Genomic DNA, 57,671 nt, shown 5'->3' on the forward strand with positions numbered 1-57,671 from the left:
ATTCGTGGTCGCGATTGTGCTGCTCGTGGGCACAGCCGTGGTTTACAAACAATTGGATTTTATCAAAAAGCGGAACCTGGGTTTTGACAAATCCAACTTGCTATACCTTCCCATGACCGGGGAGCTGGGCGGAAAACAACAGGCATTGAAAGCATCACTGGCAGAAAATCCGCTGACGGAAAATTTCACCGTCATTTCAGATCTGCCTACAAAACTTGAATCAGGTACTATTGATTTGATTTGGGATGGACAAACCACCCGGAACCAGGTCGTATTCCCTTCGCTGGATGTGGACGAAAACTTTGTTAAAGTCTTCAAAGCACAAATATTGGCTGGCCGCAGTTTCGACAAATCCTTTACCGGCGACAGTTCCAGTTATGTGGTCAATGAAAAAGCAATGCAGATCATGGGAATGAATGTGAACAATGCGGTGGGCCAAAATCTGACATTTGGCGGTAGAAAGGGGACGATTATTGGGGTTGTCAAGGATTTTCACTTCAAATCCTTGCAATACGCCATGGAACCGCTGATCCTTCGTCTGAACAAATGGGGCGGTATCATGATGGTACGAACCACTGCTGGCAATAATGAGCAGACGATCAAAGCATTGGAGAAAATCAATCAGCAGCTCAATCCGGCCTTTCCCTTCACATTTGGTTTTCTGGATAAGGATTTGGACAACCTGTACCGCAGCGAGCAGCAAATGGGAAGCATTTTCAATTTGTTTGCCGGGCTGGCCATTTTCATTTCCTGCCTTGGTTTGTATGGACTATCCGCCTTCATGGCTGAGCAGCGCACCAAGGAAATCGGCGTACGCAAAGTACTGGGCGCGACCGTCGCAGGGGTTGTGGGGTTACTCTCTCAGGATTTTTTAAAACTGATCGTCATCGCCATCATTATCGCTTCACCAATCGCCTGGTATGCCATGAACAAATGGCTGCAGGGATTCGCCTACCAAACCACGCTTGAATGGTGGGTTATTGCGCTGGCAGGAATACTGGCAACGGGCATTGCATTGTTTACGATCAGTTTTCAGAGTATCAAGGCGGCATTAACGAACCCGGTGAAAAGTTTACGGAGCGAGTAGGTTGTCTCGAAGCCTTCAGCCGCAACTACTCCGGAATAACCGGCTCCCAAATTTCCCTTGTTTGCGGGTCTTCCATTTGCACGCCCCAATCGAACATCGCTTTTAGCACTGGTATCAGAGTCTTCCCGCGTTCACTGAGTTCATACTCGACACGGGGAGGCTTTTCTTGATACTGGTGTCGAATGATCAGGCCGTCGTTCTGCAGTTCGTTGAGTTGCTGCGTCAATATTTTGCGGGAAATATTCGGTATCAGCATGGTCAGCTTCCCGAAGCGCACCCTTCCCGGCAGCAGCCGGATCAAAATAACAGGTTTCCATTTTCCTCCTATATAGCCAACCGTGCGCACGACTGCACAGTTGAGCGGGTTATCGTGATCTTTTCTCATGAGTTACCAATATGTTACCACTCTTTTCCTTTGGTTACACTTTCGTAACCACCAATTTGGCCAGGTCGCGAATCCAACCCTATTCCTTTTAGTTTCTTTACGAAACAAAAGTAAAAAGGAATGTCAAATAAACAGAATCACGATTTGGAACTGGAAGGAAAGATAGCCCTCGTGACGGGCGGAACAAAGGGAATCGGCGAGGCAATTGCCGACAGATTGGCGCTTTCAGGCGCGAAAGTAATCGTCACGGCCAGGAACCGTCCCGACGAAAAAGACCTGAAACATCATTTCATTGCGGCGGATTTATCGACTGGCGCTGGAGTGGCTCAGCTGGTTGACGAAATCGGCAAAAATTTTGACCGGATCGACATATTGATCAACAACATGGGCGCAAATACTTTTCCTGGTGGTGGATATAGCACCCTCACGGATGAGCATTGGGACCAGGCATTGCAAGTGAATCTGTTATCTTCTGTCAGGCTGGACAAGGCGGTTTTACCAAAAATGCTGGAACTGAAAAGCGGTGTGATCATCCACATTTCTTCAACAAGCGGTATGTTCCCGATTTGGGAGTCTACCATGGCTTACAGCGCGGCCAAGGCTGCTTTGAATGCTTACAGCAAAACGCTGGCTAACGAGGTTTCCCCACAAGGCGTGAGGGTCATCACAGTTTCGCCCGGCTTGAACAAAACGCAATCCATCGCTACTTTTTTAGAAGATTTGGCCAAAAGTGCGGGCATTACTACCGAAGCAATGACGCAAAATCTGATGCAGCGGCTCGGCGGCGTGCCCTTGGGAAGAATGGCCGACCCCCTTGAGACGGCAGAGCTGGTCAACTTCCTCGTTTCGCCGGGCGCATCTTATATCACAGGAGCAAATTATGTAGTCGACGGCGGCAATTTTCCGATTGTCTAGCCTCTCGGTGTAACTAACGTTTTTGCCACCAGTCTTCCAAAGTTACGTCTGCAAGCTCGACCTTTTTGAGCACCTCATCTGCAGGATACCTCCTTTCGGGGAAAAGAGCGTTGTAGACGTAACGGATGATCTCCCGCATTTCGCAGGCATCAAAGGGATACCGCCCGCCACTGAAGGTTGCCAGATCAACATGCTCGTTGGTAAGCAACCAGGCGAGAGCGATCCGGAGATATTCCATATCACCGTGTTTGACTGCCTTTAACCTCATCGTCTCTACCAGACCTGCATAATCACGGACATCGTCCGGCGGTAAATCATGGTCATTGAAATAGCCTGCCGTAATGGTGCCGAGGTAGTAATGGATCATTGACTCACTGATGCGCATGGGTGTTAATTATTCATGGTGATCACTTGTGCATCGCAAATTCCGAAGACATAAACCCACATTCCACGTTACCATGAACCGCCCCTAAAACAAGTCCCTTGATCTCGTTGGAATGTCACCCAGATATTTGCTCGGAAAGGGTTTCAGAAACTTGTGAAGGTTATAGGCCGGTATTTTGCGGTCCGCAATCATTTGCAACTCCTCAGGTGTGGCATAAAAAAAATACGACCAGCCATCACTGTCGCCGATCAGCAGCGCGTGGTACTCCTTATTGTAATTGGCGTAGCATCGATGCCAGGTGCCCGTTTCAAATGAACTCGCTTCATAATAATTTCTATCCAGGAAGTTCCCGATTACAAGCTCATTCAACTTTTGAAGAGCAGGAATATCTCCGCCGTTGCCGCCGACACTGTCAGCCTTCACATAGGTGTAATCAACTTCTGCCGAATTACTTCCGTTCACTTTTGATATTAAATAGATGACCAAAATAACCGAGCAGATGTAAAATGTTACTTTCAATTTCTCCGGGACCATTTTATTGCGCCTATTTATCATTTTTGATATTCAGGTGATCATGTAGTTCGCTGTTCACCTTACTAATCTTAAAGTATTTTCTCGCTTTTCAAAAAGAGCCTTGTTGATTGGCCCCCTACTTTTGCACAACTTGGGCACTATTTCCCTTTCCGCCAATCTGCCCAATTCAAAAATCAATCAAAATGACCGCTACCAACCTCTTCAAGCAAATCGAGTTCATCAAGGAAGTCGACAAGCTCAAATACATTCTCCGCAAAACGAAGTTGATCAATAGCGACCGGAACGAGAATGATGCCGAACATAGCTGGCATTTGGCCCTGATGGCGGTGGTTCTGGCCGGACATGCCAACTTTCCGGTTGACCTTTTAAAAGTGATCAAAATGCTGCTGATCCATGATATTGTAGAAATAGATGCCGGCGATACGTTCATTTATGATACCCAGAAAAACCACAACAATACGGAGGAAGAAAGAAAGGCAGCGAACCGGATCTTCGGATTATTGCCTCAGGATCAGGCCAGCGAACTGATCGATATCTGGGAAGAGTTTGAGGCGGGGGAAACCAATGAATCTAAATTTGCCCGGGCGATGGACCGCCTGGAACCATTGCTCCAGAACACGTCCAACAATGGTGGCACCTGGAATGAGTTTGGGGTTAATTACGAAAAGGTTTATGCCAAAAAGCAGGTTATCCAACTGGGTTCCGACTCGATTTGGGAATATGCGGAGCAGTTGTTGAATGAGAGTGTCGAGAAAGGGATTCTGAAGAAGTAGGATCGCTGTGGATTACATTTTTTTCACCAGCTTCCTCCTGACTTTCGCCGCATTCAGGCCGACTGCCACTTTCAAATTTACCTGCGTCCCGCCGTAATTTTTGATAAAATTGGAAGGATTGACGGAAGCACGAATACGATAAAAGAGCGAGGCATTTTCTCTCGGGTCGGTCATGTTTTTCAGGAGTCGGTCAAGCTCGAAACCGAATACCGGACTATACCCAACCACGTGGCGCCGGTCTTCACTGCCTGATTTGGCGGGAGTAAATTCGTTGATTCCCAAGCCCGCGAACGGCACCGCCAGCCATTTATTTTTACGGATCTTCACGCCATAAATCACTTCTACGGAAGTCAGGTTCGTTTTCGTCGCAGCGGACCAGTCGCCTCTTCCTTCCAGCTCCTTTTTTGTTTTATTAAAACCGAAAGTCATATCCAGTCCAAGCATTGCTCTTTTGATATCCAGGTCAAAACCAAGAACAAGTCCCGTCGCATCAGTGAAATGCGCTTTGGTTTTCCCGCTGAAAATGTTCCGGCCCATACCCGCGTAAAGCCCGATCCACGTATTGCCGGTCGCCTTCACTTCTGTTATTTCCGGCGTATTGCGTATCAGATCGGCCACTTTGGCTTCCCACTCAGCCATCGCCTGCGCATTGTCCGGCCGGGAAAGCTGCTCGATCATGTACTTCCTCAACTGCGAAACTTCATTGCTCGTTTCCAGGAAAATACGGTCCAGGGTCGGCTTAATCGGGTCCACTTTTTCGTTCAGTTCGCCAAGCTCAAATGCCCTCCATTCAATCAGTCTGGCCTCATATCCCGACAAATCAAAGAGAAGCTGGGCATAGCGAAGCGACCGCTCACTGGAACTGGGCAATGTGGCGGTGCGCCTGTTCAACATAGCAAAGGCATGAACGATCGGGGCATATTTTCCTGCTTTCAAAGGCTGGGATGCATATTGATAGTGCACAACGATGTCCGCAAACACATGCGTCACGCCAAGATCGATCGAAAAATCACTGGGCTTCAGCTTCAATCCCGGCCGCCACCTGAGCGTATCTGTCTGAGCGTTACAGAGATTGAAGACGAATAAAATGAAAAGAGCTAAAAGCGTAGATTTTTTCAGCACGATGAATCAAACGGTTGAGGATATTAAAGCCAGCGATGATGCCAGGCTACTTTCCGGCCATGTATTTTCGGAAGTGCAGCATCTTTCGTCCTCTCAAGAATAACCGATTTAATCTCAAGATATCCCGACGCCCAGTGATAGCAGAGATGATTTAGCTTTGGCAGTACCAATCTTTAAATCAAAAAACTGCCGGTCAAATGATGGATTACCAACTACTTCTGCGCCAACTTTACATGGATTTCAACGCCCGCCAAATCGATTCCGTTTTAGCTCATTTGCATACCGACGTTACCTGGCCTAATGGCTGGGAAGGCGGCTATGTGGCTGGTCAAGAAGCAGTTCGGGCATATTGGCTGCGCCAGTGGCAGGAAATTGACCCTTCGGTAGAGCCGGTTGTATTTGAAACAAGAGCTGATGGGAGCATTGCAATCCAAGTCCATCAAATTGTCAAGGATTTGAACGGTCAGTTGCTCAGCGACACGCATTTGCAGCATGTATATCGATTCGAAAATGGGAAGGTGCGGAGTATGATAATCGAAGGTTAAAACTTGTACATCATCTGTACATTCAAACCCAATCGATAAGCGTGAATATCAACGCCGGAAGGAGGAATCGAGTAGCTGAAAGTCGGCTGGGCGACCAGCGCCAAATGCCCGGCAAAATGGTAAATGGCCCCTGCCCCAACTGTGGGCGATATTCTTGATGTATTTCGATCCGATTTGAACTTGACTGTTCCAACATCCGGAATTTTCAGATAGCTCGTAGTGGTAAAATTCCATAACGCACCTGCTGAAAAATAAGGAGACAACTTGCGTTCAGACGTCTGATAATTAGCCATCACAGGTATAGAAAACTGATGAGACCGGCTGGGGGAGCCAGAGACCCTAATTGTAGAATACCCATACCACAAACCGGTAGATGCAGACCATTTTTCCGAAAAAGCGTATCGTCCATTCAAACCCACCCAATACCCTTTTGGCGACGCCTCCGATTTGATCTCCTGCGAAACAAAGCCGCCGCTGTTATTTGGTTCAGGTATGGTAGCTACTACGATGCTTTTGGAATGTCCAAAAAATGGGGCCACTGTTGCGGATAAAGCGAACTTACTCTGGCTGAATGCATTTGCCCCGGAAAACAGGAGCACAACCAGGAATATTACGGAGTGGGCTGTCGATTTCATGTTGCTTGCTTAAATAACCGCTGATTTACTTAGAAAGGTATTGAAAAAAGATAAGATAATAGTTGTATTATCTTAAATGAAACAATTCCCGGAGGACGGTTACAGCGAAAAAAGGCGCGATGAATTCAAGATCGGCCATGGCGAAGATTTTGGGATAAATCTATTTGCGGGGAAGCGGATACTTTTTCATGGTTTCAGCCATGCGGAAAGTTTTTTGCACGATAACATCATCATGCTCCGAAACCGGGGTTGCAGGTTCCGATTTGGCTTTGGTTGCCGCTTTGTTGGACGTCTTAACTGTGATGGTTGACATGGTATCTGTGTGTTATGTTCGAATTTAAGGATTTCTCAGCGATAACAAAAACGCATCAAAATTGATCCCTCGGCGGAATTTGATAAAACCAATGTCCTCCGTTTTGATCAGCCCATATAATTGTAAATCTTCGGGCAACTCATCCAAAACCTTGGATATCTCCCGCTGATAAAGTCGTGTTCTCGGAAAAGTACTGCCCTCAGCATATAAATACGCAGACGGATATTTTCGCAAAAAATCGAGTGCAATGGAGGCTATTGTACCCAGGATCAGGCGCATATCATCATTTCTCGTTTGAATTCTGTCGTCCACTTTTTGCTTTGTCGGATCCCAAACCCCGAAACCAACATTGAAAAGCTCCTGCCTCGAATCGTGTGCTACCCTTGTAATAAAGGTTCGCAGCTCAAATCTGCCATTTGGCCCCTCACTGAAAAACCGGCGGGAATCAAGGATTTCAATGCCAGACTTATGGCCGTAGTTTTCTGCACTGATCTTCTCTGTATCGTAAGTGGATACACTCATGCATTTCAAATGTATAGTGTGTTAAAATCAATTCAAGGCCGCCAGGCTTTTCACCCAAAGCAAAGTAATGGGAAGCAATGTCGGCGTTACCCTTTACTAATTCTACTCCTCACAATCACGACAACCAAAGCCACAAAAGTGATCAGATACACAATCCCCAAACCGACCTTTTTGAATGTAAATGTTTCAAAATCAAATTCCTTGTACAATGCTACGCCAATAATAATTGCTATGATGCCCAGGATCATTGGGAAACCTTTCTGTTCGTTGCTCATATTTACCTTGTTCTTTAAGCTCTTCAAAAATTCAACGCTTCTAAATAAACGCAAAAAAAGCAACTAGCCAAAAAGCCAGTTGCCCTTTCTAACTCGACCGAACATAAATCTATTTGCCCGGAAGGGGGTATTTTTTAACGGTTTCAGCCATGCGGTAAGTTTTTCGCCCGATAACATTTTCGTGCTGTGAAACCTGAGTCACAGGTTCCGATTTGGCTTTGGTTGCCACTTTGTTGGAAGTCTTGGCTGTGATTGCTGACATTATATCTGCGCGTTACGTTTAAATTTAAAAATTTCTCTGCGAAACCATTATAAACATCCCGGGGACCATTGACGCAATTACCCGGTTCAGCGCATTTTTGTTTCGGTGCGCTGCACCTTGCATCTGATTCGAGATCAATGTGCTACAAATCTTACGGCGCTCTGCGCCTTATCCATGACTGATTACAATAGCACAATGCAAGGTGCAGCGCACCGCAAGATTTGTAGAAAAAGACACAAATTAGGAAATCCCAAAGGTGCAGAGCACCGCAAGATTTGTAGAAAAAGACACAAATAAGAAATCCCAAAGGTGCAGAGCACCGCAAGATTTGTAGAAAAAGACACAAATAAGAAATCCCAAAGGTGCAGAGCACCGCAAGATTTGTAGAAAAAGACACAAATTAAGAAATCCCAAAGGTGCAGAGCACCGCAAGATTTGTAGAAAAAGACACAAATTAAGAAATCCCAAAGGTGCAGAGCACCGCAAGATTTGTAGAAAAAGACACAAATAAGAAAATCCCAAAGGTGCAGAGCACCGCAAGATTTGTAGAAAAAGACACAAATTAAGAAACCCCAAAGGTGCAGAGCACCGCAAGATTTGTAGAAAAAGACACAAATTAGGAAATCCCAAAGGTGCAGAGCACCGCAAGATTTGTAGAAAAAGACACAAATAAGAAAATCCCAAAGGTGCAGAGCACCGCAAGATTTGTAGAAAAAGACACAAATTAGGAAATCCCAAAGGTGCAGAGCACCGCAAGATTTGTAGAAAAAGACACAAATAAGAAAATCCCAAAGGTGCAGAGCACCGCAAGAAAAAAAGGCAACCAGCCCAAAAGCCAGTTGCCCTTCCCTACCTAAATCACTCCTTCTTCATCTCCCCAACTTCCTGGAAGAAAAACACCAGTTGTTTGAAAGATACGAACCTGTTGTGGCCTCTCGGATCAGTACCGGACTCCTGCGCAAACAGCGTGAAGCCCGTGTACATGTCCCAGAGATCATTGACCCAGGTGGCAGCGTCGCTTGAAGAAAGCAACTCTTGGACTTTGCGCCCGTAGGCGCGGTGGAGTCGGTCCGCTGATGCGGAGTCGTCCGACTCATCGTTTTGGTTGGTTTTCATTGTACCTAGTTGTTAAAAGGATTGATAATAATTCGCCCTGCTTTAGGTGTCCTTACGCCAACTAAGTTAAGCGTCCGGGGGATTTTCACCGCACCCGCACCATAACAGGGCATTTCTTGGAAAAGCTATCATAATCTTAGTTGTTAAAAGGAATGCGAATATTTGCAGGATTTTCTTGGGAAGCAAATTTGACTGGGGGGATATTTGCATCGAGGCGCTATTGAAGGTGTAGCAATAGAAACCTGGTATAATAAGCTCTCGGCAAATAACAAGTAGCTATGAAGCGGCCCTTGCAGATAGTAACTAACCAAACGTTTTTGAACAATACTTAAATCTACATACAGCCTTGTAGCTAAGGATCAAAGTGCTCTGATCAAGTGAATTCCGATTTGGGCATACAGAAATGGAGCTCTAGGCAATTCTGAGAACACATTATTTTGCCCTAATGTAATCTATAAGAGACTGAGGAGTCTCTGCGTAAATGCTGAGCGTAGTCAGTGCTGTGGCAGTTTCAAACCTCAAACTGCATTTATGGCGACCGCTAAATAACGTTGGCTTCTTTTTGCAGATCTCAGATTTCAATCTATCTAAAAAACTTATTATGAAGCTTAGTTCAAACTTCCCTCGGAAAACAAGATCATGATCTCCAATTTCAAACATAGATCTTTGCTGCTCGAATTGTTCAGCTACAATCTTGGGTGCTTCTTCAAAAATCTCTTCTATTTTAGTAATATCATTTAGATCAGAAAAATCCTTTATCCCATCTAAGTTAGGACTCACTATAGATGAGAAGTATGCTCCAACAACGTCATCAATACTCAAATAAGTTTTAAGTCCCATATCCTCTCTAGCTCTCGCCTGACAGGCAAGCCATGCATTAATTGTGAGGGTGCGACTATGGAACAAACCTTTTAGTGATAAAAACAAATCCAAAACTCTTTGAAAATCATCATTATCATCATATAATGTAAACTCTCTGTTCAAAATTTTTTCCAGCGCGGCTCTTGTAGAATACAAGTTTTCTATCGAATAGGCCGGTAGGCAGTACAAGTTTTCTATTGGTAAAGGTGTAATATAATCTCTGTCTATAAAAAAAGCTGTCGATATACCTTTGTACTCTTGCCTCCCATCCACTAACCGTTTGAGTTTTATAACTCCGTCTTTCCCACCACATTCAATTAACTCATACTCCTTTTGAATAATATTACTAATTCGAATTTCATAATATTTGAAATCATCCTTTCCTTCAAAAAAGCAAAATAATGCATCCGGCGCTTTTTTTAATTTTAATACGAACTCAACAAATGCAACGTGTTCTGAAACTCGCTCTCGTCTAAGCTTTTCCGCTAAGTCTACTTTCATAAGCTATTTAATATACGTGTTCATACCTACCGCAAACCGGTCAAGATTATTTGTAAAAATAAACGGCGAATGAGTTACCGAAAGCAAAAAGCTACATTTCTCCGAGCTCATGATATCCGGAAGCAATTGCTTCTGCCATTCAATTGACAGTGAAAGCTCGGGCTCATCAAATAAAACCACATAGTTTTTTGAAAGCTCTAAGTAAATCTTTGAAAATAAGGAAACTATCTGTTTTTCTCCCGATGATAACTTGTTTAGGTAAACAATGCTGTCCGTTCCTTTTCTATATATATCTATGGTCACAGTACTATCATTATATCTAAACTCCTTGTCTTCTAGATAATTATTACAAACATCTCTGAATTTTTTTATCGCATCGTCCACATGTTTATGCTGATTGTATATTTCTATTAGTTTTAGCAAAAAGTAGGTTAGTTCTTTTTTCTCAAGCAGACTTTTTGGCTTTTCCAGTAAGCTCAAAATATCTTTCCGATCTGACTCAGATATATTATCTCCAACACGATGTAAAACGATTTTTGCAGTAGAAATATCCAGCGACTCTATTTGTTCCCTATCAATTTCGGGAAACCCTTTTAACAATTGTGAAAGAATTTCTCCCGTCACTTTGGAAAACCCATCCACCGTAGAACTATTTATAAGATCTTTAACAGTCTCAATCCTTAGCTCGACATCCTCCATTCCAAAATGAATTAATGTATCATCGCTAACTTGGAATTCTTCTTCAAACTCATCTATAAATTCTGCATCAAATTCAGATCTAACTAGTTTCTTCTTAAATCTTCCCAGATTCTTTAGGTCTTCCTCAACTCGTCTGTATGTGGGGAAATATAGTATATCATTTGAAAAACTCTTCAATATTTCACTGAACTGAAGAAATTTTTTTATGACTGGCTCATGAGCCAAAAATCGCAAATCCCTAGCCATAATATTTGTCGGCGCCCATCTTGTAATTTTATTTTTTACAATGAAACGAACAAGATCTTGCTCCAAATCACGTTCCGATTCAAATTGCTTCTCAAAAATACTTGTGAGTTCATCGAAATTTATTTCATTTAATAAATGACTTGGAATATGTCGCCGATCCTTCCTGTCGCGAAGCCTTAGATATGACTCTAGTTCGCGCTTAGTGAATTGTATTTTGTTTCCATTGAAAAAAGTAAGCTCTAGTCTTTCAAATTCAACTGAATAGAGTTTTTGATATTTTTCCGCCAAAACATAGTATAAACTATTTAGGATAGTAGTTTTACCAAGACCATTTTCACCAATTAAGATCTTAATGTTATGATCAAAAGGTATATTTACATTGCGAAAACCAAAAAGCTTGTTTATTTTAAATCGCCTAATCATAGTTATTGCGTTATGGATTAATCATTGATATAGATTGCAGTTTGGCTAATGTAGTACCCGCTAAAGATATATGTTTTCGGCTAACATCCTCACTGTCAACAGTATTAATAAGTAATATATGGCTTAGTCACATAATAACATCTGTCAACTTCAAAAGATATAAAGAAAAGACTCGATAATTGAACTTTACTCGTAATTGGAGCCTAAGGATGAAGAAAAGTGGTTCACCTCCCCCTTCGTTCCGCGACAGTAGTTTGACAGAAGTGGTGGTAATAGATACCAACTGTTTAATGTGATTCTCCCCACTACTCCCTTTTTTAAAAGTAAGGCTGCTGGGCGTTATCGAAAAATTATCTCTTACCATTAATCTTCAAACCTCCCGGGCATTTAACAAGTACACATCCAAACTTTTACCCCAAATTTGATTTTCGCAAACCCCACCCCCCCATGCCCATCACCACCCTGGACGATTTCTACAAAGAAGCCTCTGAATTCTCAAAGCGCGAGTTAAGCGACCTGCTCCCCAACGGAATCACAAAAGAAATCGGACATTTCAATGTCTTCGATGTGGCGGAGGCTTTTAAGATGATCAGGGAAAAGCCGCATATGACTTACAACCGGCGGGCTTATTATAAGATTAATCTTGTGGCGGGGCGGAACAGGGCGGAGTATGCGGATAAAACGATTGAGATTGAGCAACATGCGCTGATTTTTGCGACGCCCAAAGTGCCTTATAACTGGGTGCCGCTGGGGCCGGTTCAGGGTGGGTATTTTTGTTTGTTTACGGCCGATTTCCTGGCGCAGTCCAAAAGCGGGGTGGTGCTGGACGAGCTGCCGATCTTCAAGCCGGGCGGGTATCCGTGTTTTCATATTTCACAGGCGGAAAAGGAGGAAATTGAGCTGATTTTCAGGAAAATGCTGAAAGAGCTGAATTCCAATTATGCTTATAAATACGATCTGCTGCGCAATTATCTGATGGAGCTGATCCATTTGGGGCAAAAATTGCAGCCGGCGACGGACCTGTACAATACGCACAATGCATCGGCGCGGGTATCGTCCCTTTTTGCCGAGTTGCTGGAACGCCAGTTTCCGATCGAATCCCCCCTGCAAAGCCTCCAGTTGCGCACGGCGAAGGATTATGCCGATCAGCTTTCGATCCACGTGAATTATCTGAACCGGGTTTTGAAAGAGCAAACTGGTCAGACCACCAAGAACCACATCAGCCGCCGGCTCACCCAGGAAGCGAAAATCCTGCTCAAACAAACGGACTGGAACATCTCCGAAATCGCATTCAGTCTCGGTTTCGAGGAAGTGGCGCATTTTTCCAACTTTTTCAAAAAACAGACCTCCTACTCTCCCCTGGGTTTTCGCAGCTAGGTTTCATTTTTGCAAACATCGTATTGATTTTCGCAAGCGCCCAACTGCGCAGGTTGCTGAACTTTGTTCTGCCAAAATTTCAAACAAGAAAATGGAACTTAGTAACAATACAATCCTGGTTACCGGCGGCACGAGCGGCTTTGGGTTCGAGTTCGCCTCGAAGCTGATTGCGCTCGGAAACGCGGTGATCATTACAGGAAGAAACGCCCAAAAGCTGCTGGAAACCAAACAAAAACTTCCCGCCGTGCATACCATTCAAAGCGATGTGAGCAAACCGGAGGATATCATTCACCTGTACGAGCAGGTAACGAAGCAATTCCCTAACCTCAATATGCTGATCAACAATGCCGGGGAAATGCGCAAGCTGATCCTCCACGACGCGCACACGCTGGACGATATCACCCGCGAGGTGGAAATCAACTTAATGGGTCCAATCCGGATGATCCAGCAATTTCTGCCGCATTTGAAAAAGCAAAAGTCGGCGGCGATCATGAATGTGACGTCGGGCATTGCGCTGATGCCTTTTCCGATATCGCCGGTTTACGGGGCGAGTAAGTCGGGGCTGCGATCGTATACGAAATCCTTGCGGGTGCAGTTGAAAAACACGAATGTAAGGGTTTTCGAATTGGTATCGCCTGGCTCTTCAACGCCTTTGAATGATAAGTTTAAAGACAGTAAGGGTTTCAACGAGAGTATGTTGATGGCACCGGAGCAGATTATTGACAGTGCCATCAAGGGGATTCAAAATGATAGTTATGAGATTTATCCCGGGCTGGCGAAGGTCATGCGGGTGATGAGCAGGCTTGCGCCGGGGTTCATGCTGGCGCAGGCGGGGAAGATGGGGGCTGAGGAAATGGTGGGCAGGTAACCATGGCAATGATCGTTTCGGTGCGCTGCACCTGGTGCTCATTTAAAAATCTGTATGCTACAAGTCTTTCGGCGCTCTGCGCCTTGCGGATGAAGGCGCAGAGCGCCGAAAGACTTGTAGTCAGTCCGAAAATAAGCTGATCATTCAAGGTGCAGCGCACCGTGACAATCTGCAAATGTCATTGAAATAGTGCTTTTTGCTTCTGCCAATTACGCACTCGGGATTCCATAACGTGACAAACCATTCTTAAATTTAACTTACAAAAACCCATGAAAATCATCAGCGGCATACTCATACTGATCACCGCCTTCCTAAGCCTCAAACACGGTTGGGAAGGCCTGCACCTGGATTCGCATCCGGAACAAATTAAAATGGCGACCGACCTGGGTGTTGGCAAAACCGGCGTGACAATTGTCAGCATGCTCAGCCTTGCCGTCGGCGTGGCGATCTTGTTTCCTCAGACGTTTTTTATTGCGAACCTGGTGAATGCGATTACGATCGTGTTGATTATGGCTTTTTCTTTAAAAGCCGGGAATTACAAAATGGCTTTGATGGAAATCCCGTTTTTGCTGATCCCGCTGGTGCTGATCTTTCTCGGGCATCCTTTTAAAAAGTAGGTTCAGCCCCGGATCATCCGAAAAGAGATTTTGTATACAACTAACCCGCTTTTGTATTAAGTCTGCCCTCGGTATTCAGCTGACATTTGCACTGTAACATTTAAACAACAGCGCAATGAAAAAGACAATTTTAATAACCGGAGCAAGCAGTGGCATAGGAAAAGACACGGCAAAATTATTTCACGATAAGGGTTGGAATGTCATCGCAACCATGCGGAATCCGCAGAACGAAACGGAGCTGACACAGTTACCGGATGTGCTGGTTACCAAGTTGGATGTACTGGACCTGCCATCCATCCAGGATGCCGTAGAAGAAGGCATTCAAAAGTTTGGGAAAATCGATGTCCTGCTCAATAACGCGGGCTATGGGGCATACGGACCTCTGGAATCATTTCCCAGAGAAAAAATCGTACGCCAGTTCAACACCAACGTGATCGGGCTGCTTGATGTGACCAAAGCATTGCTGCCGCATTTCAGAAAAAATAAAAGCGGTATCATCATCAACGTTTCCTCCATCGGCGGAAAAGTGACTTTCCCGCTGGGCGCTCTGTACCACGGGACAAAGTTTGCCGTCGAAGGCATTTCAGAAGCGCTTCATTATGAGGTAGAGCAATTTGGAGGCCGGGTAAAAATAGTAGAACCGGGTGCCATTGAAACGGATTTCGCAGGACGTTCTTTTGATTTCAATAATGATGAATCACTCACCGAATATCAGGATACTGTCGCAAAATTATTTGCCGTAATGCCTGCCATGACTGCTAATGCGGCACCGGCCAGCCTGGTTGCAGAAGTCATTTATGAAGCAGCCACCGACGGCACAGATCAATTGAGATACACAGCCGGGGAGGATGCCAAAGTTTTAATAGCAAACCGCAAGCAGCTCGACGACGCCACTTTCATTGGGGGAATTAAGTCACAGTTTGGATTGTAACAAGTATCTTGAATCCGCAAGTAAAATCCAGCAAAAAATCATGAAACCTATCCTGCACCTTCAGAGTATCTCGGACATGAATGTCTTCATAAATGATAAAGTCAGACATCCGCTGGTTGCCGTAGTCGATTTTAGCAAAGTGGACGAGCATATCGAAGAAGGTGCCAGGATCAGTTGTGATTTTTACATCGTCATGTTCAAAAACTATTGCGCAAACCATTTACGGTACGGCAGGCAAAATTTCGACTTTCAAGACGGAAGCCTGATGTGCATGGGCCCCAAGCAGGTGGTGATTATGGACAAAGAAATCGAAAAAAGAGCAGACAGGATGGGCTGGGGGTTATTTTTTCATCCGGAGCTGATTCGCGGGACTTCATTGGGTAGTAAAATAAAAGAGTATTCCTTTTTTTCTTACGAAATCAAAGAAGCCCTGCATTTGTCGGACAAGGAAAAACAAACGCTTTATGAACTTGTACAGAGAATAGATATGGAATTACGGGAAAATATAGACCGGCATAGTCAGACGCTCATCACATCCAGTATTGAGCTGCTGCTGAACTATTGTACCCGCTACTACGACCGGCAATTCATTACCAGGAAAACGATAAACCAGGACCTTGTTTCAAAAATTGAAGCCATTTTGACCGGCTATTTTCAATTGCCCGACCTCAGCAACCGGGGATTGCCTACGGTTAAATATCTGGCCGACCAGGTTCATTTATCCGCCAACTATCTGAGCGACCTGTTAAAGAGAGAGGTAGGAATGAATGCGCAGGACCGAATTCACTACTACCTCATTGAAGAAGCCAAAAATCTATTATTGCGTTCGAATAAGACAGTCGGGGAATTGGCTTTTGAAATGGGTTTTGAATATCCCCAATATTTCTCACGGCTGTTCAAATCAAAGACGGGAATGACACCGCTGCAATACAGGAATATGAATTAAGTTATCAGGCGTTCTCCCTTGCGTCAAAATCCACCATCCATTCAATACCGTACTTATCCCTGAACATTCCAAAATACGAACCCCATGGACTGTCGCCAATAGGAAATTCAACCTCTCCTCCTGCCGAAAGTCCGGTAAATAATCTATCGGCTTCCTCGCGACTTTCTGCACTAATGGATATCTTAGACCGGTTTTCATTTTCATTAACACGTCCCATAAACTCAGGAACATCATTCCCCATCAATACATTTGGGCCAATCGGGAAAGCGATGTGCATAATTTTATTTGCCTCACTTTCAGCTACTTCAAACCCGGGGCTTGCCATATCTTTGAAGCGCGCAATCGTTTTGAATTCTCCTCCAAATACCGATTTGTAAAAATTGAATGCTTCTTCAGCATTTCCGTTGAAGTTAATTTGCGGGTTGATAAGTGCCATAATTCCTTGCTGTTTTGTTGTTTGTTGTTTTTTATTCTTTATTGTTTTAATCTTCTGGTCGTTCTAACCCAAACCGCATCGCCGCTTCGAGCACATCCAAATTGATGTCTTTCAACGCTTTGAACTTAATGCAATACCCGGTCACGCTCGCCTTGCCAATTTTTTCTCCATAGGTTTGAGGCAAGTATTTTTTATCCTCAACACCCATGATATAAACCGAGATACCGCTGGTATTGGCACTCATACCAACCCGGTAAAATTCCTTTTCGGCACCATTTGCGTATTTGATCGTGTAAGATCCGTATCCGATGTTGGGATTGGAAACCGTTTTATTTTCGCTGTCCTTACCATCCAGGAACCATAATTTGCATTCAGGCGCCACCTGAAGCGCAAGCCGGTGCAACGCTTGCATGTCAGTACGTTTGGGTTCGGGCTGGCTGGCCATGTAGCCGTTGATTTGTTCGTGTATGTTCATATCAATATATAAATATAATGAGGGGCTGTTACGGTTCAAATTGCTTTCATAGTGCCAAACAGCATTGCGCCAGCCCCCGCCTTTGGCTATACGCTGTTATTTGCTATTTACTTTTTCAATTGCGGGGATCAGGTATTTCAGAAGCAGTTCGAAGGGGAGCTTACCTCTCCAGTTTCCGTAATTGCTGCCAGTGAACACGGCTGTCAGGTTGTAGTCCGGAAGCCACATCATATATTGTCCGCCATTACCCGAAGCAAACAAGACTTCCGTGTTAATGTCTTGATATGCCAAACGCTCTTTATACCAAAAGAAGCCATAACGTGCACTTTCATATTTAGCATTCGGGATTCTGGAATACCGGGCAAACGAAAAATCAATGATGATGTGGCAATTCGTGGATGTCTCTATCCAGTCGGCACTCACAATCCTCTTGCCATTCCAATCACCCTTCTGCTTAACCAGATCAATGATTTTCAGCATATCGGCAGGCTTCATGTAAAATGAACCTGCGGTCATACCCTGGCCTTTCGGCGAAACGGTCCATTTGTAATCGTTGATTCCCAAAGGTTGAAAAAGGTTTCTTTTGGCAAATTCCATCACGCTCATGCCGCTCGCGCGTGCAATGATTTCCCCCACCAGCATGGGTTCGTTGGAATTATAAGACCAGTTTAGCCCCGGCTCCCTGACCAAGTCAACTCCCAGACAAAAGGAAATCCAATCCCGATTTTTAACCATCTCTTCTTCGCATTCGGGGCCCATCCCATAAAATTCTTCACAGTTTAATCCCGACCGCATTTCCAATAAATTCCGAACGCTGATGTTGCGTTTTCCCTCGTCCTGCAATTCAGGAAAAAAGCGCCCCAGTCGGTCATCCAATGCAATCAGTTTTTTGTCGATTGCAATTCCCGCCAGCAGGCTTGTGATGGATTTGAAAGACGAACGGGTGTCGTGCAGACTGTCCTTGTTGAAACCATTAAAATATTCTTCAATGATCATCTTACGGTCATGTTCGACGACAATAGCATCAATTTTAGGGTAAGTTTTATCAGCGACTTTTCCTTTCAGTTGCTCAATAAGTGATTTGTCTGTTTGCTGCGCCTGGCAGGTTGTGAACAGCAACGTCCACATCGTAAAAAGTATGGCTTTCATAAAATGGCAGTTCACACGCCACCGACAGATTCTCAATATAAAAATGGCGAATGACGTATCTTTTTCTGTGGCTGAAGCGCTGTTTAGCCGTAATATACTCAACGTGAGCTGTATCGGGCTATATTTCATTCGCCTGCGAAATGTACCCGCGATGGTGCGCATGTGTTGGCGAAGGCAGCGAAGTTGAGAGCAGATGGGCCTACCTGTCCGTTTTTTAGTGATGAAAATGACGCGGTAAGTGGATGAGTCCTTGGTAACAGTACATTTTCAAAACTCAATAAAAATGCCTGTCCGGCTTTCGGACAGGCATTTATTTACACGTTCACTAAACTATCTTTCCGCGATATTTCCAACGGAGTAGTGGAGCTGCGCCACGGCTTTCTGGTAACCCGTCACGAGCTCTGCCATTTTTATTTTCATGTCGATAAGTTTGGTCTCGCGGCTATTGATCAGAAATAGCGTGCTTTCTCCCAACTCGAATTTCATCAACTCGCCATTCAGCAGGATTTGCTGGTTTTCGATGCTCTTGTTCTGGATCGTCAGCTGTGATTCGTACGCTACGAGCTGATTGAAAGCATTTAGTATGTTCGTGTTGATCTCTCGGCCGGTTTGCTGGACATCGTATTTCAAAGCAAGCTGCTTCACTTTGATTTCCTGCAACTTTCCGCGCTGTGCCCTGAGGAGCAGCGGAAACGAAAAGTCGACACCCAGCTTATAATTGTTCCATCGCAGATCATAATATTCGGGGACATAGGAGCCAAAATCCGTCCTGCTCGTGATGAGCGACGCGCTGAGATTGAGCTTGGGTTTCAGCATCTCCCTGCGGTAATTTCTTTCCAATTGCAATTGCAAGCCTTTGTTTTGCAACATCAAAAGCTCTGGATGCGCATTGGCGGCGTTACTGATCAATGTTTCTAGCTGGTTTCTGTAAAATGCAGAAGCGGTTGGTTCGGTATCCTGAGGGACAGAATAATCCGGCAACTCCAGCGGCTCCTCACGCTCATTCCAAAGGTGATTGGACATGACAAGGCGCGCATTGTTCAGCTCTACTTTGATCTTTTCAAGCTGCAGGCTGCGTTCCTGAAAAGTGATCGCAGCCTCGACGGAATCGATGGCCGGCTTATCGCCGATCAATGTTTGATTTTTTACAAATAAAAACCGCTTGTAAGCCAGATCGGCCCCGTTGCGGATTAATGCAAACTGCCGGTAAGCATAAAACCAATCCCAGTAATTTTTCACAGCCTCATACCAGACAGCATTGATCTGCTTGATCTTCTCGGCATCTGCATAATTTACCATCACCTTAGCCTGCCGCAACGTATTCCTCCTGGCATCGATCAGAAAACCTTGCCCAATGGGGATATTCAGTCCGAGCCCTGCAAGTCCCGGCACGCCGGTGCGGGTTTCGGGATTGGTATAGGTACCTACGAAGCGGTCGTAACCTATCTTCAAATCTGCACCTGCCAGCCATAACGGCACTTTTAGCTCGTTTGACCAATTGTTATAGTACTCCGCATTTCCGAATATTTTTCTTCCAAACTGGCTTTTGAGCGCTGGGTCGAAATCGCCCCACGCCTGCTGTACTTTTGCCCTGGCCTCGTCATGGAGCAAGCCTGCCTGCTTTACAACCGGATGGTTTGCAAGAACGATCTGTTCCAGGTCATTCAAGGTAAATACCCGCGTGGTATGAGTGGCCGTATCGGTCTGCGCAAAGCCTGTTACCATGTGGGTAACCAGCAAAAACAGCAAAAGGAGCACGGTTTTACTTTTCATTAAATACTTCATTCCAATATGATTACTGAATTATTTCGCCCCCACCTGAACCGCAGGTTCGGCTTTCAGGCTTGGCGGAAATCCGTTGAGCTGCCGCCATATCTCATACCACAAAGGGACCGAACGCAGAATGACACGGCCATAAACGCCCGAACCCTGCCGCAACTGCTTAGGCCAGGGCTGGTCTTTTTCAGGGACCGGCATCGTAGGCTTTACCAAAAGGCGATATTTCCCGCTTTCGCTGCTCACCAGATCGATCACCGATACACTTCCCGCAAACGTACCCACTGCAACGGAGGGCCAGCCGGAAAACTGGACCGACGGCCAGCCTTCAAACTGTAACCGCACATCGCTGTTATTTAAAATCAAAGGGACATCCATGGCATCGACATAGATCTCGGCAGCGACCATCGGCGACTCCGGCTGAAGTGTAGCAATCGATTCTCCTTCCTTGATATTCTCCCCAATCCCCGCTTTCAGCGTTTTGACCACAAAGCCACTTTGAGGCGCCCTTACCACATACAGTCCGCGGCGTATATTGGTATTGGAAATTTCATTGCGCAGCTTGGCAATTTCCCCCTGCGCACCGACCCTGCTGGAAAGTGCCGAGCTGAGATCCGATTGGGCTTTGGCCAGCGACTGCTCATATTCTGCCCGGATATTGTCCAGCTCAATGCTGGCATTCCGCAACGACTGGATGGAATTGCCCAGCTTGTTCTGCTGGCTGATCACCTTAGCATTGTCTTCCTGCAATTTCAATCTTCGGGATTCAATGTCTGTCAGCGAGAAAAGCCCTTTCTCGTAACCAGCTTCGTAACGCGCCAGCCGTGATTTGGCGATGTCGTAGAACCGCTGCACGGCAACAAGGTCGGCGCTGTCGATGCGTACATTGTTTTCTGCCTGAAGGACTTTGTTCCTGGCTGCATTGAGCTTAACCGCCAATCCTTTGCCCATTGCGTTTATCTGGGTGTTGGTAGCGGCCATTTTCTGGGCCGCCGCACTTTCGCTTCCTTCTTTTGCAGAAAGCTGCTCTTGAAGCCGCACAGGCAACTCCGGATCAAAATACGACTGGCTCGTTTCGGATATGATCAGGATCGTATCGCCTTTTTTCACTTGCTGTCCTTCCCGCACAGCCCAATGTTCAATGCGTCCGCCAATTTGATTTTGAACGGTTTGCGGCCTGTCCTCCGGCCGCAATGCCGTTACGTTCCCCCGGCCTGGGATCGTCTGCCGCCAGGGCATAAACAGGATAATGATAAAGAGCAGCAAGAGCGCCAGCATGATCTTGCCCAGTAGCTTGGGACCTCTTGTGGTTAAAACTTCATACCGGGAAAGCGGCCCCATTTCTTCCCATTTCCTTTTTTCTGATGATTTACTAGCCATTGGTCACCTCACTTTCTTCCAATTCCAGGTCTGTCACAACCGCGAGTTTCTCACTGCCCGTCACCATATCAAATATGGTATTCAGGCTGGTCATGAATTTTTCGACTGCATAACTGATTTGTACGATAATTACCTCAGCAGCAACAAACTGGCCGAGTGTCATCTGCCGCTCGATCACATAATACGAACCCATGAGCAGAAGCCCGCCCATTAAAATCGTCCTTAAAGCGACAGAGCTTGCAAAGAATTTTCTCAGTATCTTAAAATGGGCGTTCCTGGCCTTAAGGTATTTGGCGGTGATCTTGTCGGTTTCCAGAATCACCTTGGTAAGCTGTGCCGGCTGGTTGCGGTAAGCATCCAGGTCGGCCGCTACTGCTTCCAGGTAAGCAACTACTTCATATTTATATTCCGATTCGTCAATGCTGGTCATGACACCCCTTTTGTAAAACAAAGCCAGCATTAAGAGGATGATCAGCACGGTGAAGATTCCAAAAATAACAAATATGGGATGGTAAAAAGAAAGCAGGATGGCTGCGAAAAAGATCTGGACCGTAGAGGCAACCACGTCTACCAGCAATTTGGTAAGCCCTTTCTGGATGGTGATCACATCAAAAAACCGGTTCACGAGTTCAGGCGGATTTTCGCCGCTCAACTCTTGCTTTTTGATCCGCGGAAAACGGTAGGCAAATTCCAGGGTCGCTTTGGCAAAAATCTTTTGCTCGATTACCTCCACCAGCGTCAGCTGGCCAATCAGCAACAACCCTCCCACTACAACCCCAAGCAGCACAACGCCAATTAATATGTACGTTGAGCTGTATAAAGCGCCATTGGACAAAAAATTAAAAACCGCCGTCGTTCCCAGCGGAAGGGTCAGCCCGATGAGCCCGATCAGGATTGCGTAAATGAATATATAGTTGATGGTAGTCCTCTCTACATAAAGCATCCCCATTAATCTCTCCCATGGGGTGGGAACTTCGACATGATGCCCTTTCTTCATTCTTTAAATATTTGTAAATCAAAATGATACCCTCTTTCAGTAGCGATCCGGCGAAGCGGATAGCCCGTGTGTTAGCGGTTCCAGACTTGCCCGATAAAGGAAAGCCTTAGGAAATTTTGCGTGTCATGTGTGGCCGAATGCAGGAGCGGAGGCGTGATGAGCGGTTCGGCCAGACCGTTATCCTGATTGAAGGAAATTTCCGTCATATTAAAATTCGATTAAAATTTAATAAAATGACACATAAATATTATGCCTGGCACGCTCCTGGCATGCCAAATTGCAGGTTACCAGACAAAATATCCTGGATCTCCTAAAAAGAGTCCTCATAGTCGATCGCCGACAACTTGCTTTTTAGACATTCTGTCAAATACCTCGTTTCCCGGCCTGCCAAAATTTGGAGTAACGTCAGCAGAAGGGTATTTTTACCAATCACCCTATTCGTAAACACCACAATTTCTAAACCCATGACATCAAACCCACTCATTACCCGGCGCGAAATGCTCGGAATAACCGGTATGGCCGGTTTAACAGCGCTGGCAGGATTTCCAACGGATGCTGACGCCAAGACAGCCCCCACACCAGCGCTAGCACGGCCCCGCATCGCCTGTCTCGTCACCTATTGGGCCGCTACGAATTCGCATGCCGACTGGATCCTCACCAAGTTATTGGACGGTTACTGGTGGCAGGGCGCCCACACCCCTTCGCGGGTGGACGTGGTGGCGGTTTACATTCATCAGTTGGATACCAGCCAGCTTGGCCAGAAAATATGCAAAGCGAAAGACATCCCCATCTTTAAGACACCAGGAGAAGCTGTCACGCTTGGAGGGAAGGAACTGGCGGTGGATGGCGTTGTCATCGTCGGGGAGCACGGGGATTATCCTACCAATCTCAAAGGGCAGTGGCTCCTGCCGCGCTGGTGGATCTACGAAAAAGTGATCCGCGTTTTCGAGCAAAGCAAGCGCTCGGTGCCGGTTTTCAATGATAAACACCTCTCCTACAATTGGGACGAGGCCAAATGGATGTTTGACAAATCCCGTGAGCTGAATTTTCCTTTGACCGGCGGTTCTTCCATACCCGTTTATTTCCGCAAGCCCGAGATAGAACTGGACATAGATACACCCATCAAAACGTCAATCGTGATCGGTGGCGCTTCGGATGAAGGGGCGATTTTCCATTGTATCGATGTACTCCAGGCTTTTGTAGAACGCCGCAAGGGCAGCGAGACAGGCGTGAAATCGGTGCAAAGTATACGCGGCCCCGAAACCTGGAAGTGGACCGAAAAAAACCCCTGGGCCAGCAAGCTGCTTGAAGCTGTAAGAATCAAATTTGACCTAAAGCCTGGACATTTTCAGGAGATCGCCAAAGCAAATGTCTGTATCGTCGAATATAATGACGGGACAAAAGCGGCGGTATATGCCGGAAATGGCGTGGGCTGGACGTACGCCGGCGAAATAGCAGGGCAAAAAGACCCGACGATCATCTCCATGCTAGACTGGCCGGGGCCCTTTTCACAATACCACGCTTCCAATTCCCAACCACACTGGATTACGGAAATGATGGTAACCAAAAAGGAACCATTCAACGCAGAAAGATTGCTGCTATCCACTGGAATCACAGACTACTACATGGATTCCAATTGGGAAAATGGAAAGTACTCCCCTATCGGGCGAAGAATTGAAACACCGTTCTTGAATATCAAATACCGCTCGACACGGGGCGCGCAATTCAGCACCGGAGAGCGTCCGCCGAATGTGCCTTATGTAAGGGGCTTTGATAAGTAATTTTTAATGAGTGAATTTGTCATCCTGAGCGCACCGGGCGGCCGAAAGGGCGTAACTACCGGGGCACAGCGCCATTCTGCATTGTGCTTTGGCTACGCTCAGTGTGACAATGTAAGTTGCATGAACAATTGAACCAGTAAACGAATGAAACGCAGAGACGTTCTAAAATCACTAACCCTTTTACCGGTCGCCGGCAACATTCTCCCAAAACTATCCCTTTTGTCCGTCCCCAAAACAAGACCCATGCCCGACCTCCACCGCGACGCGTTCGTCATGGATGGCCACACGCATGTGATGAGCCGGGAACTGATACTGAAAACGGATATCGGCCAGCGTTATAAGGATGGGACGGTCGATTTGCCAAGAGCTAAAGAAGGCGGATTGGATGCGATGTTCTTCTCGGTGTATACGCCTGAAAATTATTATCCGGGCCGGTTCGAGACCAAGAATACTTTCCGAGTCGTAAACCTTGCATTGGACCAGATCAAAAAGAATAATGCGGTAATCGAGCTGGCCCTCACGGCTTCCGACATTGAACGTATCAATAAAAAAGGCAAAATGGCGGCTTTCCTGGATCTGGAAGGTGGTTATGACCTTTACGGCGACCTGGACCTGCTGCGTGCACTTTACAAGCTTGGCCTGCGCTCCATGCAGCTCACAGCTCACAGCACCACCAATGCTTTTATCGATGCCTGCAACGATGTATACACCTGGGGCGGCATTAACGGACATGGAAAAGCCGTGATCAAAGAAATGAATGATCTCGGCATGGTTATCAATGTGGCCCACGCATCCAACGACGCCATTATACAATCAGCCGCCGCCAGCCGGCATCCGGTGATTTACAGTCACGGCGGCTTTCACAAAATTGTAGATCATCCCCGCTGCATTACCGACGAGGCTGCAAAAGCAATCGCCGCAAAAGGTGGTGTGATCGGCGTGCATTTCGGCAGTCTTTTCAACAATCCGAAATACTGGGCCTGGCAGAGAGCCAACAATCCCATCAGGGTGCAACCTGATCCTCAGCCCAAAACACCAAGAATCCTGGCCTCCCAGGTTACCACGCAAACCATCGAAGACGTAGACAGAGAATTCGCGAAGGAGTTGCCATTTACTTATAACAAAACGATCCCTGACGAGTATTGGATGCACGTAGATCAGCTTGCCAAAGTGATCGATTATGGCGTAAACTTAGTGGGCGAGGATCATATCGCTCTGGGTTCTGACTTAGATGGCGGCCCTGAGCTGCCGCACGAAATCAAAGACATCAGCGATTACCCGCAAATCACAATGGCATTGCAAAAGCTGGGTTACCCTGATCAGCGGATCAAAAAGATCCTCGGCTTGAACTGGCTGCGGGTGATCAGACAGGTGACCGAGGGTAAATAGAAGGAATGCGCCATGTTGAGGATACAAAGAGGGCAGTAAATCAATGAGTTACTGGCCCTCTTTGTGACTGACGGCTGCTTTTCCTGCAAACCGTTGCATCCGGAATGTGACGGTCGCCAGAAAATAACGACCGAGCCGGTTGAGTTTGGTTTGTGTGATTGTGCCGGAACTCGTCACAGCGACAAAGCCCGTGTTCTGATTCAACAGGTCAAAGGCTGCCAGACGGGCCGTAGCCCTATTGTTCTTCAAAAATCGTCGTTCGACATACAGGTTCAGCAGGCTGGGATTTGTTGCGCGGACACTCGAGGCATAACCTTTATTGATCAGTTTACTGTATTCATAACTCAAAGTCCAGTCATGAAAATAGCTTTTGCCATTCAGCGCAATGTTCCAGGTCCTGATATTGGCTGATGCGCCGGTGAAATTATTCTGAATTGAGTTGAAAGTCCTGTTGATCGCATAACTGGTGATGAGCTGAGCATCGATAACTTCCGGAATGTCTGCCCTGAAACGGATGGCCGGGACAATGACAAAGTTCCTGGCCAGGTTCCTGGCGGTATGCTCCGCATAGTCTGAGGAATCAATACCGGTGATATAGCCAGTCTGATGATGATAACCCACATGACCGTTCAGCAGCAGGGTATACCGGCGGTTGGCCCATGGGTAGGCGTAGCTGACAAAACCGGATGCCGTATAAAACCCATTCCCATTCCTGTAACGTGTAAGAAAAGTGCCGGCCAGGCGCGGGTCCGGCGTATAATTGGAAGGATAAATAACTGTATTGCTTACAATCTGATGATCTGTTTTTGCGAATGTCAGGTTGCTGAAAAGCAATCTTCCCGTTTCAAAGGAAAAGCGGTTATAGGTCAAATTGACGTTATGCATAAAAGACGGCCTGAGCCCGGGATTGCCTTGCACGGGATACAAGGCATTGGAAAAGTCCGTTACGGGCTGCAACTGGGCAAAAGTTGGCTGAACGTTACTACCATTATAATCGATGCTAAGGGACTGGTTTTGTGAGAATTGATACGAGAAATGGGCTGTTGGCACCAGGTTGAGGCACGATACATGCGCGGAGGTGCCGGTTATGGGTGTCCGGCCATCGAGCTCCGCAGGCTGTAGCGCAAGTCCCCCGGTATAATTGAATTTACCCTTGTTGCTATGATGGTAATTCAAACCGATCCTGCTCGCCGAAAACGTGTAATCATACTGGTTGCTGAGCGCGCTGTCGGGAAGGTACGAACGGCCAGACTGATCCGGCAATAAAGTCTCCTTGCGGTAGCCGTTAACCGACCTGCCGAGGATGTAAATCAATTCAAGGTAGTTAGACCCGCCCATCGGCTCCAGGTAGGATGCCGTTATATTGTATGTATAAGCATGATTTCCGGTATTGATCTGCTGGCGCGGAGGTGCGATGATGGCACCGGATGTGAATTGGTAAGAGGTTCCCTGCTTTGCATCGCTCCGGTCGAAATCGAAAGAAGTCTCGATATTTAAGTTCCGTCCTGCTTTCCGGAAGCGGTGATTATACAAGGCGGACATGCCATAACCCGGCGTCGTGAACCTACTTCCGGTTGTTGCCGTATAGGCAGTGCTTATCCGATTGTCGCGTGAAGCACTCACATCCGCCTGCTGATCACCATCAACCCGAGCATATTTAAAGAATGAACTGATCTTCAAATAATTAAAATCATCCGACTTGTACTCCATGTTCCAGCTTAACCGGTGGTCGATATTCCTGTTGGTCGATTTCGCCGACTGCACACTCATACTCTGGCCACCCACAGATGTGTTTTCGATTACTGTACTGCTTCGGAGCAGCGTCGTATTGTCGCTAAAACCATAGCTTCCGTAAACCAGTAGCTTTTTCCCCCACTGGTCGCGGAAATTGGCCCCGGTGGCCCGGGTTGTTGTAATGCCATTTTGTGCTGCCGTTTGCCCGGTAAAATTGCCGGTTACGGCATTCCCGGTTTTCCCGTTATTGATGGCAACCTCTAATGCCAGTTTTTTATTAACCACAGGGTCAGTCGAGGCCGGCGGACCACCCGGCGTGCCAAATGAAAAAGTATTGATGTTGGTATTATTGACATTGGCAAGTATCGCAAGTTGCTGAGCACCCCTGAAATTGAAGGCATTGACCAACCCGACATAACGGTTGCCGCTTTGTGCCCCGCTATTGCGCGGGAGCGCGTCGGCACCTTCACCCGCCGTAACCTGACCGGTATACCCGTAATTTTTATCTGCTTTGACATTGATGTTCATAATCTTGACAGGTTCGGCAGTTTTAAGGCCGGTCAGGTTGGCCTTGTCGCCGTAGTCGTCGATGATCTGGATGTTTTCTACAATATCGGCGGGCAGGTTTTTAGTGGCCGACTGAACATTTCCGTCAAAGAAATCCCTTCCATTTACACGCACTTTCGTGACCGGCTTGCCCTGCGCCGTAATATTCCCTGCGACATCAACTTCCAGGCCCGGCAATTTTTTGATCACCTCTTCGACAGCCGCCTGATCCCGCACCTTATAAGCACCGGCGTTGTACTGGATCGTATCTTCTTTAAAAATCACGGGATTTACACCAGTAATGGTTACCTGGCCGAGCAGATTTTCTTCAGTCCTCAGAATAACGGTATCGAGTTGCACAGGTCTGTGGTCGTCCGTAAGCAGGTAATGTTTGACAAGGCCATGGTAGCCCACCGAGGAAAAGGTTAAAGTCAACTTAATCCCTTTCAAGTTTTTGAACAAAAAATGACCTGTGGGATCTGACGAGGTTCGGAGGGTATCCCCTATTTGGCCTACCAGCCCGATTGTTACACCGGGAATAACCGCTTTTAGAGAATCTGTGACAACACCCCTGACTTCCCTGCCCGATTGCGCAAAGGCAGCGTGATACATCCCCAGCAGAATACCCAGCCCCAGTAATACTGATTTCATATTTTCCGATTGTTTATCTTAGGTAGCCGGGCAGGCCCAGTCGTTGCACTTTATTTTATTTTTTTAATTTTTTGCAACGCCCGGGTATATCGGGTTACCTGTAGGAAGAATTAAGCAAGATTGCGCAATTGGGTAAAAGCGAAGCTGAACTAATCATGAGATGCCGCAGGGGGGATCTGGCCGGGTACGAGCTGTTGTACAACAGGTTTAGCCGGGCGATGTTCCATACCAGCCAGCGGATCGTTATAGATGCAGCGGATGCCGAAGATATTTTGCAGAGTGCCTTTATGGAGGCTTTCAGTACATTAAATAAATTGAAGGATCCCGAGGCCTTCGGAGGCTGGCTTAAAAGGATCGTGATCAATCAATCATTGAACCATTTAAGGCGAAATAGTAAAGGACATATCGATCTGGAGGATTTGCATGACCTGGCGGATGATCAGGACGTGGATGAGCTGGAATTTCAGAACCAACTGGCAGATGTCATACGGGCACTGAATGAGTTGAAAGATGAGTACCGCACGGTGATCAACTTACATGTTTTCGAAGAAATGAGTTTTGAAGAGATTGCGCCACTGCTGCAAATCTCATCCTCTACGGCCAGAAGCCATTATTTTCGGGGCAGGCAAAAAATCCTGCAGATGATCAAACATAAAAGACCGGCAGATGGAAGATAAGTTCAAAAAATACCTCGGACAGGAGAAAGCACGGCTGGAGAAGGGCGGCCCATCTCCGGACCTATGGGAGAAATTGAAAAACGACTTGTTATTACATGAGCAGGACAAAGCACATTCACTCAAAGTACGGAGGATAACAATGGGCATAGCGGCCAGCCTGTTGCTGACCATAGGCGCTGGCTATCTCTTGGTGACCAATCCATTCCAATCCCCCGCTAGTGCCCCCGTTATTTCGCTTGGCAAGAAACGGGTCGACGAACCGGCAAAAACAACCACCGATACACCCGTTACCAGGGACCATAACCTCACAGAACTGGCAGGACTCCGGCATTATACCCGTTTGATCGAGGCAAAAAAGGCCCAACTGCAGCCTTTGAAAACCATTGATCCCGAACTGTACCGAGAATCGCAGCACGCGATGGAAATGCTCGGTAACCTTTATTCCGAGCTGGAGGGACAACTAGCCGTCGGCGCAGACGCCGAAAAAGTCCAGAGTACCATGATTGAAAACCTGAAAATGCAGGATATGATATTGGCAAATCAGGTACAATTGGTTAAAGAATATAAGGATTTATGAAAATACTGGTAAAACGGATACTGAAGTCCTGCGTGTTACTGGGTCCGTGTCTCTGGTTAACCGGCCACATTGCCCGTGCGCAGCCTCCGCAAAAAACCACAACCAGGACTTTCCCTGTAACCACAGACGACAGTCTGAATATTGATCATCAATATGGAGATATTGTGATTAAAACGTGGGCAAAGCGGGTGGTACTTTTAAAGGCAACGACTACCGGAAATATCAGTATCAGCGCAACCAAGGACCGCGGAGTGATCCATCTCGTTACCAAGATATCGGAAGATCCCAAAAACCAGGCTGTCAAGGCTGGCTGCCGATATGAGATTGTTGTACCGGAAGGGTTACCGCTCACAATCAAAAACAAATTTGGCAACATTCGGATAGGCGCTTATCGGGGGCCACTAACCATAGACCAGAAATTTGGGAACCTGATCGCCGGAGACTTGTCGGGATCGGCCAATCTGAGGGTCGAACAGGGCAACGTAGACATTTTGAATATACTGTCGGGCGAGATACGGGCCTATGTATTTGATCATGTTAAAGTGACACAAGTCCGGGGGAAACTGGCTGGGGCTTTCTCCGGCGGCAATATCCTGGACCTGTCATTGGTTCGCAGCACCGACAGTCTCTTGCTCAAAATGGACAACATTCGGGAAGTTAATCTCAGAGGACTGCAAAATATCACCCCGCAATATAGTATCAGAACTTTGCTGGCCCGGGTGATCAATCATAGTGCGCTTGAACTGAAACCGACACAAGGCGACAATCAAAAAAAGGAAACCCCACGAGATACAGTAGTCCATAGCAAGGACAATATCATTTTTAGAAAAAAAATGGAGGAAGCGAAAAATCTGAAAAAGACGAATTTCTATGATGGCTTTGTATCTCCGGGCAATACCTCCATTCGAATGGCTCTTGCCTTCGGCACCTTAAATCTTTATGGCGAATGAATTTGTCGACGGCCTGTCCGGCGTCCGGGATATAGTGAGCGGCGGGGTTGTCCATTTTCAACTATTCAACCGCTGTCCATTGTCCGGGCCGGACGCTGATTGTTCATAATCGGACAGTCTACTTCCCACCTACCTGCAAAAATGGCTGTTCCAACTGGTTTTTGACTCATCCAGCTTTCTGGCATATCATTTGTTATACAGAAACGGATTATATGTCAAAAATGAATAGATCCTGTTTTCCTGACGAGAAGGAGTGATCTGGGCAAATTTGGCAAGGCCTTGGACAGACGTATTCTGGAAAAGTCGCCGCTGCTGTCCATCCTCCGTTTCAAGTGGAATTGATCGTCTTTCCGAACTCATGAAATCAGAACAGTCAACATCGGATCAGCCACCCCGGTTTCTTACCAGCTTTATAAAAATGCTGGTTGCGCCGCACCTGCGCGAACAGATACTAGGCGATTTGCAGGAGCGATTCGCGCGGCGGGTGCAGATGCAGGGAACTTCAAAAGCCAGGAGAAGGTACTGGCTGGAATCGTTGGCATATGTCCGCCCGGCGTTTATCAAAAGACAAAAAAATGAATTTTCTTCTTCCCCTTTTTATAGCCATGGTATGCTACGAAACTATTTCAAAATCGCGCTTCGCAATCTGAAGAGACAAAAAGTCTCAACCAGCATTAATGTTATTGGTTTAGCCATTGGATTGGCTACCTGCATCCTGATCATGCTGTATGTGCAGGATGAACTATCCTACGACCGTTATAATGAAAAAGCAGACCGGATTTTTCGGGTCGGGCTTACATTGAAGTTGGACGGGAAGGACGTCGGCGGATCCCTGCTCGGTATGAACGCAGCCCGCGACTTGCAACAGCAATTTCCGGAAGTAGTAAGAGCAACGCGTTTCAGGGGACAGGGCGGCGAGTTTGTTAGCTACGGAACAACCTCATTTAAAGAGGATAGGCTGCTGGTTGCCGACTCTTCATTCTTCGATGTATTCACCATTCCGTTTTTGAAAGGAGACCCCAGGCATGCACTGACCGAGCCAAACACAGTGATCTTGACCGAGGAGACCGCCCAGAAATATTTCGGCAATCAGGACCCGGTTGGAAAAGTATTATCATTTGGAGGTGAAAAGGCACCCTACCGGATAACAGGCGTGGTCAGAAATGTACCTGCAAACTCACATTTTCAGTTCAATATGCTGGCTTCGCTAGGGGGTGAAGATCAAAATATAAAGGATGCAGGATGGCTATACAGAATGAATTACGTGACGTATTTGCTGCTCCCTGAGAAATATGACTACAAACACTTAGCGTCTAAAATTTCCCGACTTGCTGAAAAGCAGATTGGGGGTGAAATACAAGCATTCCTGAAAATCACCCCAAAACAGTTCCGTGAGAAGGGCGACGATTTCGGGGTTTTCCTGGAACCGCTCACCGACATCCATTTGTATTCCAAGTCCGGATCAGGCTCTGGCGGGAATATCATGTACGTATATGTGCTCACGGCCATTGCAGCCTTTATGCTGCTGATCGCGTGCGTGAACTTTATGAACCTGTCCACTGCCACCGCAGTGCGGCGCTCGCGCGAAGTTGGGGTTCGTAAAGTGCTGGGTTCGGTAAAGGGGCAATTGCGGCAACAGTTCCTGATTGAATCGATTATGCTGGCGATGGTAGCGCTTGGAGTCGGATTGTTTCTTGTAGCATCGGCGTTGCCTTTATTCAACCAACTGACAGGCAAAACACTTACAATCCATTTGTTGAGCAGCCCTATTATAGCAGCCGGGCTGGTAGGTGGCACCGTTTTGGTGGGTCTGATGGCAGGCAGTTATCCGGCTTTTTACCTGTCTTCATTTAAGCCTGTTTCGGTCTTGAAAGGACGTCTGATGGCTGCGAAAGGAGGCATCAATCTGCGAAGTGGCTTGGTGGTATTTCAATTTTTTGTCACCATTTCGATGATCATCGCTACCGTTACGGCAGACCGGCAGCTGCGTTATATGCAAAGCCAGAAAGTGGGTTTCGATCGTGAGCAAGTGCTGGTTATCCAAAATACACATATGCTTCGCAATAACGAAGCCGTATTTCGCGAACAGATCATTCAATATCCGCAGGTTATCATGGGGAGTATCTCGGGCCAGGTACCCGTTGGGAACTCCATCATGGATAATACCACCGTCATGCCCAGAGAAAGACCTTACCAGGGTATCATGAGCCGGTTCTATTTTGTTGATCCTGAGTATATCCCTACACTGGGGATGCGCATGGTTCAGGGGCGCAATTTCTCAAAAAGTTTCCCTACTGATGCATCCGGCGTCATACTGAATGAAACTGCTGTAAAGGCGCTCGGGTGGCCACAAAACCCGGTTGGAAAAGAGCTGATCGGTCACACGGACGACAAGGGTGTAAAAACCTATTACCGGGTTATTGGCGTGGTAAAAGACTTTCATTTTGAATCCCTACGGCAAAAAATCGGGCCTCTGGTGATGTTCCTGGGCGGAAATTCAGGCAATATTCTGGTCAAAACACGTACTGAGAATCTCCCGAAGTTACTCGCTTCACTGAAGCAACAATGGGAGTCATTTTCGCCCGCAGCCCCTTTTTCCTATTCGTTCCTGGATGACCGCTTTGAGCAGGTTTATGCTACCGAACAGAAAATAGAACAAGTGCTGACTGTATTTTCAAGCCTGACGATCTTCATCGCCTGTTTAGGGTTATTCGGACTGGCTACCTACACCGCCGAACAGCGTACAAAAGAGATTGGCGTCAGGAAAGTACTTGGCGCGTCGGTGGCCAGTGTGGTGGCCCTACTCTCGAAAGACTTTCTCAAACTCATCCTGATAGCGCTCGTGCTGGCCTCCCCTGTTGCCTGGTGGGCTATGGACCAATGGCTGAACGATTTCGCCTATAAAGTCACGATCGACTGGTGGATTTTTGCCCTGGCAGGTACGCTGGCCCTAGGGATTGCCCTGCTGACGGTGGGTTTCCAGAGTATCAAGGCTGCATTAACGAACCCTGTAAAAAGTTTGCGCAGCGAATAGCCCATTTTGGAGTTTCATCATGTTTCAGCACCATAGCAGGAAATGTTTATAAATACATCCCAATCAGGGCCGTTATCCGCAAGAAGATTTGACAAAATGACAAGCCGTAGTCAGCTTGTCATTTTGTCAAACACAGCCCGCTGCTCCGTCAGGGATCTCACTTTATCGTCGGGGTTTGTGTGGCATTCCAGGAGTACCCAGCCTTTGTAGTTCATTTTGATAAGGTTCGCAATCAATTGCTTATAGGGATAATCCGTCCGGTCCAATTCCCTGACATGGATGGTATCGCCGAAAAATTGCTTGACCAGGTCAAAATTGGATTGAAAACCCTGCCCGTTTAAATCCTGCGGATTGCAATTCCAGCAGATCTTCGCGTTTTTATGATCGGCGTAGTCCATGATCTTTTTGATATTGGGCAATTCCTGAGTCTGCTCGCCATGCACTTCCAACCGAAGCTGCTGGCCAAAACCAGCCGCGTAATCCGCCAACTCATGCAGGGAGCGGCCAATTTGTTCGAGGGTTTTTTCTGCAGGCACTTCCTGGTGCAGCGCATTGGGTTTCACTTTTACGCCCGTGCCGCCTATGTCGGCGCTCAGCCGGATAAATTCTTTCGTGCGTTCGACGGAAGCCTTCAGTTTATCCTGATCGGGATAATCGTACTGCTGATTGGTACCAAGGCCAACGATCTTCACCGGACTGTCCGCAAATTTCTTCTTCACCTCAGTCCTTTCCGCGGCAGTGAGCTCGGGCATTACTTTGTGGGCGTGCTCAACCCTAAGTTCAACCCCATGAATGTGGGTTTCAGTCAGATTCCTGATAATCGTCGGGACGTCCCAGTCCTTTCCCCACAGATAAGTCACAAAACCCAGTTGCATCTGTGATCTGAGCCTTAGCAGTTGGTCCGCCAGAAGGTCTGTCGAAACCATCGATGCCCCGGTCGTCAGCGCCGCTTGCCCTAAAAATATCCTCCTGTTTATCAACATGTTTTTGTCAGTTAAATGGATAACCCACAGTCAGAAGACCAAAACCCGACAAATATCATCGGATTTTCATGCTGCGATCAAAAAAATAAAAGCACTCGCGGAAAGGCATTTCGCTTTTTTCTACCTCCCGCAAATACCTTTGAAGTCGCAATAGGTGCAGGTATTCAGGTCGTCTGTCTTACGAAATGGAACGTCCGGATCAAGCATGACATGGAGTATATCCGTTATGATTGCTTCCGACTTTCGGATAAAATCAGCCGGCGCAAGTTCTTCTGTCAGTTCTAACGGATTGGCGATCAGGTTTTTGGGGTCACGAAAGGAATAAAAGCCGGATTTGACGGCATACGCTCCAAAATTGAAGGTTTGGTCCCTGATCCTGAGCCCTTTTTCGTCCAGCATCTTCCGGTACATCAGATATTCGTACATCCAAAGCTGTCGTACATAGCCCATCTTCCGGTCGGGGTCCGTGCGGATTACCTCGTCCCGACGCGCCGGATCGGCCAGTTTTTGTTTCCCGGTGAGCTCCACACTTCCTGTTTTATAGTCCATTACATACAAAGTGCCGTCTTCGCTTTGTTCTATACGGTCTATCTTCCCGCCCAGCCTTACCGGCGTGTGCGAGCCCTGAAGGACCAGGTTAATCAGGGTGCTCAGGGGCTGTTCCGCCGCCAGGATTTTACGTCTCGGACGCAGTGACATATGGTGGTTCAGAAACACCAGAATTTGCTGTTCCCCGATCTGATAGTAAATCCGGTTTAGACCTAAATCCGTAACGTATCCTCTGAATAACCGATCGAATTCCGCTCTTAATACTACTTTGATCTGCTCTTCGGACGGGTCACGGTCGTTCAGGAAAAATTCCTTATCCAGCCGTTCGAGCGAAGCGTGAAGCCACGTCCCGATTTTGTCCATTCCCAGTTCCTCCTCCACTTCTTCCTTTTCCCTGACACCCACAATGTGTTTGAGATAAAACTGCATGGAGCAGCGGATAAATTCGTTCAGATGCGTGGGGTAAATACCTTTATTGGCCAGGTAATTCCGGATCACTCCAATCATCTCGTCATCTTTTCTTACAATTTCTTCCAGTTCCTGGTGTTGCCTGGTCTCGAAGACGACGGTCTTATTTTTAATCCTTATTTGCGGGTTGTATTGAGTCAGTTCATATTCCAGTTGTCTGATAAAGCGGCTTTTTTCACCACCTCCCGGCGCATCATTCGTGCTGGTATATAAGATGTGCACTTCTTTTGCACGCTGCAGAAGCCGGTAAAAATGATACGACATCACCGCCTCCTGATGCTGGTGCGTGGGCAGTCCCACGGCCTGTGCTGCATCGAAAGGAATGAGCGAATTTTGTCTTTTTGCCTGCGGCAACATACCCTCATTCAACGAAAGGATGATGATCCTTTCGAAATCTAGGGCACGCGTTTCCAGCATCCCCATAATCTGCAGGTTACTGACCGGCTCGCCGCTGAACGGGATCTTGGTTTGGCGGATCAGCTCAAACATAAATGAACGCAGGGTCCTTAACGTGATAAGTTCCCCTTTTTCATCAATGGTTTGTTCAAACTGTTTTAAAAGGGTGTAAAAAAGATAGAGGTATTCCGTCTCCAATGCATTTTTGTAATCCTTGTAAACGTCCCTGAGCAACTCGATCAATCTGTAAAACGTCTGGATAACCTGTCTCGAATTGTTCCTTTGCCAGTGTGTGAAAAGAATCTGGAAAAGCGGGTGGCTTTCACTTAATGCGAGCAGGTCTTCGGAGCTCAGGAAAACCTGGTTGTCTCTTGTGATGGCCGATAATGTCCGTTGAATGATCGTTTGCCCATCGTCCAAAGGTGAAAGTGCCACATGCTCATAGTGCCTGATAAAAGGGTGGTTCAGGATCTTGTCGATGGATTTATGCCCGAATTTTGGGATGCGGACTGTTTTGCCACTTTTATTTTTGAATTCAACCACATTCTGCTGCAATTCGAAAATACCGTCGACGAGCGTATACAAAAGTGAGTTGCGCATGGACAGGCCCATGGTTACATTCAAATCGCGCACTTCCTCGTCGAGCGAATAAAGCATGGGCAGCAGCAGGTTTTCGTCTGCCAGGACAATGGCAGTCACCACCGGCTTTTCCGGATCTTCTGTCCGTTTCATTTGCTGATAAAGTTGTCCGGCGACTTTAGTTTGCAGCGTGGCATTCGGGACACCATACACCGTGATGTCTTTTTCGGAGGTAAGGAGGTGATCGGTTGTCCAGTTCCATGACCCGAACGTCGCGCTTTTCTGATAGTTTCTGAGACTGATACCCGCTTCTACCCCCGTATTTTCGGACATATAGTACCGATCACTGTCCCACAGCACTTCGGCTTTTTTTACCTTAATCAATGAGGTTACGATAACGCGCTCCGATTCGGTGAACGCATTGAAACCGGCGAAATAGGTACGATCATATTCGCCGCGTTTTGAAAGTATGTTGTCGACATCACCGGCGAGCTCGCGATAAGCCATCCCGCGATATGCTTTTCCTTTGATGTGAAGCCTGTTCCTGAATGTATTATAGACTTTTTTGATATTTTCAAACAAAGAAAAATACTGTTTTTGACCACCCTCGCTTTGTAATGTCTTGCCTTGCGGAAGTGCTTCTTGCCAGCGGGTAATCGCTTGCGCCTCTGACAGATAGTCGAACAGGTAGTCGGTTTTTACCAGGTATTGGTCTATTTTGTCCAGATCATTTAACAAAACAGACGCCCAGCCCATAAACCGGTCAAACTGGATGTTCGGATCGATTTCGTGGAATGTTTCATAAAGGTCGAAAAGCAAATGAACAGGATCCTCAATTTCGAGCGTGCATAGGCTCTCCACGAAATCATCGACCGCCATGACAGCCGGGCTCATCACGGGGCGCGAGGTTTCTATGGCCAACTCCTGCATCAGGAAAAAGGCGGCCCGCCGGGTAGGGACAATCACCTGAACCCGTTCCAGCGACGCATGGTTACTCAGAATGTGCCTCGCAACAAGATTCAGAAACGATTGCATAGATTGTTTGATACTTTGAACTTGAATTCCTCAATGAATGCGGTCTGGGCGCGGGATCAGTGATTTCATGATCTCAGCTTCTGCATGCAGCAGCTCTTTCCACCTCGACCGCACTTCCGGTCCGGGCAAGTAAGCTTCGGCCAGTTCTATGAAGGTACGATAATGCCCGGCCTCTGAAATCATCAGCTCACGGTAAAACTTCTGCAGCGACGCGTCTTCCAGCGATTCGGACAACAGCTTGAAACGTTCGCAGCTCCTGGCCTCAATCAGTCCGCAAATCAGCAGCCGATCCAGAAACGACTGTTCATAATCGCCTTTATTCCTTACAAGCTGCATGAGCCGTCCCACATATTCGTCCTTGCGTTGCCTGCCCAGCGGGATGTTCCTCTTTTTCAGTTCTTTCAAAACCCTTTGAAAATGCCCCCATTCTTCGGCGACAATGGGCGTAAGGGTTTCTACCATTTGTGCTTTTTCCGGATAATGTACGATCAGGGAAATGCAGCTCGAAGCGGCTTTCTGTTCGCAGTAGGCATGGTCTATCAGGATATCGCCGATTTGCATTGCTGCTATGTTCGTCCATCGCGGATCAGTAGGAAGTTCAAGACCAAGGGTAGTTAACGACGTAGCCATCAGGAATGGGGTTAACGGTTTAGTCAAACATAGGCCAGTTGATCCCAAACGAAAAGGCGCGTGCCAGTCCGAGGTAATCCGGGGTAACGTAATATCCTCTTGGAAAAAGGCCAAATTGCCCTCCCTGATTCAGGTAAGCCATTTTAAAAAAGAGCCTTACCCTTTTAATGCGCACATTGGCAAACGCGTCCACCACGACATTCTGCGGCAACCGCGTTTCGTTCTGCAAATGAAATTGCTGGGTAACAGGCATATAGGCATCGGCCAGATAACCTGATCTGTAGCGGGCCGAAAGCCCAATCTGAATAAAAAGAACTTTGGCATAAACAAAATCGTAGCTCACCTGGCCGCTCGCAAAGGCGGTAGGTACGCGTAACACATCCTTATTGTCGTTCAGCGTCAGGTAACCCATGGTCGTAAAATTCCATTTGTTAAGATGTATCGCGGAGTTAAAGCCAATTCTCAACAGACGAAAGCCCGAATTGAGCTGTCTTGGAACAGCTGCCGTGTCGTAATAAATATAATCATTGACCTGGTGGACCTGGATCTCAGGCACAAACTCGATTTTTTTGGTTTTGAGCACTAATGACGCATAAATCGTCTGGACTTTGGTTGGGTCAAAGTTGGTCCTCCATACAAAGTGATTGCTCAAATAACGCTGCACCAGTAAATCCGGGGCCGTCTGTATGCTTTGAAATCCCGCTTTTCCCCATTTGGTATTGATTTCCCCTTTGAGCCGGTATTCTACATTGGCTGCGAGGTTCAGGTCCGCTTCGGCGGTAACGTAATTCACTGAGTCTTTGAGATAATAACCCAGCCAGGCCCCGATGATATTATCGAATTTCAGGCCTGTGCGGTAACTGGTATAGGGGTTCCCTTCTGAATTCCCCTGTTGGCTGGTCCCCCGCATTCCATAAAACCGCTGCCGCACATAAGCCCTGTAATTGAAGCCCGAATAGAAGCCTTTGATGCCAATCTTGTTGTCGAACAACTTATAATAAAGGTTCTGACGGGTTTGTGTGGAATCAAAACGGGCGGCAGGATAGGCGCCCCGTTCCAGTCCACGGGTAAGGTCCAGGTCGGTATATCGGTTTAAAGTACTGTTGTAATCAGCCTGCTGGAAAACCTGAAACCCGTTTGCGAGCCGGTATTGCTGATAGATATGGAACACGTGCCTTCGCTCCCAGGAGTTGGCATCGTCGCTTATTTTGGCCGCGCCATCGTATGAAAACTCTTCTTTGACGCCGTCTGTCCCCACATTTGGTATTACGCCGCCTTGTTCCCGCACTTTTTGGTTCATGTGCCGGTAATGCGCGAGGATGAGGTATTTTTTGTTTTTTGAGAAAAAACTGGTGTGCATCAAAAGTGTCCAGTTCTGGCCGAGGAATGCGCCCGCATTGAGGTTATTGACAAAACCATATTGCTTATTGGAGGTAAGCCTTTGCGCCCGAAGACCAAAATTGAAACGGGAGTGGACGTTTTGGGTATAAGCAAACCGCCCTACCGACGTTTTTCTTCCGCCCGAAATGAAGTCCAGCTCGGTATGCTGGGAGCGCGTGTCCATGTACGGCACTTCGTCCTGTTTGATGGCATATTCGTCATAGGCACGCATCCCAAATTGCGCCCCGATGTCCTGGCGCGGCTGGAAAAACAAATTCCTGGTGGCGGTAACCGTATTCCCAAGATCCACCAGCTTGCCCCAGGAACGTTCCATGGGCGTCCACCGGTGAAAGTTGGTAAGGCTTGTATCCACTCTGTAACGCAATGAATCCCGGTTATTCAGAATATCGTTTTCGTAATAATGAAGTGTGGTTTGGGGCCCGTAAATGGTTTTGGTACTATCGTCGAGGATGGCACCGCCGCCCTGAGCGCTCCCGCCTCCGCTGCGTGATCCGCCACCAGGCATTTGCACATTACCGGGCAGCCTTACCTGCGCAAAAACCGTCGGTCGGGCCAGAATCCATATGCATATCGTCCACAGTGTGGTATAAAAAGCAATTCTCATAGAGGAATTTATCGTTCAGCCGTATTCATATGGTCAGCTATCCGGCTGGTAAGCCATCGCCTGAAATGCGCCGTATCGTCGCCAAAATTGACAGAAACCGGAATATAGGCAAAGCGCTCAGCACATCCCGACTTCTCAACCAAAAGTTTCAACTTGACCATATCCTTTTCAGTTGTGACTACAAAAGTATCGTTTTTTAGGCACCTAACCAGTTCGTCCACCTCTCCCGGCGTGTAATTATGGTGATCCGGAAAATTTACTTTGTCTACAACGTTGAACCTGCCCTCGAGATATGCAGCGAAAGGGGCCGGTTCGGCGATCCCGGTCACCATTTTAACATTCTTTAACTCTGCAGGCCTCCCGGTATAGGTCAGGGGAGCTGCATAATCGATGAAAGAAAAGAAGACGGGTGTTCCTGCCTTGGTGTAATGAGAGATCTTCTTTTGTATTTCTTCCCTTTTTGCCGCCGGAAGCGGAAACGGACATTTGGTAACGATAACAGCGTCGGACCGGGTGGCGCCGGCACGGGATTCCCGGAGCCACCCGGCAGGTAAGATGCTGTCCTGATAAAAAGGACGGTTATAGTCGCTCAGCAACAGATTGATATTCCTGTGAATCGCCCGGTGCTGGTAGGCATCATCCAGCAAAAGTATCTCTACCTGCGGCTGGGCCCGGGCAAGCTCCTCCGCCCCTTTTGCCCGTTTTTCGCAAACGGCTACGGGCAGACTATTACCGAACTTACTATAGAATTGCAGCGGTTCATCCCCGATGGTTTCTGCCGTGGAAGAGGCATCGGCAAGCAGGAAGCCTCTGGTTTTCCGACCATATCCCCGGCTCAGAATGGCAAGTGTTGCGACAGGCAGCAACATTTTTGTAAGGTATTCAATGACAGGCGTTTTACCAGTGCCTCCGATGGTAAGATTGCCGACGGAAATCACAAACTGGCTAGCTTTTCGGGAGGAAAAAATCTGGTAATCATACAAGAAATTGCGAATGCCCGTGACCGCTCCATATAACCACGAGAAGGGCGTCAGCAGTGTTTTTATCCATTGATGTTCTAGCATACCAGATGCATAATTACGTAATTTTTATCTAATATTGTGGCCCCAAAAATACTGACACCGCCTCGTTATGCCATTAAAAATTGTGTATCAGCCGTACACGCTGCGTTTTCGTAAAGAAGCCGGCACCTCACGCGGCATCCTTACACAAAAAACCTCCTGGATCCTGAAAGTAACTGATTCTGAGAACCCTGGCATCGAAGGTTATGGTGAATGCAGCCCACTTGCAGGCCTCAGTGTTGACGATATACCGGATTTTGAAGCACAGTTGTCATCGGTTTGCGACTTTTTCAATGGGCTGGACCTCGACGTTTTTCCATTCAATCTCGGCATCATTCTTGAGCAGGTTGTCCCGCAGCATTTGCCGTCGGTCCGTTTCGGGGTTGAAACGGCGTTACTGGATATCATGAACGGCGGAAGGCGGGTTTTGTTTAAGAACGCGTTTTCCAAAGGCAACAAAGGTATCCTGATGAACGGGCTGATCTGGATGGGTTCTTTTGACCATATGCTTGAACAGGTTTCGGATAAGCTTTCCCAAGGTTTTACGACGCTTAAAATGAAAGTGGGGGCGATTGACTTCGCGCAGGAATGCAGGATACTGGAATCGGTCCGGGGCAGATTTGATCAAAATGAAATTACCCTGCGCGTGGATGCAAATGGGGCCTTCCGGGAAGAGGACGTTAAATACAAACTCGCCGAACTGGCTACATTTGATCTGCATTCGATCGAGCAGCCGGTGAAAGCCGGACAGGAAGATTTAATGGCCAAACTATGTTCGTCGTCACCCGTGCCGATTGCGCTGGATGAGGAGCTGATCGGGCACTTTGACTACCGCAGCAAATTTGCTTTGCTCAAAAAGCTTGCACCTCCTTTCATTATTTTAAAACCAACCTTGCTTGGCGGGTTCCAGCATACCAACGAATGGATTGAAATCGCCAACCGCCTGAAAATCGACTGGTGGATCACCTCCGCACTGGAATCGAACATCGGACTCAATGCGATTGCCCAATATACGGCATCTAAAAACAACCCGCTTCCGCAGGGACTGGGGACTGGCCAGCTTTATACCAACAATTTCGATTCGCCTCTGACTGTCGAAGGCGGGAAGTTGTTTTATGACAAGGAAGGAAGCTGGAGCCTGCCTCCGATTGTTTAGCCGCTAAGAAGCCCTCCCCCACCCCTTCAAGAGCGCCTTTTTAGGTTAGTCCGGAAAAACCTCCCCTTTAAGTACCTGGCGTCCAGTCCACACCCTTCCTCAGCCAACCGAGCGTTTCCGCTTCCTTCGACCCTTCCATCGGAACGAAATTATATTCCCAATTGGCCTGAGGCGGCAAGCTCATTAAAATTGACTCGGTACGCCCATTGGTTTCCAATCCAAATTTCGTCCCACGGTCCCAGACCAGGTTGAATTCTACGTACCGCCCGCGGCGGAGGTACTGCCATTGTTTTTGTTTTTCAGTAAATGCCGCGTCGCGGTGTTTTCGCATGAAAGCAGTATAAATGGGCGCAAAGCTTTCGCCTACTTCTTTTACAAATGCGAACAATTGCTCTTTCGAAAGATTTTGCCCGTTTCCAGCTTCGTCCGGTTTGAGATAATCGAAAAAAATGCCTCCTATCCCGCGGGTCTCGTTTCTATGCGGAATGTAAAAATAGTCGTCGGCCCAGGTTTTGAACTTTGGATAAAATGCGGGGTGGTGATTATCGCAGGCAGCTTTCAACATCACGTGAAAAGTCTTTGCGTCCTCTTCGTCCACATAATGCGGCGTGAGGTCAATACCGCCGCCAAACCAGCAGGTACCGTCGCTCAGCTCAAAATACCTGACATTCATATGGATGATCGGTACATTCGGGTTATGCGGATGCATCACGATCGAGACGCCGGTAGCGGTAAAGTGAAAATCGTCCCCCTCATTCAGGTTCATTTGTGCGCGCAAACGCGGATGCACTTCTCCTGTCACTTTTGAAAAATTCACCCCGCCTTTCTCGATCACCCCGCCTTTTTGAATCAGCCGCGTCCTGCCGCCACCACCGGAATGATGCTCCCAGAGATCTTCCTGAAATTTTGCGGTACCATCTTCGGCTTCGATGGAATGACAGATGTTATCCTGTAAATTTTTGAAAAAGCCCTCTATTTGTTCAACCGTCATACATTCTCTGATAATTCGGAGGCAAAGCTACTATAAAACCAAAAAAGCAGAGGTTTTAGCTTGCTTTTTTGGTTCTGATGGCCGCATTTTGAAGGCATTTATTTACCAAAACGTTTAGGTCTGTTTTCCCCTACCCATCCGACCGGCTAACAAATAGCCGACCGTTTAAGCGCTTCTGGTAAGTTCGGTCAAATTCCGCGTTGGTCAGCAGGTCGAGCTGATATTTGTAGATTCTTGCCTTTAAAGCCGCGCCATACAATTTGCTCAGACGGTATTCCGCAATGTCTGTGCGTTGATACTTGTCCAGCTCGGTGGTTGAGTACATGCTTTCCGTTGATCATGTCCCATAGTGAGATATGCCTTTTATACATCGAAGTCGACCTCTCATTCAATGGATAGCTTCAACTGGCATCTTTTCAATATCTTGTTTGTCAACGCATTGGTTTCCCTGCATTTGCATTGTGGCTATGATTGTAAAGCGTCGCTCCCGTGTAACTAACTGATCTGAATACTATGATAAGCAAAGACAAGAACATCGGACTTGTGGACTTTTTAGAAGTAGCAGTACTCTTCCTGCTACCATTACCATTTTTAAAACTAAATGTTTTCTATGTCATTTTGGTGTTGATCATTATCTGCCTTTCTTCCTATTTAAGGAAAGAGAAATGGACCAACTTTGGTTTTCGCTCCATCAACCGAAGGTACCTTTTCGTGGCTGTTATAATCGGTTTAGTGTTCGGCGCTGTCGATAACTATTATTTGGAGCCTTTCCTGACAAAGTTGCTTTTGGGCAAAGAACCGGATCTGTCTTCTTTAGAGGATGCGAAAGGTGATATGAAAAAGGCAGCGATACTGCTGGCTGTAGGGTGGGTTGTAGGAGGTTTTTTCGAGGAGCTTTTTTTTCGGGGCTACCTGTTTTTTAGAATGGGGCTCCTCATCCAAAATAAGAAATTGCAAAAGTGGGTCGTACTGGTATCTACAAGTATGCTGTTCGCTTTTGCACATGCCTACCAGGATTTACCAGGAATGCTCAGTGCGTTTTACTTCTCCTTTATTATGGGGCTCCTCTATTTCTATTTCAGGAAGAATGTATGGTATCTGATCCTGATCCACGGCATTTACGACACCTTTGGAATTGCCATGCTCTACATGGGCTGGTGACAAAAAGAGGCTGCAGACCAAAGGTAAGTATACAGGTATAAACTACTTTTATACCCAATTGGCAGCTTACCTTACAATAGCTTGATGATCCGAATCCTACTTATATTTCTTACGATCTCGTCTTGTTCTTTTTCCCAAACATTTACCTCCGTGATCCGCGGCACCGTACGCGATGCCGACACCGGTGTTCCGCTCGTAGGTGCCTCCGTGAAGCTCTTGCCGGGCATTGCCGGTGAAATATCCGGTCCCGACGGGGCTTTCCGCTTCGACGATCTTGAACCGGGCAGGTACCAGCTGACAGTTTCTTATATTGGTTTCCAAACCGTACATGTACCGGAAATCCTGCTCGAATCGGGCAAGGAGAGCGTTAACCAGGTGCGCCTGGTGCCTTCCGGCACCGATTTGCAGGAAGCGACGGTTTCGGGTACGCAGCCGGTGGCCGTCAACAGTGTGCAGCAAATCACCATCGAGCAAACATACCGTTACGCGGCCACTTACATGGATCCGGCGCGCGTGGCGACGTCCTTTCCGGGAGTGGCGGCGGCTAATGATCAGGCGAATGGTCTGGTGGTGCGCGGCAACTCGCCCAACAGCATGCAGTGGCGGCTCGAAGGTGTGGAGATCGTGAACCCGAACCATTTGTCAAATGCAGGAACATTCAGCGACCAGCCGACCTCGACCGGCGGTGGCGTGAACATCCTGAGCACACAGCTTTTGGCGACATCGAATTTTTTGGCAGGCCCTTTTCCGGCACAATACGGCAATGTGACCGGTGCCGTGCTGGACATGAACCTGCGAAAGGGAAATGATGAAAAAACTGAATTCACGGGTCAGGCCAGTTTGCTGGGGCTGGACCTGGCAGTGGAAGGGCCGTTTTCCAGGAAATGGAAAGCCTCTTACCTGATCAATTATCGCTACTCGTTCACCGGTTTGCTCGGCTTGTTAGGCGTGAGGTTTGGTGGCGAGGATATCCGTTTTCAGGATCTGGCAGTGCATGTAAACCTTCCCGCTGGCAAAGCCGGCACATTCACGCTGTTCGGGATGGGCGGGATCAGCAAAAATATGTTCGACGGCGAGCGCGACAGCACATTGTGGGAGAATCAGAAAGATGCCTACAACATTGATTACCAGAACAAAATGGGCGCTTTGGGGATCACACATTCGGTTTCCCTCGGAAGAAACGCTTCGCTCAGGACGGTAATCGCGCATTCGGGTTTCAAAAGTACGCGAAATGCCAGCCCGCTTTATGATAACTATGTGCTGTCGTATGGGGTATTCGACACGATGGCCGTAAGCAAGGGATTTTTCTCGGGCAATACCACGCTTACTTACAGGGCCAGCCCAAACAGTAAATTCAGGGCGGGCGCATTTGTCAATTTACAGGAAGATCACATGCGCTCTTTTTATACGGATTATCCCTTTATCACACATGCATTCAGGCCATTTGCAAGCTGGACTTACAGCCCTGTCCCGGCGCTTACCGTGGAATTGGGCATTCACGCATTTTACAGCAAGGTGAAATTACCACACGCAAAGCCGCATTGGCTGGTCGAACCCAGGGCATCTTTGAAATGGCAGGCCGGCCCCAAAACGCAACTGTCAGCTTCCTATGGTTTACACAGTCAGTTGCAGTCGCCAATGCTGTATCTTGGTCAGCCCGTGCAAAGTGAGTCGAACAACGGTGCGCTCAGCCCGGCCCGCTCACGCCACTTCGTAATCGGATTGCAGCAGCAAACCGGCAATTCGGGCAGCTTGAAAATAGAGGCGTACTGGCAGGAACAATTTGATATTGCCACGGTGGAGCGATATAACTTCTCGGCGGTTAACCTGATGAACGAATTTTATGCGGGAGAATATGAAAATAGCGGTACGGCCAGAAATTACGGTTTGGAAGCAACCTATCAGAAATACCTGACCAACCAGTTTTACCTGCTGATTTCTGGCTCCTTGTACGACGCGACTTACCAGGTTCAGAAGGGCGGCGAGCGATTGGACAGCCGTTTCAACGGCCGGCATACATTCAGTTTTACAGGCGGAAAAGAAATAAAAACCTATAATGGCAGTATTTGGGGCGTCAATACCAAAATCCTGTGGCTGGGTGGTTTCCGCGAGCGGGAGATCAGGCTGGACGCTTCTGAGCAAGGCCAGCAGACGGTTTATTGGAGCAACCTCTACACCGTGAAACTAAAAGACTATTTCCGTCCGGACCTCCGCATTTACCGCAAAAAGAGCAACGCAAAATACAGCACTACCCTCGCTATCGATCTGCAAAATGCAGCCGGCATCAAAAATGAGGCGTACCGGTACTACGACATTGTAAAAAGAAAAATCGTAACGCAAAACCAGCTGGGCCTCATCCCCATGTTAAGCTATCGTGTTGAATTCTAGCGCCTGACAACAAAAAACAACCAATAACCCATTGCCCTAAGTACCCAATCCGTTTTTACATATCCCAATGCCCCGATGACTTTTTTCCAAAAGAAGAAACTTTTCTCTCCGGCAAAATGTAAACAATGTCACGGCCGACTTTTTTGTAAGTCCGACGCCAACAAATGGGGGTGACTGGAATTGACAGCGGGTTGGAAGTCTGTGTGTAAGCATGTCGGGAGTTGAGATTACCTCCCGTAAATAATGGTCTCAAACAATAACTGGCGAATATAACTACGCCATGGCTGCTTAATCCGGAGGATTAACCAAATGCCATCATCTCTCCACCCCACGTGCTGCCGGGTGGGTTCCGAGGTGTCGAACCGCAGCGCTGGTTGGTATATTGATGCGTAAAACCAACGAGACCCTAGTATCTAAGGCTTAGACGCGGGTCCGCCGCGAACCTTGTCTGGCCCGACAACCTAATCGAGGATAAGCATGTAGAAGGCGCAGGGTTTCCCTGTTCTGGACCGGGGTTCGAATCCCCGCATCTCCACTGATTGAAAAATCAAATCTTACAAAAACCCGCAAAATCAATTTGCGGGTTTTTTTTATCCGCAAATTTCGCAGCAAAACCCGAGGGACGAATTAGGATCAAATCCAAAACTTGTGGAGGGCATAGGATTTATCTAGGTTTGTGTTTTTAAATCAAACCAGTTCGTTTTGGAGAGCTTCTTGCCGCTTATTGAGTTAATCTTACCGGAATTTATAATTGACAATTACTTACTGACCCATGTAGAGAAGTCAGAAGAACGTTATCATGTCTATTTGGAAGAGAAGAATTATCCGGAAGATGATCCAAGAAAGGCAGACTTACTCCCGAAGGGTTATTTCCCGACCATTACATTGCAGGATTTCCCATACGCGGTCACAAAGTTTTTCTCCATATCAAACGTCGTAGATGGCTCAATATTAAGACGGGGAAAGTTGTTCATAGAGACTGGAATCAGGTAGCTCAAGGAACGCGGATGACGAGTGAGTTTTCCGCTTTTTTATCGGAACGCCGACCGAAAGAAATTGGTGGATACCAGGGCTAATGATGTTTGGAGTATTGGCCGTTTTTATGGGGTCAATGGTAGGGGCCTATTACGCCAATATCTTGATTTTCAGAGTGGATTTAAAGATTGGGGCCAGCGAGGACATGCTAAAAAATGGCTGCTGTTTCCTGAAAACATAGGCTCTCACCTCTCTATTGATGAGACCAGCCTTTCCCGCGGCGAGCTCTATACAATTCTTACCAACAAAGCCGCCAAAGGCGGGCGGGGAAGTATAGTGGCCATTGTTGCTGGTACAAAGGCAGAAACTGTGATGGAGGTCATCGGCAAAATTCCAGATCCTCTGCGCAAGAAAGTGACTGAAATCACCTTGGACATGGCTGGCAGCATGACAATGATCGCCAAACGATGTTTCCCCCGGGCTGTGCGCGTCACTGACCGTTCGCTTCGGCGATCCGATTCATGTACAAAGGTTAGCCATTCACTTTCACACCGTTGGGGTAGATGACCTGATAGGATTCACTTGGTGCTGGCTGTTGGCCTGATAGCTCAATAAAGCCGCCGACTTTTCGGCGATCCCCTGCGCGGCTTAAATTTTCTTTTCCCACCCAATAACCAAACTTGGCTACCGTAATGCCGTGAGGCTTGCAGAATTCACTTTGACTCAGGCCACTTTTGCGCCACTCCCTTACTAATTTAAACATTGCTTCTGACTGATCCATTCTCGCTATTTTTTTCAGTCAAAAATAAAACTCGAATTTTAGCTAAGAAATATGCTGTTCATCGGATGCTTACTGCACACCATATGACAACTGAGCCCCTCCCAGGTTTTCAGACGGTTGAAAGTAGAGTTTCCGGGGGGAGGTCAGTAAAAGTCGAGATATTTTTCAATACCACGAATGTAGATTGAAGCCAAAATAAGTGGAAAAGGCAACAATTTAGTGTTCACCTAAAAAATAGTCAAAAAAAGCCAGCTTACCACCCTTTATTCCAAGTTTGGCCTTGATAGCACTTCTATGGTTTTGAATTGTCTCAGCACTTCTTTGTAGCCCCTTTGCGATTTGCCTCGTCGACTGGCCCTCTAAAATTCGTTTTGCAACTTCATATTCTGCCGCACTCAACTGAAGAGTAGGGGAGGCACTTGACATCAACCTCTTTATTGAGGGTGAATAATAAGTTACTTTTCGAGTGACTACCATAATACACTCTGCCAAGTGTTCGGCGCCATCATCAAAGTGGATGATTCCTCTTACACCCAGTTCCAACATTGCGCACAAATTTGCCTTGTCATACTCTTTGGTAAAGACAACGAGAGGTACAAGGGATGATTTAGTTACATTGTTAATTTCTTCAATCATTGTAATATTGGATTTATGCAGATCTTGATCGATCATGATTATATCGGGATCGAATATTTGAACCAAATCCAAAAGTTGCCGGGGACTAGAGGTTACAGCCGCAGCGTGACCCAAATTACCTAAATGTTCGGCAAATACGCTGGCGTTGAGATTGCTTCGTTTTCCTATAAGTATACGCACTGGAAAAACTATTGTTAGAAACTCGTAATAACTTGTAAAACGAAGCTATCATCAATCTCCATGAGAAAGAATTTAGTGTCAGAATAACTAGAATATGACATATCTCGCTCCTTAGTACATCTTCGGTGGGAGTTACAAAATCATAACCGTAAAATGTTTTTAAAAGAAAGAAGTGAATGGGCGCGTTCGCGAGAAGAATCTGATAAATTCATAACAATTTGGGTTTAGCTAAAACAATACTATCGTATTTTAATAGCATAGTCAATACTCGGTTGCATGCTAATTCGAAAATATTTGCCGAAAGCAGTTATACTCAAATTCCAAAAAGATGTAAACAATTAATAATAAGTGTTTTACCGAAACACCACCCAAGCTTTGTACCGGTTTGAAACACTTTTTTCTTATTTAACGGTAAAGCGGATGAAATTGCCCTTGTCACCATTCACCTAGCACCACTCTTAGAATTTTAAGCTACTAGGGTTAACTCACTATTTTATACCTGTCATGTTAAACAGGGCGAAATAGTGCATTAACACGCATCTTGATTGGTCGAAATCCAACCAAAGCATAAATTCTTTTTACAATCTGAGGAGCTGCAGTAAAGAATAGCCATTTTTTTTCAATATTCTACAAAATCAACTATTGCGTGCAGACTGTTAAAAACGGTTATTTGCGACTATTCTCTAACTAAAATTAAACCTTTACACAATGAAAACAGCAGTTATTTACTTTAAAAAACCTCAAGTCTGGAAAGCATTGGCAGTTTCCTTTGCTTTTCTTATGACGTTATTTAATCTGCAATTCAAAGTAGGTTCAAATTCCAGCAGAAGTGGACTTGGAATGCTGGAGCTCTCGTCCCAGGCTGCCTCTGCAGCCTGTGAAACTTCGAGCGGAGAGCAATGCAAATCAGTTTGGTGCCAAAGTACACTTAGCTACAAAGCATGTGGGAGTGGTAATGGAACAACTTGTGCCACGTCCAGTGGTTGCTAAACTCTGATTACTATTTACTGTTATCCGACAAGATATTGTTCACATTTTGGAACAATGCCTTGTCGGGTTTTTTACGTAAAACTGATTCGTTATGTGTATCCGACAACTAAAATTTCTGTTCTTAGCATATGTACTGCTTTCCTGTCAAGAGAAGCATAGCTATTTAATTGATGGAAAAATATCTCCTCGAGAAAAACTGCACCACACGATTTCAACAGTTCATATCAGGCTTGATTCCCTCAACAAAAAACTGTATGATGAATTTCAGTATAAAATTCTCAACGACACTTCTTATTTTATAGGTTATAATAGAGAAAAACATAAGCTTGATATATTTAATCTAACCACGATGACATTTACCGGTCAAGTAACATTGAGCCATTCTGGGTTAAATAATGTCGAAGATGTAAAAGCTTTTGATTATCACCATCCCGATTCAATTTTTATCTACAATTCCGGAAAAATACAGCTGGTCAATTCTCTAGGTGTTGAAAAAAGATATTATAATATAAAAGATCAAGTTGGCGAAACAAGTTTTGCTAATGAGTACGGAGTTTTGGTTTGTAGTGGAAATTTTGAGTTGAGTTATCGGCCGATCAGTAAAACGATATTATTTTTCAATGTGTATCCTGCTCAGTTAAATCCACAGCGTAGGATCATTACCTCTTTCAATTTAGTTAGCAAATCGTTTGAACATCTTCCTATAGAATACTCCCAGTATTATAAGGATGTTAATGGCAATGTTGGATTTCTATCTTATTTGAATTTTAAAAGCTCGAATATTATTGGCGATTCAATACTTGTGTACAACTACCAACATGAATCTAATATATACCTATTTAATTTCCTTACTAAAAAAATCAACGTGGTCGGATGCCCAAGTAAGTTTTCACCAAATTTGGCTAGTATACTGTCCTTTGATGAACCCGATAAAGATCTCTGGATTAACCACGCTGTCGAAAACACTCAATTTTTCGAACCAATATTTGATCAGTATCGAAAAGTTTTCTATCGTTTGCATTGGGGTGGAATTCCCTTACAAAACGGCGTGACATTTAATGGATTAATCGATAAGCCCCTTTACTTAATGGTATTGGACATGGATCTCCGAGTGATAGAAGAAATAGCTTTACCTAGGAACTATTATGTGCCAAAAAATTTCTTCGTGGATGAGCAAGGCTTATATCTGAGCCCTTCGCATCCGAAAAGAAAAGGCCAGAATCCAGATCTTATCGAATGGGATATATTTAAATTTAAATAATATGAGATTCAAAACATTATTAGCCTTACTAGCCTTTTATATTTTTTACAGCTGCAACTCGAAAGATGCCAGGAAGGAATTTAATAGGACATCACAGCTTGACGAATATTTGTCTTTAAATAAAACGTCGATGAAAGAACGACCAAGCCTAGTATTTATAATATCAGGGGGATGCGGTTCATGCACTCATGAAACAATACAACTTATAAACGATATTGGAAAGAAAAAAGAATTTCAAAAATTTCAAAAAATAGTCCTTCTATCTATGGATAATAATTCGTTAAAAGAAGAGCTCTTGGAGAAATTTGATAAGTCGATCAAACTGATTGCAGACAAAGAATACTCCTTAGAAAAATATGGATTAAATTTTGCAAAAAACTGTCTCGTCGAGATAGGCCACGACGGAGAAGTAGAATACTGGGATTGGCTATTTCAAGACAATATCTACGTTATTCGAGAACACTATGATATGAATTAATTAAGTGTTTCATAGTCAAACTAAGCGTTAGTAAACTTTATGTCAGTTTCTATTAGCATTTTACGGTTGTCTCGTTGGGCAGTTCTAGCCAGTTTTATCACATTATCATTAACACCTTTGATTCAATATCAGGGATTTATAAATAGCGTGTCTGAGGCAAAGATCAGCTTTTTCAGTTTAGCCTCAATTCTTTTTTGTTCACTTTTCCTAATTCTCAAGATCATAGATCAATCCCCATTCAAGATCGAGATTTGGGATCTACTAGTAATCGCATACATTTTTTCTGTAATTCTTTCATCTGATTTACAGTATCCATTTCTCGATGAGAATGTTCTAAACAGGGTAATCTCATTAGTATCGATAATACTTATTCGTAACATCCTTGCAACAGATCGGTTTGGGACTGCATTTCTTGAAACGGTTCTGTATTGCCTAATGATTCAAGGTTTAATAGAAATAGTGATTGCTCAATTGCAGCTGTTCGATGTCATTGGCAGTAATCACGGTGGATTTAAAGTTTCGGGAACCTTTCATAATCCTGGCCCGCTATCGATTTTCATTGCAACAAATGTAGTGTTGTGCGCAGGCCTCCTTCTATTTGATTTTAATTTTACCTTCCATCCAGCCGTTGGTGTCACAATCTCGCGTCTGGTGGTCGTTGGAGGCATGATATTGCTTCCGTCGACTCAGTCGCGGGCCGCATGGCTAGGTACTCTATTCGGCATAGGTTCGATGCTAATAGCGAAATACAGGCATCAACTTGGCGCTATTTGTTTAACTCAGACAACCCGCAGAAAGATTGGATTTTTCTTGATGTCTTGCGTTCTACTGGCGATAATTTTCTATTTTCTAATCGACTACAGGGCGAAGTCTGCATTTGGGAGGTTGTCAACTTGGCAAGTGACAATTGATTATCTCTTTCGAAATGACTTTCGACCTGTCGGTTTTAGTCATTTCAAACACCAATTTGGAGAAATGCAGTATTTGTATGCTACCGGCAAAGATGCTGAACTAAGCTCATCTAGACTCTCGGAGTATGTGGACTATGCATTTAACGACTATCTCCAAATCTGGACTGAAACAGGCTTGCTTGGACTTGTAACTTTTTTGTGTTTAGTATTTTTCACTTTGTTTCGCGGCTTTGGATATGGAATGGATATTTTGTCTACTGTGTCAGCATGCGCCTTATTGTGTCTTATGGTTTGCGCATTTTTTTCATACCCCTTTGAGATCATAGCAATTTGGCATCAATTGGTATTACTTATCGCTATTATTTCAGCAAGGACAATAAGGGCACCGATCCTGCAAAGAGAAGTGAAAGTCAGAGCACACTATTCATTTATCATTTTGATGTTCGTTTTCACAAGTTTCTTGGGTCTTAACGAATTGGATATTATTAGAGGAAAAATATTATGGAAGCGTGCCGAGGTGGAAATGATGTCGCATTCATATTCTCATGCTCAAAAGTTATATTCCAAGGCAGCGAAGCTTTTGCCCAACAAACCGGAAGTACTACTTGCCCAGGGCAAGTTATTTAGCTTGTTGGGTAACTACCAACGGGCCGTTACGATTTTATCTAGTGCTAAAAGCAAAACATCCGACCCATTCCTGTATCTAAATCTTGGCGAGGCTTATCAACATACAGATTCTTTGCAATTAAGTGAGCAAAACTTCAAAAAAGCCGTATTACTGAGTCCAGGGAAGATGTATCCAAAGTTCATGCTCGCGAAATTTTACTTAGAAAGCGGAGATACTGTTAGAGCCCGAATCGTCGCCAAAGAAGTGCTGCAAATGCCAGTTGCAGTTACGTCCGAGGCTACTGACTTCATGCTCAGCGAAATGACTAATATAACACAATAAGTTTTATCTCGATAGCCGATGACGTATAGGATCTTCGTAATATTGTTACTTCTCAGTTCTTGCACAAAGAAAGATTATGAGAAAGACAAGGGGCTCATGAGTTCTTTGAAGGAAGCCGGTGACAATAGTAAGGAAATAATTCTCGCACTGAACCATTTTAGCAACAAGCCAGAAGATAGCTTAAAGTTAAAGGCCGTTCAGTTTTTGGTAACTCACATGAAGATTCATTATTCGAAGGAGAGAATAAATTACGTACCGCCATTAGCGAAACTATCTTTTAACTTTCTCGATAGCATTACTGTTGCAACATACTTTGCGGACACAGCATCAAAAGCCGAGGAGATGCCTATGTTTCTTTTCAAGGAATATATGCATCAAGCGTTAGATACCCAGGATTTCAATCCTACACCCGATTACCTAGATTCCTTGATCGCAACAAAATACGGTGACAATACAACTGTAAGGAATTTTGAAAATAAACGCCTTTTGTTTGAATCTGCCGTGGATCGTCATTCGGAGCTACTACAGACGGTTGATATTAATGAATCAGAAAGAGGAATTTTTCTAGACCTTAGATATATCAAGGCTGCAGAGCTGATAGATCATATCGATAATGCTTTTCTTGTATGGAAATCCTCTCCTTTTTGTAAAAACTTGAAATTTTCGGACTTTTTAGAAACCGTACTTTCATACCGCTGCAGTAATGAGGAGCTTAGCCTCAATACTAAGTTTCTAAGCCATCAGTTTTACGAACTACTCCATTCTGGCAATAACCTTAGCCTTCAAGCCGCAGTACGGAGGTTAAACTTTTATATATATTGCTTAGATGCTTTTGAGGATAAAGGGAGGAATTTGGGTCCCTTGGGATTTTACGACATCCTCCAATTTTATAAGTTCGATTGTGACAGACATTCTGAGTGGACAGTTAAAATTCTGAACGCCTGCGGAATTCCAGCAGTTATGGACTTTACAACGGGTTTTTTTAATCGCGACAAACTGCATTTTGGTGTTTCAGTAATGGACACATGTGGCCGTTTCCATCATTTTACGCCTAAATGGCAAGCATTGGGTGACACCAACCATGCAAAAATGTTTTCAAAGGTATATCGAAAAACTTTTAAGCCTCAATCGTGTCCCTATACCTTAAAGAAGAAGGGTGAGACAATCCCTGCCATTTTCGATGATCCTTTTTTGAAAGATGTAACCGATGAATATCACAAGGTAAGCAATCTCACAATCGATGCGCCGAATTTCCAGAATGATGTCGGTATTGCCTATTTAGCAATATTTAGCCCCAAGGGTTGGAAACCAATTGGTTGGGGTCAAATCTTCCCCAGTGAAGCAAAAGCAAAATTTTCGAAGGTCCCCGTCAACGCGGTCTATATAGCTGGTACCTACAATAACAGCTCATTTATACCATTTACAAAGCCGTTTTTTGTCGACGGAAATGGCCTGGCCAAATTTATTGAGCCAGATCAGAAAATGATCAAATTACATCTAACCAGGAAATATCCTGAAAAGGAAAATCTGGTAAAATTTATGGAAGACATGATTGGCGCCAAGATCGAAGGGGCTAATGACAAAGAATTTTCAAAAACAATCCTGTTACATCAACTAACATACGCTGATTTAAAAGACTTTGGAGTCAAAGCGATCGATATTCAAAGTAGGCAAAAATTTAGATATGTCCGTGTGATTGCTAATCCCAAAAAACCATTAAATGTCGCAACGTTTGAAGTCTTTACGTCAAGTGCCGACGATGAAAATACGAGTTTGGCGTCACAACCGGGAGTCTATACGAAGACAAGACAAGACGCTAGGAATCTGATTAGAATCGAAGCCTTACCCATGAAAACTCAGCAGAACTACAGAAATGCTTTCGATATGAACTTGGAAACATTTGTCAATACTTTCGAGCTAGCCATTGACCTGAAAGATGCCAGGCAGATAAAGCAAATTCGCTTTGCCCCTAGAAACTCAAATAACGGGATCGTAGTGGGCGACAGATACCAACTTTACTTTTATGATAAAGGGTGGCACGATGCAGGTATTAAAATGGCAGAAGCAAACTTCCTTGATTTCAAAGGCATTCCGTCCAGCACCTTATACTGGCTAAGGAACATCACCGCCGGGAAAGAAGAACTATCCTTCGTCTACAATCACAATAGACAGGTCTTTCTAAATAACTAATTCGAAAACTTATCTGTCTAAATTACGTTGTTAGCAAATTTTTCAAAAATATTCCGAAGGTCAATTTCAAAACGACCATGGTATGTGGTTATTAATATCATGGGACTTAGTCTTGCGATAGCTTTCTGCATTTTGATAGCCCTGTTCGTTAATAGCGAATATGACTATGACCACTTCCACAAAAATAAAAACGAACTTTATAGACTGGTTGTTGATGTCGACCAGAAGGGCGCGGATATACGAAAGATCGGATACACTAATAATATCCACGGAAGAGTATTTCAGGAATCATTTCCCGAAATTAAAGATGTTGTTCGTTTTTTTTCTTCTAAAAGCTCTGTGCGTAAGGGTCAAACAGTACAGAACGAAAATATCCTCTACGCCGACTCAAACTTTTTTACAACATTCTCTTTTCCTCTCTCATTTGGCAACTCGACAGAAGTTCTCAAACATTTAAACAATGCGGTAATAACAGAGGAAGTTGCCTGGCAGTATTTTGGAAAAAAGGATGTGGTCGGTCAGTTTTTTGAAGTTTTTCGTGATGACCACTTTGAGTCCTTCGTGGTAAGCGGCATCGCGAAAGCCCCTCCCTCAAATTCTAGTATAAAATTTGGCATAGTTTTACCTTATCAATCTAATAAGGATTTTTCAGGAGACAATCAATGGACCGGCTTTTATTTGAATACATTCGTTCTTATTGATTCCGAAGCACATGTGTCTCAGATTGAAAAAAAAATTAACGACCTTTTCAATATTAAGGCTAGGGCGGAATTAAGCATGATAAGGGAAAATGCCAAGGTTGACATGAAAATTTGGTTTCATTTACAAAGTCTCCTCGATATTCACCTCGACAAAGAGTATATGGAAGACAAGAATGGACTGAATGATAGTAGCGACGCTCTATACTCTTCCATTTTAATCATAATCGCTTCATTTATTCTAGCAATTGCTAGTATTAATTTTGTCAACTTGACTCTGTCGCAAGCCGTCAACAGAAGTAAGGAAGTCGGGGTTCGGAAAGTCATAGG

At 45.8% G+C, this 57,671-nt stretch carries 54 protein-coding genes, 1 other RNA gene and 1 pseudogene (2 of these 56 cut by a window edge); 27 read left to right on the forward strand and 29 right to left on the reverse strand.

What is annotated here, in order from left to right; genetic code table 11:
• Positions 1-1,087 carry the final stretch of an ABC transporter permease gene (locus AC1XUF_RS27960; protein WP_483345167.1) on the forward strand. It extends 1,520 nt beyond the left edge of the window, so the window shows 1,087 of its 2,607 coding nt (coding positions 1,521-2,607); the start codon falls outside the window, past its left edge; its stop codon occupies positions 1,085-1,087.
• 25 nt (positions 1,088-1,112) lie between these two features.
• Here the strand turns inward: AC1XUF_RS27960 and AC1XUF_RS27965 are convergent, their stop codons facing one another.
• A complete protein-coding gene (locus AC1XUF_RS27965) occupies positions 1,113-1,472 on the reverse strand; it encodes a winged helix-turn-helix transcriptional regulator (RefSeq protein ID WP_483345168.1) in 360 nt (119 codons plus the stop codon).
• A gap of 120 nt (positions 1,473-1,592) precedes the next feature.
• Here AC1XUF_RS27965 and AC1XUF_RS27970 point away from each other — a divergent pair, with 120 nt between their 5' ends.
• Positions 1,593-2,387 (forward strand): SDR family oxidoreductase, encoded by a 795-nt coding sequence (locus AC1XUF_RS27970; protein ID WP_483345169.1) that lies wholly within the window; start codon positions 1,593-1,595, stop codon positions 2,385-2,387.
• Between the two features lie 13 nt (positions 2,388-2,400).
• Here AC1XUF_RS27970 and AC1XUF_RS27975 read toward each other — a convergent pair whose 3' ends face one another.
• Entirely contained in the window at positions 2,401-2,772 is a 372-nt protein-coding gene (locus tag AC1XUF_RS27975; protein WP_483345170.1) for a hypothetical protein, read from the reverse strand.
• Between the two features lie 84 nt (positions 2,773-2,856).
• Positions 2,857-3,327, reverse strand: a complete 471-nt coding sequence (locus tag AC1XUF_RS27980) for a hypothetical protein (protein ID WP_483345171.1) — start codon at positions 3,325-3,327, stop codon at positions 2,857-2,859.
• Positions 3,328-3,488: 161 nt separating this feature from the next.
• Between AC1XUF_RS27980 and AC1XUF_RS27985 the strand changes: the two genes are divergently transcribed.
• The gene (locus AC1XUF_RS27985) at positions 3,489-4,079 is read left to right on the forward strand and encodes an HD domain-containing protein (protein ID WP_483345172.1); all 591 of its coding nucleotides are present in this window, start codon (positions 3,489-3,491) and stop codon (positions 4,077-4,079) included.
• Positions 4,080-4,091: 12 nt separating this feature from the next.
• Here the strand turns inward: AC1XUF_RS27985 and AC1XUF_RS27990 are convergent, their stop codons facing one another.
• Positions 4,092-5,201: a hypothetical protein gene (locus AC1XUF_RS27990; RefSeq protein ID WP_483345173.1), complete on the reverse strand. Its 1,110-nt coding sequence runs from the start codon at positions 5,199-5,201 to the stop codon at positions 4,092-4,094.
• A 197-nt stretch (positions 5,202-5,398) separates the two neighbouring features.
• On the opposite strand from AC1XUF_RS27990, the gene AC1XUF_RS27995 reads away from it, so the two are divergent.
• Positions 5,399-5,746: a nuclear transport factor 2 family protein gene (locus AC1XUF_RS27995; protein ID WP_483345174.1), complete on the forward strand. Its 348-nt coding sequence runs from the start codon at positions 5,399-5,401 to the stop codon at positions 5,744-5,746.
• On the opposite strand, the gene AC1XUF_RS28000 is transcribed toward AC1XUF_RS27995, so the two are convergent.
• The 8 genes from AC1XUF_RS28000 to AC1XUF_RS28035 form a co-directional block, all read right to left on the reverse strand.
• A complete protein-coding gene (locus AC1XUF_RS28000) occupies positions 5,743-6,381 on the reverse strand; it encodes an outer membrane beta-barrel protein (RefSeq protein WP_483345175.1) in 639 nt (212 codons plus the stop codon). The genes AC1XUF_RS27995 and AC1XUF_RS28000 overlap by 4 nt on opposite strands.
• A gap of 160 nt (positions 6,382-6,541) precedes the next feature.
• On the reverse strand, positions 6,542-6,694 hold the full coding sequence (locus AC1XUF_RS28005) for a hypothetical protein (RefSeq protein WP_483345176.1): 153 nt from the start codon (positions 6,692-6,694) through the stop codon (positions 6,542-6,544).
• A gap of 24 nt (positions 6,695-6,718) precedes the next feature.
• Positions 6,719-7,216 (reverse strand): DUF6934 family protein, encoded by a 498-nt coding sequence (locus AC1XUF_RS28010; RefSeq protein ID WP_483345177.1) that lies wholly within the window; start codon positions 7,214-7,216, stop codon positions 6,719-6,721.
• Positions 7,217-7,302: 86 nt separating this feature from the next.
• Positions 7,303-7,491 (reverse strand): hypothetical protein, encoded by a 189-nt coding sequence (locus tag AC1XUF_RS28015; RefSeq protein ID WP_483345178.1) that lies wholly within the window; start codon positions 7,489-7,491, stop codon positions 7,303-7,305.
• Positions 7,492-7,600: 109 nt separating this feature from the next.
• A complete protein-coding gene (locus AC1XUF_RS28020; protein WP_483345179.1) occupies positions 7,601-7,753 on the reverse strand; it encodes a hypothetical protein in 153 nt (50 codons plus the stop codon).
• Positions 7,754-8,611: 858 nt separating this feature from the next.
• A complete protein-coding gene (locus tag AC1XUF_RS28025) occupies positions 8,612-8,869 on the reverse strand; it encodes a hypothetical protein (protein WP_483345180.1) in 258 nt (85 codons plus the stop codon).
• A 432-nt stretch (positions 8,870-9,301) separates the two neighbouring features.
• Entirely contained in the window at positions 9,302-10,231 is a 930-nt protein-coding gene (locus AC1XUF_RS28030; protein WP_483345181.1) for a DUF4435 domain-containing protein, read from the reverse strand.
• 3 nt (positions 10,232-10,234) lie between these two features.
• On the reverse strand, positions 10,235-11,599 hold the full coding sequence (locus AC1XUF_RS28035) for an AAA family ATPase (RefSeq protein ID WP_483345182.1): 1,365 nt from the start codon (positions 11,597-11,599) through the stop codon (positions 10,235-10,237).
• 447 nt (positions 11,600-12,046) lie between these two features.
• Between AC1XUF_RS28035 and AC1XUF_RS28040 the strand changes: the two genes are divergently transcribed.
• The 5 genes from AC1XUF_RS28040 to AC1XUF_RS28060 all read left to right on the forward strand — a co-directional run bounded on the left by AC1XUF_RS28040 (position 12,047) and on the right by AC1XUF_RS28060 (position 16,338).
• Positions 12,047-12,976: a helix-turn-helix domain-containing protein gene (locus tag AC1XUF_RS28040; RefSeq protein ID WP_483345183.1), complete on the forward strand. Its 930-nt coding sequence runs from the start codon at positions 12,047-12,049 to the stop codon at positions 12,974-12,976.
• 91 nt (positions 12,977-13,067) lie between these two features.
• A complete protein-coding gene (locus tag AC1XUF_RS28045; protein WP_483345184.1) occupies positions 13,068-13,844 on the forward strand; it encodes an SDR family oxidoreductase in 777 nt (258 codons plus the stop codon).
• Positions 13,845-14,113: 269 nt separating this feature from the next.
• Positions 14,114-14,461, forward strand: a complete 348-nt coding sequence (locus AC1XUF_RS28050) for a hypothetical protein (RefSeq protein ID WP_483345185.1) — start codon at positions 14,114-14,116, stop codon at positions 14,459-14,461.
• Positions 14,462-14,576: 115 nt separating this feature from the next.
• Positions 14,577-15,392 (forward strand): SDR family oxidoreductase, encoded by an 816-nt coding sequence (locus AC1XUF_RS28055; protein ID WP_483345186.1) that lies wholly within the window; start codon positions 14,577-14,579, stop codon positions 15,390-15,392.
• 40 nt (positions 15,393-15,432) lie between these two features.
• A complete protein-coding gene (locus AC1XUF_RS28060; protein ID WP_483345187.1) occupies positions 15,433-16,338 on the forward strand; it encodes a helix-turn-helix domain-containing protein in 906 nt (301 codons plus the stop codon).
• Between the two features lie 4 nt (positions 16,339-16,342).
• Here the strand turns inward: AC1XUF_RS28060 and AC1XUF_RS28065 are convergent, their stop codons facing one another.
• The 7 genes from AC1XUF_RS28065 to AC1XUF_RS28095 form a co-directional block, all read right to left on the reverse strand.
• Positions 16,343-16,774 carry a VOC family protein gene (locus tag AC1XUF_RS28065; RefSeq protein ID WP_483345188.1) on the reverse strand — a complete coding sequence of 144 codons (432 nt, stop codon included), beginning with the start codon at positions 16,772-16,774 and terminating at the stop codon, positions 16,343-16,345.
• A gap of 46 nt (positions 16,775-16,820) precedes the next feature.
• Positions 16,821-17,249, reverse strand: a complete 429-nt coding sequence (locus tag AC1XUF_RS28070; protein ID WP_483345189.1) for a DUF1801 domain-containing protein — start codon at positions 17,247-17,249, stop codon at positions 16,821-16,823.
• A 96-nt stretch (positions 17,250-17,345) separates the two neighbouring features.
• Positions 17,346-18,398, reverse strand: a complete 1,053-nt coding sequence (locus AC1XUF_RS28075) for a serine hydrolase domain-containing protein (RefSeq protein ID WP_483345190.1) — start codon at positions 18,396-18,398, stop codon at positions 17,346-17,348.
• A 330-nt stretch (positions 18,399-18,728) separates the two neighbouring features.
• Complete coding sequence (locus AC1XUF_RS28080; RefSeq protein WP_483345191.1) at positions 18,729-20,171, reverse strand: TolC family protein; 1,443 nt, start codon at positions 20,169-20,171, stop codon at positions 18,729-18,731.
• Between the two features lie 30 nt (positions 20,172-20,201).
• Positions 20,202-21,554, reverse strand: a complete 1,353-nt coding sequence (locus AC1XUF_RS28085; protein WP_483345192.1) for an HlyD family secretion protein — start codon at positions 21,552-21,554, stop codon at positions 20,202-20,204.
• Positions 21,547-22,551: an ABC transporter transmembrane domain-containing protein gene (locus tag AC1XUF_RS28090; RefSeq protein ID WP_483345193.1), complete on the reverse strand. Its 1,005-nt coding sequence runs from the start codon at positions 22,549-22,551 to the stop codon at positions 21,547-21,549. The genes AC1XUF_RS28085 and AC1XUF_RS28090 overlap by 8 nt, the downstream gene beginning before the upstream one ends.
• A gap of 71 nt (positions 22,552-22,622) precedes the next feature.
• Entirely contained in the window at positions 22,623-22,757 is a 135-nt protein-coding gene (locus tag AC1XUF_RS28095; protein WP_483345194.1) for a hypothetical protein, read from the reverse strand.
• 258 nt (positions 22,758-23,015) lie between these two features.
• Between AC1XUF_RS28095 and AC1XUF_RS28100 the strand changes: the two genes are divergently transcribed.
• Complete coding sequence (locus AC1XUF_RS28100; RefSeq protein ID WP_483345195.1) at positions 23,016-24,332, forward strand: hypothetical protein; 1,317 nt, start codon at positions 23,016-23,018, stop codon at positions 24,330-24,332.
• A gap of 144 nt (positions 24,333-24,476) precedes the next feature.
• Positions 24,477-25,721, forward strand: coding sequence for a dipeptidase (locus AC1XUF_RS28105; RefSeq protein WP_483345196.1), 1,245 nt, complete (start codon positions 24,477-24,479; stop codon positions 25,719-25,721).
• Between the two features lie 48 nt (positions 25,722-25,769).
• Here the strand turns inward: AC1XUF_RS28105 and AC1XUF_RS28110 are convergent, their stop codons facing one another.
• The gene (locus AC1XUF_RS28110; protein WP_483345197.1) at positions 25,770-28,652 is read right to left on the reverse strand and encodes an outer membrane beta-barrel protein; all 2,883 of its coding nucleotides are present in this window, start codon (positions 28,650-28,652) and stop codon (positions 25,770-25,772) included.
• A gap of 155 nt (positions 28,653-28,807) precedes the next feature.
• Between AC1XUF_RS28110 and AC1XUF_RS28115 the strand changes: the two genes are divergently transcribed.
• From AC1XUF_RS28115 to AC1XUF_RS28130, 4 genes are all read left to right on the forward strand, one after another.
• Positions 28,808-29,329, forward strand: coding sequence for an RNA polymerase sigma factor (locus tag AC1XUF_RS28115; protein ID WP_483345198.1), 522 nt, complete (start codon positions 28,808-28,810; stop codon positions 29,327-29,329).
• On the forward strand, positions 29,319-29,906 hold the full coding sequence (locus tag AC1XUF_RS28120) for a hypothetical protein (protein WP_483345199.1): 588 nt from the start codon (positions 29,319-29,321) through the stop codon (positions 29,904-29,906). The genes AC1XUF_RS28115 and AC1XUF_RS28120 overlap by 11 nt, the downstream gene beginning before the upstream one ends.
• On the forward strand, positions 29,903-30,856 hold the full coding sequence (locus AC1XUF_RS28125; RefSeq protein WP_483345200.1) for a hypothetical protein: 954 nt from the start codon (positions 29,903-29,905) through the stop codon (positions 30,854-30,856). The genes AC1XUF_RS28120 and AC1XUF_RS28125 overlap by 4 nt, the downstream gene beginning before the upstream one ends.
• 358 nt (positions 30,857-31,214) lie before the next feature.
• Positions 31,215-33,890, forward strand: coding sequence for an ABC transporter permease (locus AC1XUF_RS28130; RefSeq protein WP_483345201.1), 2,676 nt, complete (start codon positions 31,215-31,217; stop codon positions 33,888-33,890).
• A gap of 110 nt (positions 33,891-34,000) precedes the next feature.
• Here AC1XUF_RS28130 and AC1XUF_RS28135 read toward each other — a convergent pair whose 3' ends face one another.
• From AC1XUF_RS28135 to lpxK, 5 genes are all read right to left on the reverse strand, one after another.
• The gene (locus AC1XUF_RS28135) at positions 34,001-34,816 is read right to left on the reverse strand and encodes a sugar phosphate isomerase/epimerase family protein (RefSeq protein ID WP_483345322.1); all 816 of its coding nucleotides are present in this window, start codon (positions 34,814-34,816) and stop codon (positions 34,001-34,003) included.
• A gap of 177 nt (positions 34,817-34,993) precedes the next feature.
• A complete protein-coding gene (locus AC1XUF_RS28140) occupies positions 34,994-37,900 on the reverse strand; it encodes a PD-(D/E)XK nuclease family protein (RefSeq protein WP_483345202.1) in 2,907 nt (968 codons plus the stop codon).
• 30 nt (positions 37,901-37,930) lie between these two features.
• Complete coding sequence (locus AC1XUF_RS28145; RefSeq protein WP_483345203.1) at positions 37,931-38,530, reverse strand: MiaE family protein; 600 nt, start codon at positions 38,528-38,530, stop codon at positions 37,931-37,933.
• 19 nt (positions 38,531-38,549) lie between these two features.
• Entirely contained in the window at positions 38,550-40,535 is a 1,986-nt protein-coding gene (locus AC1XUF_RS28150) for a putative porin (RefSeq protein WP_483345204.1), read from the reverse strand.
• A gap of 8 nt (positions 40,536-40,543) precedes the next feature.
• Positions 40,544-41,599, reverse strand: a complete 1,056-nt coding sequence (lpxK, locus tag AC1XUF_RS28155) for a tetraacyldisaccharide 4'-kinase (protein WP_483345205.1) — start codon at positions 41,597-41,599, stop codon at positions 40,544-40,546.
• Between the two features lie 67 nt (positions 41,600-41,666).
• On the opposite strand from lpxK, the gene AC1XUF_RS28160 reads away from it, so the two are divergent.
• Entirely contained in the window at positions 41,667-42,752 is a 1,086-nt protein-coding gene (locus tag AC1XUF_RS28160) for an o-succinylbenzoate synthase (protein ID WP_483345206.1), read from the forward strand.
• 67 nt (positions 42,753-42,819) lie between these two features.
• Here the strand turns inward: AC1XUF_RS28160 and hemF are convergent, their stop codons facing one another.
• Both hemF and AC1XUF_RS28170 read right to left on the reverse strand, forming a co-directional pair.
• Positions 42,820-43,743 carry an oxygen-dependent coproporphyrinogen oxidase gene (gene hemF, locus AC1XUF_RS28165; protein ID WP_483345207.1) on the reverse strand — a complete coding sequence of 308 codons (924 nt, stop codon included), beginning with the start codon at positions 43,741-43,743 and terminating at the stop codon, positions 42,820-42,822.
• 130 nt (positions 43,744-43,873) lie between these two features.
• Complete coding sequence (locus AC1XUF_RS28170; protein WP_483345208.1) at positions 43,874-44,068, reverse strand: hypothetical protein; 195 nt, start codon at positions 44,066-44,068, stop codon at positions 43,874-43,876.
• Positions 44,069-44,256: 188 nt separating this feature from the next.
• On the opposite strand from AC1XUF_RS28170, the gene AC1XUF_RS28175 reads away from it, so the two are divergent.
• The 5 genes and pseudogenes from AC1XUF_RS28175 (at position 44,257) to AC1XUF_RS28195 (ending at position 48,834) form a co-directional block, all read left to right on the forward strand.
• Positions 44,257-44,904: a CPBP family intramembrane glutamic endopeptidase gene (locus tag AC1XUF_RS28175; RefSeq protein ID WP_483345209.1), complete on the forward strand. Its 648-nt coding sequence runs from the start codon at positions 44,257-44,259 to the stop codon at positions 44,902-44,904.
• 150 nt (positions 44,905-45,054) lie between these two features.
• Positions 45,055-47,292 carry a TonB-dependent receptor gene (locus tag AC1XUF_RS28180; RefSeq protein ID WP_483345210.1) on the forward strand — a complete coding sequence of 746 codons (2,238 nt, stop codon included), beginning with the start codon at positions 45,055-45,057 and terminating at the stop codon, positions 47,290-47,292.
• A 166-nt stretch (positions 47,293-47,458) separates the two neighbouring features.
• Positions 47,459-47,830, forward strand: a transfer-messenger RNA (tmRNA) gene (gene ssrA / locus AC1XUF_RS28185).
• A gap of 176 nt (positions 47,831-48,006) precedes the next feature.
• Positions 48,007-48,368 (forward strand): annotated as a pseudogene (locus tag AC1XUF_RS28190) (ISAon1 family transposase N-terminal region protein).
• Complete coding sequence (locus AC1XUF_RS28195) at positions 48,307-48,834, forward strand: transposase (protein ID WP_483345211.1); 528 nt, start codon at positions 48,307-48,309, stop codon at positions 48,832-48,834. The pseudogene AC1XUF_RS28190 and the gene AC1XUF_RS28195 overlap by 62 nt, the downstream one beginning before the upstream one ends.
• On the opposite strand, the gene tnpA is transcribed toward AC1XUF_RS28195, so the two are convergent.
• A complete protein-coding gene (gene tnpA / locus AC1XUF_RS28200) occupies positions 48,800-49,048 on the reverse strand; it encodes an IS66 family insertion sequence element accessory protein TnpA (RefSeq protein WP_483345212.1) in 249 nt (82 codons plus the stop codon). The genes AC1XUF_RS28195 and tnpA overlap by 35 nt on opposite strands.
• A gap of 216 nt (positions 49,049-49,264) precedes the next feature.
• Positions 49,265-49,864 (reverse strand): LuxR C-terminal-related transcriptional regulator, encoded by a 600-nt coding sequence (locus tag AC1XUF_RS28205; protein ID WP_483345213.1) that lies wholly within the window; start codon positions 49,862-49,864, stop codon positions 49,265-49,267.
• Positions 49,865-50,572: 708 nt separating this feature from the next.
• On the opposite strand from AC1XUF_RS28205, the gene AC1XUF_RS28210 reads away from it, so the two are divergent.
• From AC1XUF_RS28210 to AC1XUF_RS28235, 6 genes are all read left to right on the forward strand, one after another.
• On the forward strand, positions 50,573-50,854 hold the full coding sequence (locus AC1XUF_RS28210; protein WP_483345214.1) for a hypothetical protein: 282 nt from the start codon (positions 50,573-50,575) through the stop codon (positions 50,852-50,854).
• 91 nt (positions 50,855-50,945) lie between these two features.
• Positions 50,946-52,115, forward strand: a complete 1,170-nt coding sequence (locus AC1XUF_RS28215) for a DUF4221 family protein (protein WP_483345215.1) — start codon at positions 50,946-50,948, stop codon at positions 52,113-52,115.
• A gap of 1 nt (position 52,116) precedes the next feature.
• Positions 52,117-52,593, forward strand: a complete 477-nt coding sequence (locus AC1XUF_RS28220; RefSeq protein ID WP_483345216.1) for a hypothetical protein — start codon at positions 52,117-52,119, stop codon at positions 52,591-52,593.
• Between the two features lie 39 nt (positions 52,594-52,632).
• On the forward strand, positions 52,633-54,453 hold the full coding sequence (locus tag AC1XUF_RS28225) for an O-antigen ligase family protein (protein WP_483345217.1): 1,821 nt from the start codon (positions 52,633-52,635) through the stop codon (positions 54,451-54,453).
• 96 nt (positions 54,454-54,549) lie between these two features.
• Positions 54,550-56,643, forward strand: coding sequence for a hypothetical protein (locus AC1XUF_RS28230; protein ID WP_483345218.1), 2,094 nt, complete (start codon positions 54,550-54,552; stop codon positions 56,641-56,643).
• 84 nt (positions 56,644-56,727) lie between these two features.
• A protein-coding gene (locus AC1XUF_RS28235; protein WP_483345219.1) for an ABC transporter permease crosses the window boundary here: on the forward strand, positions 56,728-57,671 show its 5' portion. Its footprint extends 1,387 nt past the window's final position; only the first 944 of its 2,331 coding nucleotides appear in the window; its start codon is at positions 56,728-56,730; its stop codon lies off the right edge, out of view.

Source organism: Dyadobacter sp. HNCC25DJ185 (assembly GCF_056895195.1).

Coding starts and splice junctions, on each gene's coding strand:
- AC1XUF_RS28170 (WP_483345208.1), bottom strand. CDS start 44,068: ATGTACTCAACCACCGAGCTGGACAAGTATCAACGCACAGACATTGCG.
- AC1XUF_RS28030 (WP_483345181.1), bottom strand. CDS start 10,231: ATGAAAGTAGACTTAGCGGAAAAGCTTAGACGAGAGCGAGTTTCAGAA.
- AC1XUF_RS28080 (WP_483345191.1), bottom strand. CDS start 20,171: ATGAAAAGTAAAACCGTGCTCCTTTTGCTGTTTTTGCTGGTTACCCAC.
- AC1XUF_RS28225 (WP_483345217.1), top strand. CDS start 52,633: ATGTCAGTTTCTATTAGCATTTTACGGTTGTCTCGTTGGGCAGTTCTA.
- AC1XUF_RS28140 (WP_483345202.1), bottom strand. CDS start 37,900: ATGCAATCGTTTCTGAATCTTGTTGCGAGGCACATTCTGAGTAACCAT.
- tnpA (WP_483345212.1), bottom strand. CDS start 49,048: ATGGATCAGTCAGAAGCAATGTTTAAATTAGTAAGGGAGTGGCGCAAA.
- AC1XUF_RS28020 (WP_483345179.1), bottom strand. CDS start 7,753: ATGTCAGCAATCACAGCCAAGACTTCCAACAAAGTGGCAACCAAAGCC.
- AC1XUF_RS27970 (WP_483345169.1), top strand. CDS start 1,593: ATGTCAAATAAACAGAATCACGATTTGGAACTGGAAGGAAAGATAGCC.
- AC1XUF_RS27965 (WP_483345168.1), bottom strand. CDS start 1,472: ATGAGAAAAGATCACGATAACCCGCTCAACTGTGCAGTCGTGCGCACG.
- AC1XUF_RS28025 (WP_483345180.1), bottom strand. CDS start 8,869: ATGAAAACCAACCAAAACGATGAGTCGGACGACTCCGCATCAGCGGAC.
- AC1XUF_RS28050 (WP_483345185.1), top strand. CDS start 14,114: ATGAAAATCATCAGCGGCATACTCATACTGATCACCGCCTTCCTAAGC.
- AC1XUF_RS28215 (WP_483345215.1), top strand. CDS start 50,946: ATGTGTATCCGACAACTAAAATTTCTGTTCTTAGCATATGTACTGCTT.
- AC1XUF_RS28065 (WP_483345188.1), bottom strand. CDS start 16,774: ATGGCACTTATCAACCCGCAAATTAACTTCAACGGAAATGCTGAAGAA.
- AC1XUF_RS28130 (WP_483345201.1), top strand. CDS start 31,215: ATGAAATCAGAACAGTCAACATCGGATCAGCCACCCCGGTTTCTTACC.
- AC1XUF_RS28005 (WP_483345176.1), bottom strand. CDS start 6,694: ATGTCAACCATCACAGTTAAGACGTCCAACAAAGCGGCAACCAAAGCC.
- AC1XUF_RS28150 (WP_483345204.1), bottom strand. CDS start 40,535: ATGAGAATTGCTTTTTATACCACACTGTGGACGATATGCATATGGATT.
- AC1XUF_RS28060 (WP_483345187.1), top strand. CDS start 15,433: ATGAAACCTATCCTGCACCTTCAGAGTATCTCGGACATGAATGTCTTC.
- AC1XUF_RS28040 (WP_483345183.1), top strand. CDS start 12,047: ATGCCCATCACCACCCTGGACGATTTCTACAAAGAAGCCTCTGAATTC.
- AC1XUF_RS28045 (WP_483345184.1), top strand. CDS start 13,068: ATGGAACTTAGTAACAATACAATCCTGGTTACCGGCGGCACGAGCGGC.
- AC1XUF_RS28075 (WP_483345190.1), bottom strand. CDS start 18,398: ATGAAAGCCATACTTTTTACGATGTGGACGTTGCTGTTCACAACCTGC.
- AC1XUF_RS27985 (WP_483345172.1), top strand. CDS start 3,489: ATGACCGCTACCAACCTCTTCAAGCAAATCGAGTTCATCAAGGAAGTC.
- AC1XUF_RS28085 (WP_483345192.1), bottom strand. CDS start 21,554: ATGGCTAGTAAATCATCAGAAAAAAGGAAATGGGAAGAAATGGGGCCG.
- AC1XUF_RS28135 (WP_483345322.1), bottom strand. CDS start 34,816: ATGGTTTCGACAGACCTTCTGGCGGACCAACTGCTAAGGCTCAGATCA.
- AC1XUF_RS28010 (WP_483345177.1), bottom strand. CDS start 7,216: ATGAGTGTATCCACTTACGATACAGAGAAGATCAGTGCAGAAAACTAC.
- AC1XUF_RS28115 (WP_483345198.1), top strand. CDS start 28,808: ATGAGATGCCGCAGGGGGGATCTGGCCGGGTACGAGCTGTTGTACAAC.
- AC1XUF_RS28105 (WP_483345196.1), top strand. CDS start 24,477: ATGAAACGCAGAGACGTTCTAAAATCACTAACCCTTTTACCGGTCGCC.
- AC1XUF_RS28145 (WP_483345203.1), bottom strand. CDS start 38,530: ATGGCTACGTCGTTAACTACCCTTGGTCTTGAACTTCCTACTGATCCG.
- AC1XUF_RS28120 (WP_483345199.1), top strand. CDS start 29,319: ATGGAAGATAAGTTCAAAAAATACCTCGGACAGGAGAAAGCACGGCTG.
- AC1XUF_RS28000 (WP_483345175.1), bottom strand. CDS start 6,381: ATGAAATCGACAGCCCACTCCGTAATATTCCTGGTTGTGCTCCTGTTT.
- AC1XUF_RS28175 (WP_483345209.1), top strand. CDS start 44,257: ATGATAAGCAAAGACAAGAACATCGGACTTGTGGACTTTTTAGAAGTA.
- AC1XUF_RS28110 (WP_483345197.1), bottom strand. CDS start 28,652: ATGAAATCAGTATTACTGGGGCTGGGTATTCTGCTGGGGATGTATCAC.
- AC1XUF_RS28230 (WP_483345218.1), top strand. CDS start 54,550: ATGAGTTCTTTGAAGGAAGCCGGTGACAATAGTAAGGAAATAATTCTC.
- AC1XUF_RS28035 (WP_483345182.1), bottom strand. CDS start 11,599: ATGATTAGGCGATTTAAAATAAACAAGCTTTTTGGTTTTCGCAATGTA.
- AC1XUF_RS28070 (WP_483345189.1), bottom strand. CDS start 17,249: ATGAACATACACGAACAAATCAACGGCTACATGGCCAGCCAGCCCGAA.
- AC1XUF_RS28055 (WP_483345186.1), top strand. CDS start 14,577: ATGAAAAAGACAATTTTAATAACCGGAGCAAGCAGTGGCATAGGAAAA.
- AC1XUF_RS28100 (WP_483345195.1), top strand. CDS start 23,016: ATGACATCAAACCCACTCATTACCCGGCGCGAAATGCTCGGAATAACC.
- AC1XUF_RS28090 (WP_483345193.1), bottom strand. CDS start 22,551: ATGAAGAAAGGGCATCATGTCGAAGTTCCCACCCCATGGGAGAGATTA.
- lpxK (WP_483345205.1), bottom strand. CDS start 41,599: ATGCTAGAACATCAATGGATAAAAACACTGCTGACGCCCTTCTCGTGG.
- AC1XUF_RS28160 (WP_483345206.1), top strand. CDS start 41,667: ATGCCATTAAAAATTGTGTATCAGCCGTACACGCTGCGTTTTCGTAAA.
- AC1XUF_RS28210 (WP_483345214.1), top strand. CDS start 50,573: ATGAAAACAGCAGTTATTTACTTTAAAAAACCTCAAGTCTGGAAAGCA.
- AC1XUF_RS28095 (WP_483345194.1), bottom strand. CDS start 22,757: ATGACGGAAATTTCCTTCAATCAGGATAACGGTCTGGCCGAACCGCTC.
- AC1XUF_RS28125 (WP_483345200.1), top strand. CDS start 29,903: ATGAAAATACTGGTAAAACGGATACTGAAGTCCTGCGTGTTACTGGGT.
- AC1XUF_RS27980 (WP_483345171.1), bottom strand. CDS start 3,327: ATGATAAATAGGCGCAATAAAATGGTCCCGGAGAAATTGAAAGTAACA.
- AC1XUF_RS28015 (WP_483345178.1), bottom strand. CDS start 7,491: ATGAGCAACGAACAGAAAGGTTTCCCAATGATCCTGGGCATCATAGCA.
- AC1XUF_RS28220 (WP_483345216.1), top strand. CDS start 52,117: ATGAGATTCAAAACATTATTAGCCTTACTAGCCTTTTATATTTTTTAC.
- hemF (WP_483345207.1), bottom strand. CDS start 43,743: ATGACGGTTGAACAAATAGAGGGCTTTTTCAAAAATTTACAGGATAAC.
- AC1XUF_RS27995 (WP_483345174.1), top strand. CDS start 5,399: ATGATGGATTACCAACTACTTCTGCGCCAACTTTACATGGATTTCAAC.
- AC1XUF_RS27975 (WP_483345170.1), bottom strand. CDS start 2,772: ATGCGCATCAGTGAGTCAATGATCCATTACTACCTCGGCACCATTACG.